Consider the following 55710-nt stretch of genomic DNA (forward strand, 5'->3'; position numbering starts at 1 on the left):
CCTCTTCCGCTCATGGGTCTCGCCTGGTCTTTCGCTCTTGCCCGCCCCGGCAGGTCGTGCCCGTCGCAGTCGGGGTGGCGGCGAAAGGGTCCGGCGTCTTCCTGATTCACCTTCGCCCGGATTGCTCGGGTGTGGCAGGGCGGGCTCTTCGGGGGTCATGACAGGGCCCCCCACGGCCCCGCGGAACGGGTGCCCATCGGGTGAGACTGGAGTCATGGCATCCCAGAGCGCGAACAGCGAGGGCGCGGAGCTGGGCCGCTACCTGCGCGCCCGCCGCACCCAGACCAGCCCCGAACACGTCGGCCTCACCATCGGGGCCGGCATCCGCCGCACCCCCGGCCTGCGCCGTGAGGAGCTGGCCACCCTCGCCGGCATCAGCATCGACTACTACGTGCGGCTGGAACGCGGCAAGGAGACCCGCCCCAGCCCCGCCGTCCTCGACTCCCTCGCCCGCGCCCTGCACATGGACGACCAGGAACACCAGCACCTGCGCGAACTCGCCGCCCGCGCCGCCCGCTACGTCTCCGAGCCACCGCCCGCTCCCAGCCGCACCGTGCGCCCCCACCTGAAACTGCTGCTGGAATCACTGCGTCCGAACCCCGCCTACGTCATCAGCCGCAGCATGGACATGCTCGCCTGGAACCCCGGCGGCCTCGCCCTGTACGCGGGCCTGGAGGACTGGCCGGTCAAGCACCGCAACCTCGCCCGCTACCTCTTCCTTCATCCTGCCGCGCGGAACCTTTTCGGCGACTGGGACCGCCAGATCACCGGCTGCGTCGCCCGGCTGCGCGCCGTAGCCGGTACCGCCCCCGATGCTCCTGACCTGACGAACCTTGTCGGTGAACTTCTCCTCAAGAGCCCCGACTTCGCCCGGCTGTGGGAGCGTTACGAGGTCACCGGCCGCAAGCCCGCGCAGAAGACCTTCAACCATCCCCGCGTCGGCACGATCACGCTGACCTCCCAGTCCATGCACCTGGAAGGCACCCCTGGCCGGCGCATCGGCGTCTACACCGCCGAACCGGGCACACCCGACCACGACGCCATGCTGCTGCTCGACATGACCGCGCCCGTAGCCGCGCCCGGCCAGGAAATCCCACGCACATCGCTCTGACCGCAATTGGCCGTCAGCGTCTCGGCAGCCGGCGGGATCGAGGAGCGCACGCCGGTCCCGTTCCGCCTTCGAGCCGCCGCGCCCGCGCGGAGAGGGCACCCGCTCAACCGCGGCCCGCACACGCTGCGGGTCTGGAAACACGTAGGGCCCCTGCGAGTCGAGACCAGCTTCACCAGCAGAAAGTCACTCCCAGCCGACCTCAGGAGCCGATACCGCTCCTCGCAGTGGAGGTCGAGCGTGGACACCACTGGAAGTTTGCGGCGCCACCCACGCGTGCCGCGACGTCGACCATGCCCCGCACCGGTCATCGCGCGGTCCTGTCTCCGGGTGATGGACGAATCGGTCCCCGCGGAGCGCAGGGGGCGGGATGCCGGTCGGTCCGACGCGGTGGTGGGCGCCGGGGGAGTGGATAAGTCGGCGATGTCCAGCGCGGTGTCGGGCCGGCAGTGGCCGCAGGCGCGGACGCCCGAGGCGAGGAGGCGGCGGGCCTCGTCGCGGGGGACGGGGCGCCGCCGTGCACCGGCGGCGTAGCAGCCGCCGAGGTGGACCTCGATGGGCGGGCGGCCGTTGCCGATGCCGAGTTCGACGACCCAGTCCGGCTCCGGGGGCCGGTTCCTGCGGCCCTGTTCCCGTTCGGCCTCCCGCTCCTCCAAGGCGGCGATCTTGGCGTCGATGCGCTGCAGCCACAGGGTGTGCCACACCCGCAGGGTGAGCAGTCGTGCCAGGTCAGGCGGCAGGTCATCGAACATGCTTACGATTCTAGATCCATGGGTATCGGATTCGTCATCCCGCGTGTTCGAATCTTAGTTCGATAATATGGATGGTGGAGGTGAGTGCTGTGGAGACGGCGACGGGAGCACGACGGATGGCCAGCGTGATGCATGTGCGCTGCCCGGACCGGCTGGGGGAGGACCTCTACCGGCAGGTCCTCGAGCAGATGGCGGAGCTGTCGCCGGTCGTCCAGGCGCTGCCCCCGACCGCGGCCCTCATGGAGCTGAAGGGCGCCCTGCGCTACCACGGCACGGACGCCGCCCGGCTGGGCGAGGTGCTGCGGGTACGGACCATCTCGCGCCTCGGCGTCGACATCCGGGTCGGTGTCGGCCCGTCCATCACCGTCGCGGCCACCGCCTCCGGCCAGGTCGCGGGGCCCGGTGGCGTTCTCGCCGTCGCGCCCGACGAGGCCGCGCGGTGGCTGGGACCGCTGCCGGTCGAGGCCCTGCACGGCATCGGCCCCCGCCAGGCCGAGATTCTGCGCGACTACGGAGTCCACGACATCGGTCTGCTCGCCGCCCTCCCGCCCGAGACCGTCCAGCGTCTGCTGGGCGGCCGGGCCGGCCGGCAGGCCGCCGACCGGGCCCGCGGCATCGACCCCCGCCCCGTCACCCCGCGCACCCTGCCCGCCACCGCGAGCGTCCACCGCGCCTTTCCCCGGCATGCCCTGGACGGGGCCGCCGTCCGCGCCGCCCTCCTCGACGCGGTCGTCACCCTCGCCCACCATCTGCGCCGCCGCGGCCAGGCCGCCCGCGGCCTGACCCTGACCCTGCGCTTCGCCGGCGGCACCACCTGGGACAAGACCCGCCGCCTCACCGAGGCCTCCGCGCACGACGACGACCTGCGCACCACCGCCTACCGGCTCATCGACGCGGCCGGCCTGCAACGCGGCAGGATCACCGGCATCACCCTGAAAGCCGAGGACCTCATTGCCTCCGGACGGGTCGCCGAACAGATCAGCCTCGACCGGGCCCGCGAAGCCCGCCTGGTCGCCGAGGAGGTCAGCGACCGCATCCGCGCCAAATTCGGCCCCGCCGCGATCCGCCCCGCCACCACCCTCCTGCGCGTCTCCTGATCGACCGACTCGCGCCTCCGACAGCCTGCAAGCCGGGTCGGCGTCCTGGCCGGATCCTGCTTCCCGGAGAACGGACGCCACTGGTCACGCGCTCCGGGCGGCAGACCACCAGTACGGCCTGCCTGGTCTCTGTTCTTGCCGGTGCCGGCCGGCATGATCACCAGGGCCTGTTCGGGAAGCGTCGAATACCGGTGCCCGATCACCGCGTGCGGGGCCCCGGCCTGAGGTGGCCTCAGGCCTCCCTCGCGGACCGCGGGGTCCAGTTCCCGACACCCGAAGGAATTCCGACCACAGCGGCTCTCGCCGCCCTCCCCGGTCCGCAAGTCCCCTTCTGGGAACAGAAGCTGACGGACTGTATTGCCCTGCAATCGCTGCGGGATTCCGTCGGCTCAACTGGCCTGTTCCATGCACAGGTTGGAACCGCGTCCGGCGAAAGACGCCGAGGTACTCGGTGGTGGCCGGCATGGCCCCTGTGTCCGCGGAGGCGCCGCGGACTGCCTGATCGCGTGCCGCCACCATTGCGTGCGGCACTACGCGTACCCACGGGGCCGCCGCCCTGCGTGGCCCGCCTCCCGCTCACGGCCCACCCCAGAACCGGCGGCACCGCCGGTGGCTCGTCCTCGCTCCAAATCCGACAGCTCGGTGACGCTTGCTTTCGAGGGGCACGGCCACAGGTGCAGCGCCTCTCCGGGCTCTTACTGGTGGTCCAGGTGAAGTGCTCAACCGCCGTTGGGCTGCGGGCCGTTCAATGCGGCGCTCAGGTCAAGTGCCGTGGAGGTCGGGTTGGGTGGCGGGTTGAGGACGACTTGAGCCTGACCGGGGACCGGCGGAGGCGGGGTCATGTCGGACTGGGGGAGTTTGGGGGGTGTCGTCTGGTTGAAGACCGTCGTGTCGAAGTCGACGAGGCCGGTCTTCTCCATCACTGTGATGTGGTCCAGAACGGTGTTGTTCGCCTGGTCGGCGAGGGCCCGGACCAGGGTGTTCTTCGTGGTCGAGCGGACCTTGGCGATTGCGTTGAAGATCGATCCGTGCGTCATCCGAAGGATGTTGGCGAAGTCGGTGTCGAACTGTTTTCCCGACTCCGCCTTCAGCTGGGCGACGAAACCTTCCTGCTGGGGGCTCGCCACGTTGGGGAGGGTGATGTTCAGCATCGGTGCGATCTTGCGGCAGCTGGTGTCCAACGCCGCATGCCCGTCCACGAGATGCCGGCTCGCAACCTTGACGGCTTGGCTCTGTCCCTTTTGCAGGCCGATCAGACCCAGCGGGTGTTCCCACAGGCCGGCCGCCCGTACTTTGACCACGAAGTCCCGTTCGCCTTCTGTCAGCGGACCCCATTGCGTGTTGGCAATGATCCGGTCGGTCGACGTCGACGTCGTGCTGATACCGAGCATCGCCGGGTAGACCAGGGCGGCCAGGGTCAGGGTCAGAGCACCCCCCACTATGAGTGTCCCTGCCACATTTGCCGAACGCTGCACCGTGCCTCCTCCTATCGGCATGTCGCCGATCCATCGTCACGCTCTCGGGGCGGGCGAAGAGGAATACGCAGGGCGAAGCGCATGGACTCACCGAGCTCGAGAATCTTCACAGCCAACACACAGTGTGGTCCCGGGGGCGTGTGGGCCGGCGGCCACGGCGCGCTGAGAACGACCCACGCAGGGAGTTGAACGCCCAGTGCATGCTCGGTAAGGGGGCTGGTGCCGAGCTGGGCCGCGGATCAGTGGCCTTCGCTGACGCGGTCGCTGCCGGGGCGCCCGAGTTGGATCATGGCGCGGGCGATGAGTTCGAGGGCGTCGCTGTATGCCTCGGCGCGGCGCTCTTCCAGGGCCTTGCCGGCACAGCCGTCCTGGACGGGCCCGTTCACCGGGCTGAGCCCAGGCCGCTTCGGAGGGACCGCCGCCGTCACCTCGGCCCGAGCGATCAGTCGGCGACGCCGAACCCCCCGAGCTCGTGACGGACGAAGGGATTGTTCCATGGGCCGTCGGCGTCCCCACAGGACGTCATCCCGGTCGGTCGGTTGGAGGACAGGCAGCACAGGCCAACCGTCGTGGACGACGACCCCGTGTCGCCCACCGCGCCGGCCCCCAAGCGGTGAAAGAGTGGAGCCATGTGTGGTCGGTACGCATCCACGCGTGGCCCGCAGGAGCTGGCCCCGCTCTTCAACGTGCCCGATGTGCCCGTACGGGAGACGCTCGCGCCGAGCTGGAACGTCGCCCCGACCGACGAGGTGTGGGCCGTCCTCGAACGCGCGCCCCGCGGCGAGGACGGCGACGGTCCGGTGGAACGGGCGCTGCGGCCGCTGCGCTGGGGACTGGTCCCCTCCTGGGCGAAGGACCCGAAGGCCGGCGCCCGGATGATCAACGCGCGGGTCGAGACGGTGCACGAAAGGCCCGCGTTCCGCCGCGCGTTCACCCGCCACCGCTGTCTGCTGCCCGCCGACGGCTTCTACGAGTGGGAGCAGGTGAAGGACCCCGGCACCGGCAAGGTGCGCAAGCAGCCGTACTTCATCCACCCCGAGGACGACCGGGTGATGGCGCTCGCCGGGCTGTACGCGTACTGGCGCGACCGGACGGTCCAGCAGGACGACGACCCCGCGGCCTGGCTGATGACCTGCACCATCATCACCACCGAAGCCACGGACGCCGCCGGCCGCGTCCACCCCCGCATGCCGCTCGCCCTCACCCCCGAGCACTACGACGCCTGGCTCGACCCCGCCCATCAGGACGCCGACGAACTGCGGGCCCTGCTTGACCAGCCGGCGGGCGGCCACCTGGACGCCCGCCCCGTCTCCACCGCCGTCAACAGCGTCCGCAACAACGGCCCCCAACTCCTGGACGAACTCATCTCCTAGGAGTGAGTTGTCCGGTCGGTCTTGAGACTGGTCTCCGGTCGGGTCGTCGACCGGACATGGGGCGGGGAGATCTGGTGATCGCCAGGCGGCCCCAGTCCGGCGGCCCTAGTCCTGCGGAGAAGCCATCGGGGCGCGCAGCTCACCGCCCCGCCACCTCCAGGACCGCCTTTCCGGGGATCCGACGCCCGCGGAGCGCCTCGGCCGCCTCGTCGAAGCGGTCCCAGGATCCTTGCCAGCCGATCTCGACGGTGACGGCCCCCTCGGCGGCCAGCTCGGTGAGAACGGCCAGGTCCGCGCCGGTGTCGCCCTCGATGACGAAAGAGGTCAGCGATTTGGCCGGGCCGACGGTCGCGTACGGCGGAAAGACCGCCGGCTCCCCGGAGGTCCAGCCGACGCTCTGCACGCTGCCTCCGGGAGCGAGCAGGTTCCACGCCGCCACGAGCTGGGAGCCGCCGACGCTGTCGATGACCACGTCGACCGGTTGCTGGAGTCCTTCGAGTCCGATCAGCACCTCGTCGGCACCGGCCTCGGCCAGCCCCTCCCCTCGGGCGGCCGAGCCCACGGACGCGATCACATGGGCACCGGCCCGCGCCGCCAGCTGAACGGCGAACCGGCCGACTCCGCCGGAGGCGCCGGTGATCAGCACCCTCTTGTCCGGTCCGAGCCCGGCGGCCCGCAGCGAGCGCAGTGCGGCCACTCCGGCGACCGGCAGGGCGACCGCCCGCACCGGTTCCAGGTTCTTCGGAATCTCCGCAAGCGCACCCACGTCGATCGCGACGCGCTCGGCGAACGCCCCCGAGGTCAGGGCCACCACCTGGGTCCCCACCGCCGGGCCGGTTCCGTCGGCTGCGGCCCGAACCACTGTTCCGGCAGCGTCCGAACCGAGCACCGCACCTACAGGAACGCGACCGGAGCGGGCGTCGTTGAGGTCGCCGTAGTTCAACGAGGCGTGAGAGACGTCCACCAGGACCTGCCCCGGGCCGGGCACGGGCTCGGGAACCTCGGCGAGGCGGACAGCGGCGGGCGCGGACGGATCGACGACGAGAGCACGCACGGACATCTCTTCTCCCTTTGGTTCACGACGAGTTACAGCAGCCATCGTCGGTAACCCTGCCCGCCGGCGGAAGGAGGCACATGCATGTAACGCAGCCTCACCCCCCATGTCCTGAAAGCTCCACACGTCACCGACCGGGCTGGTGGGCTGGGCCCAGCGGCATCGGTCCGCGGTCGCCGAGGCCCGCGCCGCCTACGACGCCGCGGCCGAGCAGGGGCCCGACGCCGACTGAACAGACATGGCTACGGCTCCGCCCTCGGAACGGAAGAGGGGACGGAGCCGTGGTGGCCAAGAACGCTGCGACGGGTCAGGCGCGACTGCGGTTTCCGGTGAAGACCCGGTACAGGACCAGCAGGATCAGCGAGCCGACGACGGCGGCGATCCAGGTGGAGAGGTCGAAGAAGCCGTCGATGGAGTCGACACCGAAGACGACCTTGCCGAGCCAGCCGCCGAGGAGGCCTCCCGCGATACCGATGAGCGTCGTGATGATGATGCCGCCCGGGTCCCTGCCCGGCATGAGCGCCTTCGCGATGATGCCGGCGAGCAGTCCGATGAGTATCCAGGCGATGATGCCCATGATTGTGTCTCCTACCTGGTCGTATAAAGACGGTGTCAGGACACCGTGTGATCGCTCCCCGCGATTTCAAACCACCGAGTGTGCGGCCCGAGGGCCAGGAACCCGCAACTGACCACCAAAGGGTTTGAACTCGGAAATGGGTCTAAGTGGTTGATATGGCACGTTCGACGCGAGAGACGGAACGCACGTACACGGCGCCCGACCACGACCTCTCCTGGCTGCCCGACCTCGCCGGGAAGCAGCCGCGGCCCACGCCCGGGAGCGCGAACTTCCCCAGGCCTGGGCCAAGGCCCGTAAGGCGGCTCGGAAGAAGCCGCCCTGGTCCTGAGACGACGTCCGGGCGGTCGTGAGATTTCCACCGGTCCCCGGACAGCCGCATGCCGTGCGTCGGAACGCGCGCCGGGGGAACTGCTGAAGCCATGACAACAACACTTGGTGCCTTCGTGCTCGGCACCCCCGACCCTCCCGCCCTGGCCGACTTCTACCGGGCCCTGCTGGGCTGGCAGGAAGTCGACCGCCAACCAGAGTGGGTACGCCTGCGGCACCCGGAGCGAGAACGCCCCGGCCTCAGCTTCCAGCTGGAGCCCGATCACATCCCGCCGGTGTGGCCGCAGCGCCCGGGAGTGCAGCAGATGCAGGCCCACTTGGACGTGCAGGTGGACGACCTGGAGGCGGAGACCGCCCGCGCCTGCGCCCTGGGAGCGACGCTGGAGGAGCACCAGCCGCAAGAGGGCGTACGAGTCCTCCGCGACCCCCACGGCCACCCGTTCTGCCTGTTCCTTCCCGGCGCCTGAACCCGGCGCCTGAACCCGGCGCCTGAACCCGGTGCCTGAACCCGGTGCCTGGGCGCCTGAACCCTGCGCCTGAACCCGGCGCGTGGTCCGACTGTGATTCTCGCCCCGGCCGCGAGATCGACGGCGTAGACCTCTCGACCCGGGGCACTTGAAGATCTGCCGGATGCGACTGCTGCCGAGAGTGGCGTCAGGGACCACACGCGGCCCATGCCGTGGGTGATGGCCGGCCCCTGTGCGAGCGGTGTTGTGAAGGAGAGAAGCCCCCATGATCCATCCGGCGGAGAAGGAACTGCGCGCCGTCCTGGCCCGGTTCGCGGACGCGCGCATCGAACACGACGTGCGCCCCTCCGGCCGCACCAGCCGAGCACTCGAGGACGCCACGTACACCCTGTGCGTGATGACGGGGGAGCAGACCGTCGAGCAGGCCCTTCGCACGGCGGACGCACTGCTCGCGCGGTGCGGCGCCGACCGTAAGGGCGGCCCGCGCGAGAACGCGACGCTCGCCGCGTAGGAACTCGCCGCGTAGGAACAGCCCCCGAGGGGCACGACGCGGTGCATGAGCGGGCGAAGTTCTGCCCTGCGGACCGCTCCGGGCCGCCGCTCCTCCCCGGCCGCTACGCCCCGTCGAGGGCGACCGTGGCGACGACGCGCTTGCCGGCCGGTGTCGTCTCGGTCGTGACGTTCCGGGCGAGGGCGGTGACGATCTCCAGGCCGTGCTGTCCGACCCGCAGGGGGTCCGGGGCCCTGGCGGCGGGGTGCACGGGACTGCTGTCCCACATCTCGATCCGCAGCGCGTCGCCGGTGATCCGCAGGTGCAGGAACGCTGGTCCGGGGGCGTACTTGCGGGCGTTGGTGACCAGTTCGCTCACGATCAGCTGGGTGATCTCCACCGTCGCGTCCACCACGGCGAATCCGTGCGCCTCGCGCACCGTGGTGAGAAAGGACGCCGCGAGCTGCCGGACCTGCGCCAGGGGAGAGCCGCCGACGTCCACGGCGAGCGAGGGCTCCACCGGCGACGGCTCCCCGACGTGCCCACCGGTCTCTTCAGGTGAATGACTCATCCGCGCTCGCTTCCACGTCCTCGCCAGGTACCCCCTCCGGTACCGTCCACCCACTTCCCGGGACGTTACTTGTGGCACAGCTGAACGGACGCACGCTCGACGGGATCTGGTTCTGACGAGCCTTCACCCCGGAGGCCGTGCGGCACCGCAGGGGCGCCGAGCGCCGGATGCCGGGAGCGGTCACGGGCGGATCGACGGGGTCCGCAGGGCGAGCAGGGCGACGTCGTCGTCGTTGCCGGCCGGCCGTACCCTGCGCAGCAGCTGGTCGGTGAAGGAGGCCAGCGGGCGGTGGGCCAGGGCGGCGGCGTGCCGGCGCAGCCGCATCAGGCCCTCGTCCAGGGTGTGGCCGAGTTCTTCGACGAGGCCGTCGGTATAGAGGACGAGGGTCGATCCGGGCGGCAGCAGAGCGGTCGCGTCGGGGCGCGGGCCTGCCGTGACGCCGAGGAGGATGCCGTGGCCGTCGGTGAGGTAGTCGGCCAGGCCGTCGTGACTGATCAGCAGGGGCGGCGGATGGCCGGCGTTGCTCCAGGAGAGTCTCCACCGGCCGTCGTCCGCCTCCTCCAGACGGGCCAGGATCATGGTGGCCATCGTGACGTCGGTGATGTGCCGTATCGCCTCGTCGAGCCGTTCGACGATCCGGCTGGTCGGCTTGGTCTGGGACCAGGCGTAGGCGCGCAGCATGTTGCGGACCTGCGCCATGCCGGCCGCGGCCTCCAGGTCGTGCCCGACCACGTCACCGATGGCCAGGGCCGTGGCGCCGTCGGACAGCGGGAAGGCGTCGTACCAGTCGCCGCCGACCTGTGAGGCGTCGGGCGCGGGCAGGTAGCGGACGGTCATCTCCAGTCCCGGTACGCGCGGCATCTGGGGCAGCAGATGGTTCTGCATGGTCTCGGCGACCTTGCGCTGCCGCTGGTAGAGACGGGCGTTGTCCAGGGCGAGGCCGGCGCGGCGGGTGATGTCCTCCAGCAGGTGCAGATCGGTGGAGGTGAAGTCTCCCGGATGGCCGGCGCGGCCCAGGGTGAGGGCTCCCAGGACCTCGCGGGCGCTGCGGATGGGGGCGATGGCCGCCGAGTGGATGCCGGTGGCCTCGAACAGACGCCGCTGTTCCACCGCGATGCCGGAGTCCGGCTCGCGCTGGTAGGTCTTGGGCCCGGCCAGCGTGGAGGCCGCTCCGCGCAGCGCGCGTGACAGCGGCATCGGGGACTCCTGCGGGATCGGCGGCATCGGGCCCTGGAGTTCCTCGTGGTACACCAGCGTGTCGCCCGTGGCGTGGACGACGGCCTTGCGCCACACCTCGTCCCGCTCGGTGATCAGGTCGATGACGGCCCAGTCCGCCAGCCGCGGGACCACCAGCGTCACCAGCCGGCGCAGCGCCTCCTCGACGTCCAGCGTGGACGTCAGCCGCGTGGTGGTCTCCGCCAGCAGCGCTAGCCGTTCCAGCTCCGGCAGTGGTCCGGTCACCGGCTGCTGCGACGGCCCCGCCTCCTGCGCACGGGCGGAGGCGTCGAAGACCACCAGGGTGCCGTTCGCGGTGCCGCCGATGTCGTACGGCGTGATCGTCCAGGAGATCGGCAGCGCGGTGCCGTCCCCGCGGACGAAGTGGTCGTCGTCCGCCTGGGCCGCGCGCCCGGCGTGGAAGGCCTGCCGCATCCGGCACCGGGTCCTCGGCAGCGGCTGACCGTGGGCGTCCCCGTGCAGCAGGTCGTGCGCGTCCTGGCCGAGCAGATCGACGGCCGGGCGGGCCAGCAGATGTTCGGCGCGGGCGTTGACCGCGAGGATGCGCCCGAGCTCGTCGACGACGTACGCCCCGGTCCCGATGGCCTCCAGCGCCCTGATGAGCGCGGCGGTACGCGCATCCGGGGCGCCGCTCTCGTCGGCCTCCGTGCGCTCCGGCACCGGCATCGCTGTGTCTCCTCGCTGATCGGCCGTGCTGTGCTGATCGGCCGCCCTGTGACCCGGCAGCGGGTCCGCTGCACGGCGTTCGCTTTCCTGAGTGCCCCGGCTTCACCGGATCCAGCCCTTGTTCCCACAGATGTACGGGAAACCACAGCACCGTATGCGACGGGTGCCCCTTCGTCAGGTGGTGACGCGGTTGACGGGGGAGGGGAACTCGCCGGGAAGCCGCCCTCCCGGTGCCGCGTGAATGGGGGGCGACAGCAGGTGCCCCACCCGGTCGCCGCCCCTTCGGGGACGGCAGCAGGCGCCCTACCCCGCCGCCGGCCCTTCGGAACCGCCCCTCGCCGTCATCCGTCGGTGCGCTGTCCCACGCGCAGGACGCTCAGATACCGCCGGGCCACCCGATCGCCCATCCCCGTGCGGATGCGCTCGGCGACGGCGTCGAGCAGCGGTTCACGAACCTCCGGGCCGAGCGCCCGGTACAGCGACAGCGACCGGAGGTGGTCGGCGAAGCCGTCCCCGTCGAACCACTGGACGGTCGGATACCAGCGCACGCTCGCCGGGCCGAACAGTCCTCCGGGATCGCCGACCGTGCCCCAGCCCTCGCCGGTGGTGCGCACGTCGTCCTCCAGCGGCGGATGCCCCCAGCCGGGGTTTCCGGGACAGAACCGCTCGTGCAGATCGGCGGTCTCGGCGAACACCTCCGGTTCTCCCGGCCGGCGGACCACGACGTGACCGAGCAAGGCCATCCACCCTTCGGGCGCGAGCACGTCGTGCGCCCGCCGCCAACCGGTGGACGGCTCCACCCAGTGCCACGACGACGCGGCCACGAGGACGTCGAAGCGCCGGCCGCGGTCGTCCCACTCCTCGAATGTCGACGTCTCGACGTCGACGTTCGGAAAGGGGGCGAGCCGTCGGCGGGCGAGCGCGGCCAGGTCCGCGCCCGGCTCGACGGCGGTGACCTGGCATCCGAGCGCCGCCAGCGAGCGCGTCGCCTGACCGGTGCCGCAGCCCACTTCCAGCACGGACGACCCCTCGTCCATGCCGGTGACGGCGCGAAGGTCCGCGAACAGTTCGTCGGGGTACCCGGGCCGGACCCGGTCGTACAGCTCCGGCACCTCGTTGAACACACGGCCGAGGCGGCGTCGGTTCGGGGGCATCTCCGGCTCACCGGTCACGAGGGGCCACGCTACGAGGCCCGACCCGGCGGACGCCACCGCTCGGCAGGCAACCGCTGACGCGCCCACGCCGCTGGTGCCGCCCCTCGGCCCGCCCGGGCGAACATTGACCCAGCGTCCCTGGGCCAGCACTTCAGGGGCGAGCCGGGCTACCGGCTCAACGCGTCACGGCCACCAGCCCGAGGACCAGCACTACGATGCCTGCGCAGCCGAACTGCAACCTCATGCGTGCAAGGCTCTTCCAGGGCGATCCCCAGGGCGTCCGGTAGCGCGCCGAGAAGGTCAGATCCGCCCAGTCCCAAACCCGGACGTCCACACCGCGCCAGCCGCAGGCCACCGCGACGAAAGCGCCGCCCACGACCAGCGCGAACACCCCACTGAGCAGCACGCTGTCCCTCCCCTGTCTGATGCCTGACGCCACTGTCGCGGCATTGTCGCGGGACGCGCCGGAGGCGACGACGGCGGGGGCCCGCCAGGGCCGAGGAGGCGGTGCGGGATGGCGCAGTCGCCGGCAGCTCCCGCGGCGACGGGACGGGACGAAACGAAACGAGACTGGACTGGACGGCACGGAGCGGAGCCCGGCCCGGCCCGGTGCGGGGAAGCTCGCTGGCGCCCTCGCCGGACACCGTCACGCTGTCACGGTGTCGCCATGGCGATGGGCCACCTTCCACTCGCCGTCCTCGTGCCGGTACACCTGGGTGGCACGCAGCGTGTACGTGCGCGGTTCTCCGTCGACCAGAACGCTGGTGTGCTCGAGGCCGGCCGTGTAGGCCATGTCCCCCGACACGTCGTACGCCTGCAGTTCGAACACGTATGACGAACAGGCGGAAAAACTCTGCTCGAGCAGGGTGAAGAGGCCGTCGACCTCCTGCCGGCCGTGAGCGGTGCGCCACGCGCCCAGGACGCTCACCGGCTCGATGCGTGACCACAACGCCCGGCGGGGGCCCGCGTCGCCGTTGTGGAGCGCCACCTCCGCCTCGAACAGGGCCGTGTTCACCCACGTCAGGAAGTCGTCGCGCGTGCTCATCCCCTCATCATGCGACCGTCGGTCCGCCCTCCGGACTGAGGCACGCCGGAAAGGTGCCCGAGGCACCGACGATCGTGGCGGACCGGCCGTCCGGCCCCGCGCAGGCCGGGCGAGAGGCTCCTCATCCAGCCGGGGGCGCGGTGTCGAGTGGTAGGGCGGCCCACACGGTCTTGCCGTCCGGGTCCGGGGTGACGCCCCAGTCGGCGGCCAGGCGGTCGATGATGTGCAGGCCGTGGCCGTGCGGGGTGTCGGGGCGCCAGGGCCGGGGCATCGGCCGGGTGGCGGCCCGGTCGGTCACGGCGATGGTGATCCGGTCCCCGTCGACGTCGAGCTCGATGTCCAGGCGGGTGGCGCCGGGTGTGTGCAGGCAGGCGTTGGTCAGCAGCTCGCACGCCACCAGGAGCACGTCGTCCCGCCAGCTCTCGCGTCCGTCGCCGTGAGCGCTTCCGTCACCGTGAGGCGGTATCGCGTCGAGTACCTGGCGTATGCAGGACATGCCGGGTTCCGGCGCCTTGCCGCCGTCGGCGGCCAGGCCGAAGTCCCAGTGATCCATGACCCGCACGCCCCTTGGGTACCCGCGCACAGCGAGTGGATGTCCGACGCCGGGCGCGCGTTTCGCTCCCGGGGTGGCCGAGATCGGGACTTTCGTTTCCAGGGCTGCGGGCGGATGCTGCCCCAGGGGCACCGTTGAAGCAGGACCGCGACGGGCGGCCCCTCGCCGACGGGACGGGAGCCATGATGGTGACGCACGCGGCCCTGACCGCTGCCAGGCGATACCCGGCGCCGCCGGGAACGATCGTCATCGCCCTGGAGGGAGAGGCGCACATCGGCACCGGCGCCGTGCTGGCGCGTGCCCTCGACGAAGCCCTGGCCGCTCCGGCGCTCGAGGTGCTCGTGGTCGACTGCTCAGGTCTGACGTTCTGTGCCGCGGCCGGGCTCAATGAACTGTTGCGCGCCCGCCGCGCCGCCATGGAGGCCGGCATCGCGTTTCGGCTGGCCGCTCCCGGCCGCCAGATGAGCCGGCTGCTGGACATCGCCGGCGCCGAGCCCGTCTTCGACGTCCTCCCCTCCGCACCCGCGCCCACCGCGCCGAGCGAAAGGCCGCGGATCACCGTGCCCCCGGGGCGAGAACAGCCGTCCGGCGCCATGGACGCGCAGGTCGCGGCCCTCGCCGCCCTCGTCGCCCAGCAGACGCGGGACGGGCTGTGGGAGCTGTCGGACGAGGAGTCGGCCCTGGCCCGCGCGACGGCGGACCGGCTCGCCGAGGCGATCGGCCCCGGTGCAGTGCAGGAGGGGCTGACGGGCATCGAGCGTCTCGAGCGGCTGCGCGCCGCCATCGCGGAGATCGCGATCTCGCTGGCGCACACCCATGGCCGGCCGGCCTGGTTCCTGGCCCGGACGGCGACCGCGCTGACCCCCGTGCTGGACTGGCGGGCCCTGACCGCCGAGGACGGCCAGTCCTTCGGCACGCGTGTCCCCGAACCCCGCGAGCTCACCGACGCCGAGAACGCCGTACGCCGTCTGCGCACGGCCCTCACCGGCGATCCGGACACCGAAGCCGCACCGGCGCACCTCGGCCTCTGAGCCGCCGACGTCCACGTTCCCCGACCAGCCCGGTCGGTGCCGCCTGCCTGCCATATGCCTTTGAAAACCTTGGTGTGGCAGGCGCCGGTCACCTACAGGTGCCATTCACCACGCGGCGAGGATCCGCGGCCCGGCCCGGCCCGGCCCGGCCCCGGCCCCGTTCCCGGCATCAGGACGGGGCCCGGGCGAAGCCGGCCAGGAGGGTGGGCTGCACGGCACCGGCCGCGGCCGAGCCGCGCAGCAGTTCGGCCAGATCGTGGCTCCGGGCCCGCTCGGTGGTGGCGGTGGCCGCCGTGATGCGGTCCAGCCGGAAGCCCCGGCCCGCCCGCCGCGTGCGGCACCAGGCGATGAGATACCACCGGCCGCCGGCGGTGAGCAGCCCGGCCGGTTCCACCGCGCGATCCCCTGCGCGTCCTTCCGCATCGACGTACGACAGTCGCAGCACCGTACCGGTGGCCAGGGCCCGTTCCACCGCGGCGTGGACGGCCGGGTCGGACGGCGGCGGCAGCGCGACGATCCGTGCGGCGAGCTCCCCGGCCGCCGCCGACGCTGGGCCGGACATCGACGCCGCGATCTTCTGCGCGGCCGTACGGGCCGCGCCGGTGTACGGGAGACGGACGTCGGCCGCGGCGAGGGCGACGGCCAGTGCCCGGGCTTCCTCGACGGTGAACCGGACCGGCGGCAGGGTCATGTCCGGGTCGACCGACCAGCCCCCGCCCCGCCCGGGTGTGCCGCGCACCGGGACGCCGGTCTCCATCAGCACCTGAAGGTCCCGCTGGACCGTACGTGTGCTCACCTCGAACCGCGCGGCCAGCGCCGCGACCGTCATCGGCCGAGGTGCCGCCGCGCGCAACTCCTCCACCAGTGCGTAGAGCCGGGCCGTACGGTTCATGCCGGCGACGCTACCGTCCCACGCGGGACAAGTAGTCCTGCTGGCGCCGCAGTTCGCGGTTTGTGACGGTGAGCGGGAACAGGGTGAAGCCGTGCATGGCACCGGCGACGACACCGAGCCGCACGGGCGCGCCCGCCGCCTGCCACCGCTGGGCCAGGAACAGCGAGTCGTCCATCAGGGGGTCCTCGGTGCCGACGACGATCCGTGCGGGCGGCATGCCGGTGAGATCGGCGAACAGGGGGGAGACCTCGGGATCGCGCCGCTGTTCCGCGCTCATGCCGGGCGTGAACGACTCGTAGGTGTGCCGGAGCGTATCGGTGTTGCTCAGCAGCCGCCTGGTCCCGAACGACCGCTGACTCGGCGTCATGGACAGGTCGTAGGGGCCGAACAGCAGATGAGCCGCCCGGAACGCGCCACGGATGCCGTGCCGGTCACGCAGGCGCAGCAGCGTCACCACGCTCAGGTGGGCACCGGCCGACTCGCCGCCGATCAGCAGCCGTTCGGTACCGAACTCGGCGGCCGCGTGCCGGACCAGCCACCGTGCCGCCGCTTCGCAGTCGTCGGCCGCGGCGGGGAAGGGGTGTTCCGGTGCGAGCCGGTACTCCACGCTCACCACGGCCAGCCGTGCCCGCCGGGCGAGCAGCCACAGCCTGTCGTCCTGACCGTCCGCGGAACCGAAGGCCCAGCCGCCCCCATGGATGTGCAGGAACACGCCGTCGACGCGGTCGGGCACGAACACCCGTACCTTCACCCCGCCTTCGACCACACGGTCCTGCCCGTGCTCCAGTCGGACCGGCGGAGTGTCGCCGCCCAGCCGGTTGCGCCGCAGGGCGGCCAGCAGGGCCGGGTCCGGTGCCTTGTCACGTACAGGCCGGTGCGCGGCGGCGGCCTCGAATTGTTCGTTGAACGCCAGGGTTTCGGCGAGGCAGTCCTCATCGGTGATCGTCATGCCCTCACGGTCACAGCCGTCCGCGACAACACCCTGTCACCCTTTTCCGGTGAGCCGCGTCACATCAGAAGGATGGCAACACATCGCCCGGCCGGGGCGGGAGGCTTACCGTCGAGGTATGGACAACCGCCATGGGGTCCGCGAGTCCCTGACCTCGCTCGGCCTTGCCCCGACCGTCTACGCCCCCACGCCCGCCCACCGGCACGCCACGACGAACTGAAAGCGGTGCGATCCAGTGAGCCGAATCCTGGTGACGGGCTCGACCGACGGACTGGGGCGCGCCGCGGCGGACGCCCTGCTGTCCGCCGGCCACGACGTCGTCGTCCACGCCCGGACCGAGCAGCGCGCGGCCGCCGTCCAGGACATGACCGACCGCGGGGCGGGCCTGGTCCTGGGCGACTTCACGGACCGTGACGCGGTACGACGTATCGCCGCCGAACTCGACGACACCGCTCCGTTCGACGCCGTGATCCACAACGTCGGCGTATGGAGCGGGCCCGCCGTCATGCCGGTCAACGTCATCGCCCCTTACCTGCTCACGGCCCTACTGCGCGGGCCGCGCCGGCATGTGTACCTGAGCAGCGGCTCGCACTACCAGGGGCACGCCTCCACCGACGGGACCAACTGGACGGGCCGTGGGCCCGGCTCGTACGCCGACAGCAAGCTGTTCGTCACCGCGCTCGCGGCCGCGATGGCCCGCCTGCGCCCCGAAAGCCTCAGCAACGCCGTGGACCCGGGCTGGGTGCCGACCAGGATGGGCGGCCCGCACGCGCCCGACGATCTCGAGCTGGGGCATCAGACGCAGGTGTGGCTGGCCACCGGTGACGATCCCGAGGCGCTGACCAGCGGCGGCTACTGGTACCACCGGGAGCGGCAACAGCCCCACGCCGCCGTGCACGACCGGGGCTTCCAGGACCGCCTGCTGCACGCGCTGCGCGAGGAGACCGGTACGGCCCTGGACTGACCGGGATTCCTGGCGTCGCCGTCCTGCCCGGCATGAGATCCGGGGCTCAGGACACCACCCCGTAGATAGCCATCCCGAGGATGAGAAGGGCCGCGGCCAGGACGACCCCGCAGGTGAGACGGAAGCGGAACCTGCCCCAGTATTCAGCCCGCCGGCCGTCGGGAGTGTCGGTGCGCCAGACCGACGGGATGTCGACCCGCCCTTCCGCGATGGCGGTCGCGGCCCGCCGTACATCCCCGGGGTGATACGAGTAGTACGTCGGCGCCGCCCCGTACGTCCCCCGGCTCTCCCCGCCGTACCGGCGGATACGGACGTCCGCACGACCGGCGGCGCCCGGCAGCCACTCCTCCCGCACCGGCCACAGCTCGGCGACCTCGCGGCCGTCCAGCCAGCGCTCCTCCTCTTCCTCGTGAGCGGACTCGGGTGCTCCGGGACCGGGCGTTCGCGGCATGCTTCCCCCTTGATGCGGCAGGCGTCCAGTACACCTCTGACGCCCTGGATAGCGACAGAGCGCCTGCGTACGTCGATGAACTGTCAGTGCCCACCAGTAGCGTTGATCCGCCTGTGCGCGTGCGCGTGCGAGGGCTTCGCCGAGGGGGACCAGGCATGCCGGAGGGGTTGGCCCAGTGGGGGCCGGAGCTGTTCATGACGCGCGAACGGGAGCGAGGCTGCGGCCCGGCCCCGGAGAACGACGGGGGAAGGAACATCCTGCAAGGGGGGTTCGAGCCCTGCTTGCTGGCCCTGCTGCGGCTGTCGGTGGACCGGGAGCTGGGACCTGATCTCACTCGTGGCTGGTTCCCGAGGACCCTCGCTCGCACCGGCCACCTCGCCCGCGCGGCCGAGCTGGTCCGCACGACCGGGGACGAGCTCCAGCAGAGTACGGAGCTTCTGGAATTGGTGAAGGCTGCTGCGGGTGCGGGTGCGGGTGCGGGTGTGGGCGTGGGTGACCTTGCCGCCGCTCAGGCGCTGGCCGAGTCGATTCTCCTGCCGCAGCTGCGGGACCAGGCCTTGGTCGCCCTCGTACCGGAGTGGGCTCGTGCCGGTGCGCGCGCGAGGGCAGTCGCCCTCGCGGAGAGGATCCGCTACCCGCACAACTGGGGATGGGCCTGGGCCCTGCTGGCGAAGGCGGTGGCGGACAGCGGCGACCTCGACACGGCGCTCAGGTTCGCCGCCCGCGCCGACGACGAGGTCACTTCCATCGCCGCCGACGGGGCGGACCATGTGCTCGCCCTCCTCGTGGAGGTGGCCCTCGCCGCCGGTGACCATGACCGGGCCGCCGCACTTGCCGACCGCGTGGAGGAGATCACCTGGTCCCGTAACCCGACAGGGTGGTCCAAGCCCCTTCCGCTGGCGGTGGTGTTGGCCTTCGAGGCGCGCGAGGGGAACTTCGACCGGCTGGATGCTCTTCTGCGCCCTCCACCCGAACCTGCTGTCGAGGCCGATGGCACACTGTGCGGGTGGGCGCTCGGTGAAGCCGCTGACCAGGACGGGGACTTGGACGCGGACGACGCCTTCACCCGTCCGTCCTCCACCCGACCCCCCCTCGGCGCCAGGGACTTGGCCTGCGTGCTGGACGCGATCGCCGAGAGCGCCGGCAAGGGTGTGGCTCTGGCCCTGGCCGACCGGGCCGAGGCACTGCTCGAGACGGGCGCCGACCGTGATCACGACGTCCTGCTGAGGTCCGTAACCCTCCTCCTGGCCCGGCACGGGCAGACCGAACGGGCCCTGGCCCTCGCCCAGCGACTCGATGCCGACCTGTCCGTCGCGTGGCAGGCTGACATCGCCGGGGAACTGGCCCGCTCCGGCGACACGGACGGCGCCGAGACTCTCGCCCACGCGATCACCGACCGCCGGGCCCAGGACAGGGCGCTGATCGAAGTGGTACGGGAGGTCGCCCGACGCGGCGACACGGGCCGGGCCGAGGCCCTCGTCCACTCGATCGACGACTCCTGGGCACAGGACGAGGCACTGCTCGCGGTTGTCGGTGAGACCGCACGGCATGGAGACCCTCACCGGGCCGAGACGCTCACCCGCTCGATAACCCACCGGGCGACACGAGCCCGCGCACTGGCCGAACTCGTGGAACTGGCCGAACCGTTCCACGCCCGCAGACTTGCCGCACAGGTCGTGATGCTCGGCGGGTGGGCGCTTGTTCTGCCGGTCCTGGAGCGACTCGTGCCCCGTTCCGCGGCCGTGGTCGCCGATCGGATCGGGCAGTTGACGAGCTGATGCCGTTGCTGGGGACGACTTCGCATAGAGCCGTACGCCGGCGCTCCCGCGTCCGCCACCTACCCCGCGTCCGTCACGCCCCCCGACTGTCACTGCCGACTGCGAGACTCGTCCCATGATTCCGAAGCTGCCCCTGCACAGCCCCCGTTGGCGCGACCTCGACGGCGTGAAGGCCGAGGAGGTGCAAGCGCTCCTGGAGCAGTTGGCGTCTACGGCTGCCACCAGGAGAGACGATGCATGGAAGCAGATCTGGACGGACCTGACCGGCGGCCTGATGAGCGACGGCATCGTCTACGACGGCGCCTACGCGGCCCTGCCGCACATCGTCGAGGCGGTGGCGCCCCTGCCTCCCGACCAGACCGTCGATTTCTGGGTGGACCTCGGATTCATCGTCACCGCCGACCACCGGCCCCCTGTCCCGGCCGACCTGGAGGCGGGGTTCGACGCCGCTCTGCGTTTGGCCGAACGGGCGGCCATCCAAAGCCTCCTCGCCGCAGACATCCCCGCGCAGGTGTGCGCTCAACTCGCCCTCTCCTGCGTGGCCTTCGCCGGCCACTCCATGGGCGAGGCGCTGGAGCGGCTTCTCGACATCCAGGACGGCCTTCTGCTGGTGTGCCCCGGGTGTGAGAGCGACACGGAGATCGAGTCCTTCACAGACCCGGCGCCTCTGCCCACCGAGGTTCCGGGCCTGCCCGACCCGCTCCCTGTTCGGCCCGAAGGGCATCCCTGGGCCGCGGTCGCGGCGACCGTGCGGGCGGAGGCGCTGGGGGAGGGGTGGGAGCCGTTCCTGCGGGTGGCGCGCGACGTCGCGGCGACGGGGATACCGCCCGAGACACCGGGAGAGGCCGTCTTGTGCCTGGTCGCCGGCATCGTCGCGGTCAAGGGCACCCCGCAACCGGCCGCAGCGGAATGGGCCCGCCACCTGATGTCGCTCACCGGTCACTTCCGCTGCTGGGACTGCGAGCGGACGTGGACGATCGCCGACGGCCTGGCGGAGAACCCGGACGGCGCCCGCCCCCATCCCCAGCACCGCCCGGCGCAGGCGCGGAACAGCTCCGACAGGCCGGCTGTCACGCTCGGTTCCGCTGCCGCCGGACCGACAGGTGGAGCACCAGCACCGACCAGGTTCCGCCAGGACGGCAACGCCGTGGTCGCGGCAGACGGCACACCCTGGGGCCGTATACGCGTGTTCTCCGACTCCGCGCCTGGGGGCTTCGACGCGCTGGCCGTGGCCTCCGCTCCCGGCGGCCCGACGCTCGTGGCGGGAGCGGGAGCGGGAGCGGGAGTTGGAGCAGGAGTCGGTGTCGGTGTCGGAGAGACGGGTGCGGTCAGTCTGTGGGACGCGGCCGACGGCCGACACATCCATGACATGCGACCAGAGCACCCCGGTCGGATCCGATCCCTGACGGCCCTGCCCCTGCCCGACGGCCGCGTCCAGCTGGCGGGGGCGGGCGACACCGGGACGATCGCGCTGTGGAACCCTGCCACCGGGCAGCCGGAGCGCGAACTGACCGGTGCCCGGCTCGACGGGGTGGCGGGGCTGTGTGCCGTGAACCTCCCCGACGGCCGTACCCTGCTGGTCACCGCCACTCCTCAAGGCGCCGTCCGCCTGTGGGATCCGGACACCGGTGAGTACGTCGGGAGCCTCAACCCCTACGGCAGTCCGATCCAGTCGATGGCCGCCGTCCCTCTCTCCGCCGATCAGACGCTGATCGCGGCCTCGGACACCGCGGGCCGCGTCCACATGTGGGACCCGGCCGTCGACGACCCGTGGGCGTCGGGCGCCGCGGTGCAACTGAACGCCCGTGCGCTCGCCGACGCCGACCACCGGGCGGCCGTCGTAGCGGCGGTTCCCACGCCCGACCGAACCGTGCTGGCCACGGGAGACCACCAGGGTGTCGTCATGCTGTGGGACCCCGCCACCGGCGCTCCGATCGGCGACGCTCTGCCCGTCTCGACGGGCACCGCGGGCCCCCCGCTCATCACCGCCACCACCCTGCCCGGCGACCGCACGGTCCTGGTCATCGGCACGCGCCAGGGCAGCCGGCTGCGGGTATGGGAACCGGCGACCGGCTCGGTGGCGTACATCGCCCTGGACGTGACACTCACCTGCCTGACCGCCACGGGCCCGGACCTGATCGTCGGCCACGACCGAGGAGCCCTCAACCTCCCGCTCACCAGCTCCACCGGACAGTGAACGAAGCCCGCCGCAACGCCTCTCACTTCCTTGCGAGGAGCTGGAGCACCTGGGGCCAACTGTCCGCCTTCGCCCAGCCTGATCCAGTTCCCTCGTGTGATCGATGCCGCTGACCGGAAGCCCGGCGCACGGCAGCCCTCGCCCGCCTCTGTGCGAGGCCGGCGAGGGCGGGATGGCGCTTGGCCGGAGGCGTGCGACAGTGTCCGGGTCAGTCGGCGGCGACAGTGTCCGAGCCAGCCGGCGGCGATGCTGTCCGGGTCAGTCGGCGGCGATGCCCTCGCCACCGATGGCGCCCGGCACGGTCACCGACCCGATGCGGGTGAGTGAGCCGTCGCGATTCACCCGGAACTCGTTCACGTGGCCCTGGGCGCCGGTCTGGACGTACAGGTTGCGGCCGTCGGAGGAGACGGCGGCGTCGACCGTGCCGGGATCGGTGGAGGTGTCGCCGAGAGCCGTCAGGGTGCCGTCGCGACGCACGCGGTATCCGGACAGCGTGCCGCTGCCGGCGTTGGAGGCATAGAGCTTGTGGTCGGTGGCGACGATCCAGCAGGTGGCGGCCTGGCCGGTGAGGACCTGGCCGACCGAGGTGAGCGTCCCGTCGCGGTGGACGACGAACGTCTCGACGGCGTTGGGTCCGGCCTCGGTGACCTGGAGGCGGCCGGCGGGGTCGAAGGTGAAGCCGAACGGCACGGCGTTCGGGGTGGAGGTGACGACGGGCCGCCCGACGGGTGTGCCGCGGCGGTTCAGCCGGAAGACGTCGATGCTGTTGGCGCCGGCCTTGGTGGTGACGATCAGCTTCGAACCGTCCGGTGTGAAGGAGATCTGCCCCGGCGTGTGGGTGAACTGCGGTGTGGCATCGGGGTCCAGGCCGAGTCCGCGGTGCCACGAGTCGACCCCCATCAGACGCCGGCCGGTGCGGACGAAGCCCTGGATCGAGCCGCCGTCGAGGGCGTTGAGCACCCACACCCGGTTGTCGTGGAAGGTGACACTGACCGGGAAGTCGCCGCCGCTGGGAAGGATCTGGAGGCGCTCGAGGCGGTCGCCGTGAACCGCGAAGACGGTGATCGTGTCGCTTCCTGCGTTGACGGCGTAGAGAAGCCCCGCCCCGCGGTCGTAGGCGAGGGAGCCCTGGGACGCCAGGTGGTCCACCACGGAGCCGTCCAGCACACCGCCACGGCCTCCCGTCCGGAACACGCCACGCCGGCTCAGCCCCCCGTCGGGCGCGCGGTGGTAGGCGACGACGGTGTTCGCGGTGGTGTTGTCGCTCTGGACGAACACCGCCCCACCCCGGGAGTGTGCCGGGCCGTGCGGAAGAGGGGGAGCGGACGCGGTCGCGGTCGCTGCCGGAGCTGCGAACAGCGCGGCCGCCGCGGCCGCGGTGACGCCGACACCTGCGAGGCGGGCCTTGCGAACGGTCATGGAGTTACTCCTGGTGCAGAGAGTTGGATGGGCCGCCGGCCGGTCGGGGCATCGCTGGACATGGCGGTGACCGACGGGATTCGTGTTCTCGTGTCCGCTGCCAGGCGGCCGTCAGATGTGCTCGCAGCTCCGAAGAATGACGCACCGGAGCGACAGGCGGCCGTGACGTGCTCGGCTCCTGCGTAAATGCCATCCATATGGCTGTGCAGGGGGCAGTCTCCGGCGGCGGGTACGTACTTCACGCCGTCTCGCAGTTCACCCTGTCCTACCGCCACGGACGCAGCAGCTCCGAGCGGCCCACCGACGCGCTGCCGGAATCCGGCGCCGCCACCGAGCGCGACGCCAGTGAGGTGCGCTCCTGAGCCCGGCCAACGGGTAAGCCCCCCTGTCGGCACGGGGGTTCACCGGATGGGAACCCGTCACCCGATCCGAGAGGCTCGTCCGCATGAAACAGCGCAGAAGTTTACGGACCGCCTGTCTCACCCTCTCCGCGGCGCTCCTCGGCCTCGCCGTCCCGCTGAGCGTCTCCCCGCCCGCGACCGCGGCACCTGCGTCGCCCGCCCTCCGTTGGACCGCCTGCGCGGGCGACGGACTCGACGCACGCCAGCAGTGCGCCTCGCTGACCGTGCCGATGGACCACGCCGACCCCGGCGGCCCCACGATCGACATCGCCGTTTCCCGGATACCCGCAGAGAAGCCGACCGCCCGGCGCGGGGCACTGCTCCTGATCCCGGGCGGCCCCGGCAACACCAGCCTCACCGACCCCTCCGGAAAGGGGCGGAAGCTGCCGCAGTCCGTGCGGGACCAGTACGACCTGATCGGCTTCGCGCCCCGTGGCCTCGCACCCTCCACAACCGTCAGCTGCGGCCTCCAGCACGCCGACCTCGCCACCTCGAGCCTGCGCCCCTGGCCGGCTCCGGACGGTTCGATCTCCGGGAACCTGGCCACCGCCCGCCGGGTGTCGCAGGCCTGTACACGCAACGGGGGCGAGCTGATCCGGCACATCAGCACCCTGGACGAGGTCCACGACATCGACCGCATCCGCGCCGCGCTCGGGGAGCATCGGCTCGCCGTCTGGGGAGTCTCCTACGGCACGTACGTGGGCGCGGTCTACAGTCAGCTGTTTCCGCAGCACACCGACCGCATCGTGCTGGACAGCAACGACGATCCGGATCCCACCCTGGTCGAGCGCGGCTGGCTGCACGCCTACGAGCGCGGAGTGGAGGACACGTTCCCGGAGTTCGCCCGCTGGGCCGCGGACGCCGGCAATCCGGACCGGGTGGCGACGACCGCCGACGAGGTACGGCCGCTGTTCCTGCGCCTCGCCGCCCGACTCGACCGGGCACCGCTCTCCTGGCCGGGCGCCAACCCCCCGGAGCTGAACGGCAACGTGCTGCGCCAGACCATGCTGGACAGCTTCTACGCACCCAGCCGCTTCCCGGCCCTGGCCAAGCTGATGCTGGCCGCCCAACGGGGCACGGTGCCGCCCGCGCCGACGCAGCCGACGGACCAGGCGCTGCAGAACCTCGTCGCGGTCAGCATCGGCACGATCTGCAACGACGTGGCCTGGCCGACGTCGACGGCCGGCTACCGCAAGGCCGTCGCCGACAGCCGTCGCCTGTACCCGCTCACCGCCGGCATGCCGCGCAACGCGATGGTCTGCACCACCTGGCCGTACCCGCCACGACGAGCACCGGTTCGGGTCACCGACCACGGCCCGTCCAACATCCTGCTCGTGCAGAACGCCCGTGACGTGGCCACTCCGCTGAGCGGCGCCCTCAGACTCCGCAAGGTCCTCGGCACACGCGCCGTCATGGTCACCGTCGATTCCACCGGCCACAACGCCTACCTGGCCAACGGCAACGCCTGCGGCGACCGTACGGCCTCCCGGTTCCTGGCCACCGGCCAACGTCCCGACGGGGACGTGTACTGCCGGTGACGAGCCCGTCGTCAGGGCTCACCGGCACGACACCGGGAGACAGGCGGTCATCGAGTGGTGAGCATGCCTTCACGGAGCTTGGCGAGGGTGCGGTTGAGGAGGCGGGAGACGTGCATCTGGGAGACGCCGAGGTGTTCGCCGATCTGTGCCTGGGTGAGTTCGTCGACGAACCGCATGTGGATGATGCGGCGTTCGCGGTCGTCGAGCCCGGCGATCAGCGGGGCCAGGGCGTTGAAGTCCTCGACGAGCTCCAAGGCGTTGTCGTCGACGCCGATGAAGTCGGCGAGGGCCGCCTCGCCGTCCTCACTGGAGGTGATCGCGGCGTCGAGGGATGCCGAGGTGTATCCGTTGGAGGCCTTGCGGGCCTCGATGACCTCTTCCTCCGACAGGGACATCAAGGCGGCCAGTTCCCGCGTGGTGGGCACTCGGCCGAGTCGGCTGCGCAGCTCCTCGGTGGCCTTGGCGAGCGCCACGCGCGCTTCCTGAAGCCGCCGCGGGACGTGGACGGCCCACGTGGTGTCGCGGAAGAAGCGCTTGATCTCGCCGACGATGTACGGCACGGCGAAGGAGGTGAACTCGACTTCGCGGGACAGCTCGAAGCGGTCGATGGCCTTGATGAGCCCGATGGTGCCGACTTGGACGATGTCCTCCATCTCGTCCCGGTCCCGGCTGCGGAAGCGCGAGGCCGCGAACTGGACGAGGGTGACGTTCATCTCGATCAAGGTGTTGCGCGCGTACTGATACTCGGGCGTGCCCTCCTCCAGGACGGCGAGCCGGGCGAAGAACAGCTTCGACAGCTCGCGGGCGTCCTGGGGAGCGACTCGCGACGGGTCACTGATCTCCGGCAGCACGACGGTCCGCGTCCCGGTCGCCTCGGTCACTGTCATGACCCGTCCCCTCCTGTGTGATCCAGCGTGGATGCCGCCTGTTCCCGGGCGGTCAGGGACGGCGTACCCCCGCTTCAGACATACATGCCAGGCAACCAGAGCCGAGTACTGTTCACCGACGAGGTGCCGGCGGGGAGGCCCGGCCGGGGGGAGTCGGGAATCGGTGATGGGAAAACTTCGAACTCTGGGTGTGGCCGCGGGATTCGTCCCCCTGTTGGTCGCATCAGGGTGCTCCTACTCCGAGGCATGCGCCGGAGTCGGAGTCGAGTCCGGCGTGAGCGTGCTGTTCCAGCGCCAGGGCTTCGGCGATCTCACCGGAGCCCTGGTGGAACTGTGCACTCGAGGCGAGTGCACCAAGGATCGGCTGCTTGACCAGGACATCACCAGCATCCACCTCCCACTGTCCGACGACGTGGATCCCGCCCCCGGCCCGGTCCGCCTCCGGGTCACCCGCGAGAACGAGGACCGGCCCGTCATCGACGTGTCCGCCGACGTACGGCTCACCTCTCAGTCCGACGGCTGCGACGGCGGCGCCCACAACCGGGGGCTCGCCTTCACCAAGGACGGGGGTCTGACGACGAAGATCCCGAAGGCCCTGCAGAAAGCCTGGGCCGAGCAGATCAGGTCCTGAGCCACAGCGATGCCGCCCCTACCACGTCCGGTTGATCGGACGGAGACCGTGCCCGCCGACTTCCGTACGAGGCAGCGGGCGTGCGTGCCGTGCCGTGAGTACGGTACGATTGATCTTGAGCTGGTCGGCGGAAGTCGTACCGGTGGGTGATGCGTTGGTGGTCCAAGGAAAGACGCCCCGCTTCCTGCGGGGAAATGCAGGTGCAAGGCCTGCCCGGCGCTCTGTGAAGACCCTGTCCCGTTCCGCGGGACAGGGTCTTTTTCGTTGCATCGAGCGCGCCATGGGCCGGATACATCACCGCTCCGGGCCCACGGCTTTCCCCCAGAAGGACAGGTCCCCCTCGGCAGCAGCGGACTCCTCGGGGTCGTCTGGACGAGAGCGGTCGCGCACGGTCAGGACGGGGCCTGGTCCGACCTTCGGTCGTGCGGGGCCGGCAAGCGGAACAGGGTTCCCAGTCGGCGCAGTGCCTCGTCGTCGCCCGACGTCGACGCCGTACCGTTCTCGATCGCCTCGGCCCAGGTGAGGCCCTGGCCGGTCAGGCTCAAGAACGCCTCCGTGCTGGTCGTCACCGTCGCGTCCGGGTGCTGGGCCGGTCCGTGCAGTGCCTCGATCGTGCCGTCGTCGATCCGGGCGTGGAAGATCTCGTCGTCGATGCGGAACTCGTACACCGCGCGGAGCCCTGTGGAAGCCTCGGGGGCGAAGCAGGCCCGCAGGCCGAGCACGGCCCAGCCCGGGTGGAACGTCTCCGTCTCGCGCGGTTCGCCCATCGCCCACTTCAGTCCCCACCGGGCCAACTCCAGGATCGCGGGCCCGAGTTCCTCCCCGGCTTCGGTGAGGGCGTACGCGGCGGTCCGGGCGGGCGGGGGAAGCGTGACCTTCTGGGCCAGGCCCTCGCGCTCCAGATGCTTCAGACGTGCGGCCAGCAGTCCGGTGCCGAGGCCGCGCAGGCTGGCCTGCAGGTCACCGAACCGCTTGGGCCCGGTCAGCAGCTCGCGGATCAGCAGCAGCGTCCAGCGCTCGCCGACGAGGTCGAGGGTGCGCGCGGTCGCGCAGTACTGGTTGTACGTTCGCTGTTCCACTTCATCACTCTAGACTCGGTGCTTCTCGTTCTTGAACGAAGAGGTCTCCAGGAGCACCCGGGCGAGCGGCCCGGGCCGGGTGAGCATCACGTCGTGCGGGCCGTCCAGCGCCCGTGTCCGGTACCCGACGGCCTCACCGAGCCGGTCGAACGGATAGGTCCCCGGCCTGCAGTGGACGGCCGTTCCGGGGATCTTGTCGACGGCCCCGGTCAGGCGTGTGGTCTCGGTGAACGTGCGCAGGGGCTGGGGGAGCAGGCGCGCAGCGAGCCAGGCCGTGTCGTCGGCGTCCACGATGCCGAACGCTTGCGGAGGCGGGGGCGGGATCCGCCGTCCGTTCCCGGACGTCTCGGCCCTCGCGCGGATCGCGTCGGCGAAGGTGGCGGGGGCCAGGGTGAACATGCCGGAGCCGTCGGGCCCGGCCCATCCGTCCACGAGGACGATGTGGCCGACGGCGTCGGGCCGCGTGTCGGCCGCCTCCCGGACGACCAGGCCCGCGTAACTGTGCCCGACGAGTACGAGCTCGTCCTCCCGTAGGACGGTGTCGATGGCGGCCACGACCGTCCTGGCGTCGTCGTGGAGTCCGTGATCTTCGGTGGTGCTCAAGTCCGGGGCGAGCGTGCGCGCCCCGGCGGCGTGCAGCAGCGGGACGATCCGGTCCCAGGCCCACGGGCCGTGCCAGGCGCCGTGGACGAGAACGAACGTGGTCATCGGTGAGGCTCCTCGCGCAGCAGGGGCAGGACCTGGTCGGCGAACTCCTCAAGGCCCGTGTCGTGATCATCCGTCGCCAGGCGGATCACCAGGTGGCGGGCGCCGGCCGCGGCGTAGGAGGTCAGCCAGTCGGCGGCCTGGCGGGCGGTGCCGGCGAACAGGGCCTGGATCCGCGCGATGGTGTCGAGCGGCGCGTTGTAGTAGCGCTCGACGCTCGTCCGCAGGCGTCGGCGTGCCTTCTCCGGGTCGTGGTCCAGGCAGAGCGTCGCGTACAGGGCGGGGGTGACCGGGCGGGGCGCGGCGCCCTGCTCGATGAGCTGCCGCTCCTCCGCGTACGTCGTCCACTCGGGCGGATAGGGGAGCCAGCCGTCGGCGAGAGCGGCCACGCGCCGCAGGGCCGGTGTGCCGCTTCCGGCCAGCCAGATCGGCGGGCCTCCCGGGCGGGACGGAGGGGGCGCGATCCGCACGTCCTCGAAGGCGAAGTGCTCGCCCTGCCAGGACACCGCCTCCCCTGACCAGAGCTTTCGCATGACGTCGATCGACTCCGTCAGGCGGCCGGTGCGGCGTGCGAAGTCGAGGCCGATCGACGTGAACTGGGCGCGGGTCGCCGGGTTGGGGAACCCGCCGCCCATACCCGCGATCAGCCGTCCGTCCGACAGCCGGTCGAGGGTGGCGAGTTGGTGGGCCAGCAGGATCGGATGACGCAGCGCCGGCAGCAGCACCGCCGTGCCGAGCGTGACGCGTTCGGTCGCCTGGGCCACGGCGGCCAACAGCAGCAGCGGATCCGCGCGTGGCCTGGTCACGGGGCTGTCGCCCGCCCAGACCGAGTCCAGCCCCAACTCCTCGGCCCGTCGCGCCTGGACGACGAGCCGCCTCAAGTCGTGCTCATCCAGAACAGATTGGTCGCGCGTCGGCAGCAGGTAGCCGACCTCCAGCTTCGCCATCTTCGCTCCCGGTCGTCGCGGGGCTTTCGAGATTAGCCGTTGACTTCTTATTTTTGAAGTGACAAGTTCAAACTACGGTAGCGACTAAAGGAGTTCAGGATGTCCAAGGCGCTCTACACGGCGCAGGCGCACGTCACCGGGGGCAGGGACGGCCGCGGGAGCACGTCCGACGGCAGGCTGGATCTGGACCTGCGGATGCCCAAGGAACTGGGTGGGGACGGAGAGGGCGCCAATCCCGAGCAGCTCTTCGCCATCGGGTACGCCGCCTGTTTCAGCACGACGCTCACCCTGGTCGGGCAGCGGGACGGGCTCAAGGCGGACGACGCGGAGATCGACTCGCTCGTCTCGCTGATCCCGATCGACGGCGGCCGCTTCAAGCTCGGCGTCGAACTGCGGATCTCACTCCCCTCGATCGCCGGGGACCAGGCACTCGACCTGGCGAGGACGGCCCACCAGGTCTGCCCGTACTCCAACGCCACACGCGACAACATCGAGGTGACGCTGGTGGTCAACGGCACCCAGCTGTGAGGCGGGCCCCGCTTCTCCCAGTCCCGGACATTCCGGGGGAAGGGGAGCGGGGCCTACGCACCGGCCGACGCGGCAACGCGATGACGGCACGCCTTGATTCGCGAAGTGCCGCCCCCGCTCAGGTGGTTCAGTGTGCGATGCGTGTCACCGTGACCGAGCCCGCTGCTCGGGCGTGGTGGCGGAACGGGATGCAGTGGCCCGCTTCGAGTGCGACAGGGTGGTCGAGGCGTACGGTCACCTCGGCCCGGTGCAGCGGGCGGACCATGTCGGCGTCCTCGGGCAGGGTGACGGTACCGAGGACGGTGGCGCTCCGTACATGAAACTGGAGGCGCTCACCGGAGACGATCTCCGTGCCGCCGTGTTCCTCGGACAGTACGTCGATGGTGGCGGTGAAGGCGGTGTGGGCGCTGATGGAGTCCGGCGTCGCGAGCACCTGACCTCGCTCGAGGGCGGCCGAGGCCCTGCCGGGCAAGAGCAAGCCCACATTCATGTCCGTGCACGCCTCCGTGACGGGCACGCGGCCGTGCTCGATGTCCACGACGACGACCGTGGTCGGGTCGGCGTCCAGGCCGACGATCTCCACCAGGTCGCCCCTGCGGACGAGGCCGCGCTCGATCCGGCCCGTCGCCACGATCAGCCCGCCCCGCCGGGGGATCTGCCCGCCGGGCCGGAGGATCTGCCGGCCCTGGCGTGGGCCCGACCCGGTGCGGCGGGGGCGAAAGACGTCCTCGACCGACATCAGGAACGGCGGTTCCGACGGCTCCGGCACCGACAGGCCCTCGGGAGGCTGCGTCATACCTTCATCAGGGGTGCGGTGACCCCCGGGCCGGCGAGCGCGGCGCTCTGCAGCGCCGTGATGCGCTCGATCACGAGCCCGAGCAGTACGGCCGCCGCGATCATGAGGGTCTCCGCCACGACGAGCAGGGCCAGTGACGTCGACGCCATCGCGGTGGACGCGCCGAGTATCAGCCCGTGGGTGATCCAGGCGGCCCACCACAGGTTGACCACCAAGGTGTCCCGCCGCTCCTCCCACGACGGGGAGCTCGCGCGTCCGATGTCTAGAACCGTGCGGCGAGGGGCGAAGAGGTTGACCACGGGGACGAACCAGGTGCCGACCGTCCAGCCCCGAGTCGGGACCGGGCTTCGAGGGGACAGCAGTTGGGCATTGGTCCGGGACTTGGCGAGCCACACGAGGAACAGCACGACCGCGAGCGTCATGAGATTGACGAAGACCCGGGAGACCTCTCCCGATTCCAGGGAGGGGTTCGAGGGGTGCAGTCGGTGGTCCCGTAGAGCCGCCGCCCGGAACACGTCCGCCACGGCGGCCACCCCTATCGCCGTCTGCGCGCACCGGGCGAGCGTTCTCGGGGCTGTGCGGGCGGTGCTCTTCATGTGCTTCTCGGCCTGTCTCGAAGGCGCCCGTAGTCGCGGCGTCGGCGGCGGTCACGGCAGTCGTAGCGGTCGCAGCGGTCGCTGGGACGCAGTGATCATAGAGTCTGATCACCGCACGTGCGTACGGTAATTCGAGCTGCCTGAGGAGAGGGGGCCGTGCCGGCTCGCCGTTCGCGGCCGGAAGGGGGCCGGAAGGGGGCCGGGGCTCGCTGATGGATCGATCGGCCCGGGGGGAAGGCGGCCGCAGGTCTTCGCGCCGACGCGCTCAGGCGCTAGGCCGCAGTGCGGCCGGCCGCGCCACGAAGGCACGCTCCAGCAGCGCGTAGAGCGTGTCCCGCTCCTCCGTGCTGAGGCGGTCCAGGCCGGCACGGGTGGTGTCCATCTTCGCGCGGATCACGTCGATGACGCGTTCGCCCTCGGCCGTGAGGACGACGTTCTTGACACGCCGGTCGGTGGGGCTGGGCTCGCGCCGGACCAGGCCCCGCTTCTCCAGCCGGTCGATGATCCCCGTCATGTTGGAGGCGTCGCAGGTCAGGATGGTCGCGAGGGCGCGCATGGCGGCCGGTCCCCGGCGCAGCACGTTGAGCGTCTTGCCCTGGCTGGCGGTGAGGTTCTCGCTCGCCGCGGCCGCCGTGAAGTCGCCGTAGTAGGCCCCGAGCGAGACCGACAGGAGCTCCATGAGCCGGTCCGTGTCCACGCCGCTGGTTCCTGTCATGTGACTCACCCTACGCCAGGAAGTTTGACCATCTCAAATATCGGCGGCTACGGTCAGCTATTGCTTGAAGTTCTCAAGCATCGAGGTTGTTAAGTAGTTAGGGCAGACTTCCCGTGTCTCACACACAGCAAGCGGCGTCGGCGAGGCCCTCCGGGCACACCAGGATCGTCCTGGTTCTCGGACTCGCCGCCATGGTCGTCTCGATGATGCAGACCCTGGTCGTCCCGATCCTCGGGATGATCCAGAGCGATCTGAAGGCCAGCACGGCGAGCGTCAGCTGGGTGACCACCGCCACACTGCTGTCCGCCGCCGTCTTCACCCCGCTGCTCGGCCGGTTCGGAGACCAGCACGGCAAGAAGCCCACGCTCGTCGGCGTGCTCGTCGTGATGATCGCGGGATCGGTGCTCGCCGCCACCACCACCTCCCTGACCTGGCTGATCGTCGGGCGCGTGATGCAGGGAGCGGCAACCGCGATCTTCCCGCTCGCCCTCTCCGTCCTGCGTGAGGAGATCGCGCCGGAGAAGCTGCACGGAGCGATGGCCCTGGTCAGCGGCACGCTCGCGTTCGGCAGCGGACTCGCCCTCGTCGGCGCCGGCCTGCTCACCCAGGGCTCGCACCCCGACTACCACCGCCCGTTCTGGCTGGCGGTCGTGCTCGCCGTCGTCGCCCTCGTGGGCGTGCTCTTCGCGGTGCCCGCCTCCCGGACGAAGACCGGCGGCCGCACCGACTGGCTCGGCGCGCTGACCCTCGGGCTGCTGCTGGTGCTCCTCCTCCTGCCCATCTCGCAGGGACACGAGTGGGGCTGGACGTCCGCCCGTACGCTCGGCACCTTCGCCGGCGCGGTCGTCATGGCGGGCGTGTGGGTGCTCACCGAGAACCGGGTCAAGGAACCCATGGTGGACATGAAGATGTTCGTCCACCGGCCCGTGCTCTTCACCAACCTGGCCGGACTCCTGCTGGGCTTCGCGATGTTCTCCCAGTTCATCGGCGTCTCCTACCTCGTGCAGATGCCCGAGAAGCTCGTCGGGTACGGCTTCGGCGCCTCGGTGCTCGCCGCCTCCGTCGTCTACCTGCTGCCCACCACGCTCGTCTCCCTCGTGGGCGCCCAGTTCGGCGGAGTGCTAGTGCGCAGGCTCGGCGCACGCTTCACGCTGGCCGCCGGCGCCTGCTTCGGCGTCCTCGGCTTCGCCTGGCTGACCGCCGCCCACGACACCAGCGCCTCCGTCATCAGCGCCGGCATGCTCATCGGTCTGGCGATCAGCTTCGGCTACGCCGCCATGCCCGCGCTCATCGTCGCCGGCGTCCCCGCCCACCAGACCGGCATCGCCAACGGCATCAACTCCATCTCCCGCTCCGTCGGCAGCGCCGTCGCGAGCGCGGTGATCACCTCGCTCCTGGCGTCGAAGACCGTGGCGCTGCCCGCCGGTATGCCCGCGCTGCCGCAGGAGAGCCAGTTCACGCTGAGCTTCGCCATCGCCGGAGTCGCGTTCGTCCTGGTCGCGGTCGTCGCCCTTCTCGGACTCCGGGCGGCCCACGCGCCCCGTACGCCCGTGGTGCGCAAGGCCGCCGCGTCCGAGACCGCGGAGTCCACGGTCAAGGCCGCCACGTCCGAGACCGCTGAGCCCACGGAGAAGGCCGCCACGCCCGGAACCGTGGAGCCCGCGGCGGTCGGATCCGAGGCCGCCTCCGTCTGACCGGACCCTTCCCTCCCCTCGTAGAAAGGCACTCCAACGATGATTTCCTCGGACGGTCCCGCGCGCGGGACGACCTCCGTCGACCACCGTGCGGCGATCGCGGTGGAGACCGCCCGGTTCGTCGCGGCCGTCGAGAACGCCGACGCGACGACCCCGGTGCCCAGCTGCCCCGACTGGACGCTCCAGGACCTGGTCAGGCACACCGGCAGCGTCCAGCGCTGGTTCTCGGTCCTCCTGCACGCCCGGGTCCAGGAACCCCCGCGCACCCGGGACGTGGACCTGCGCCTTCCCGAACGGTGGGAGGGGTACGCCGACTGGCTGGCCGAGAGCCCGACGGTGGCCGCCGAGGCCTTCGCGGCCACCGATCCCGAGCTCTCGATGTGGGCGTGGGGCGTCGACCAGCACGCCCGCTTCTGGGCTCGCCGCATGCTCTACGAGACCCTGCTGCACCGGGTCGACGCCGAACTCGCCCTCGGGATCCGGCCCGCGATCGACCCCGCCCTCGCGGCCGACGGCATCGACGAGTTCCTCGTCAACCTGCCGTTCGCCACCCCCTTCGCACCCGGCGTCGCCCGACTGCGCGCTCCCGACAGGACCATCCGGTTCCAGGCGACCGACACCGAGGCGGGCGGCGACTGGCTGGTCCGGCTGCGGCCCGACGGCTTCGGGCTCGACCCGGCCGGGACGGCGAACGGGCCCGCCGACGCGACCGTCCGCGGAACCGCGGCCGACCTGCTGCTCCTCGTCTACGGCCGGCTGCGCCGGGACGCGGAGAGCATCGCGCACGAGGGCGACGAGGGCCTGCTGGACCTCTGGTTCGGCAACTCGGCGTTCTGAGCGGCCCGTCGAGGCGAGCGGCACGGTCGTCGGGTCCGTTTCGGGGCGGTCCGTACAACCAATTCCTTGACCGTCATGTCGTACATGGCAGGCAACCGAGAGCCGCGAGCCCTAGGGGGAACGATGCGTACGAGACGATCCATGGCGGTGCTGGCCGCCCTGACGATGGCCGGTGTGGGAGTGGTCGTGGCCGCGCCCACACCGGCGGGCGCCGCCACCACGGCGGTCACCTGTCCCACCGGCTGGGGCAGCCTTTCCAAGACCGCGGCGGACGCGGACGACGGGTCGCTGACCGACATCAGGACCGGCCGGCACGACTGCTACGACCGCATGGTCCTCGACGTGCCCACCGCGGGCACCACGGGGATCGGGTACACCGTCCACTACGTCGACACGTTCGTGCAGGACCCGTCCGGCATCCCCATCCCGGTCTCCGGCGGAGCCATCCTCGAGATCCTGGTGTCGGCCCCGTCGTACGACCCGGAGACCAACGCCGTGACCTACCCCGGGCACGGCGGCCAGCCCCTTCCGGGGGTCGACCTGACCGGCTACCGGACCTTCCGGGACGCGAAGTTCGGTGCCAGCTTCGAGGGTGTCACCCAGGTGGGACTCGGGGTACGGGCACGGCTGCCGTTCAAGGTGACCCAGCTCTCCGGCCGTCTGGTGATCGACGTCGCGCACACCTGGTGACGCGTCGGCGGGGGCGGGCGCCCTGATCAGGGTTCGGGTCGCGCGGTCGGCGCGGCACGCCCGGAGCGCCTGCCCTCGTAGACCGTCGGCCACAGGGTGACGGCCACGAGCAGCCAGACCACGGCCACCGTCCCGAGGCCCGCTCCGAACCCCGCGATCAGCAGGGGCAGCGAGCAGCACGGCAGCACGACGGACAGCAACCAGCGCTGCGTGCCGCCCGGTTGTCGCAGGGCGGCGACCCCTGTGAGCAGGAAGTACCCGGCGAGCGAAGCGCACAACAGCCATCGCGTGCCGGCGGGCAGCGTCTCGAGGTGTTCCGTCGCCGCGCCCAGCCCCGCCGCGAGAGCCGCCAGACAGCCGCACAGGAAGCAGTGCAGCGGGAGCGCCGCCCGGGCCGGCAGGGAGCGCGCGGTGAGGTACGGGACCCCCGCGTATCCGTGCCGGAAGGACAACGACCACAGCGCGACCAGAAGGAGGAACGCGGCGCTCGCGAGGCCGTAGAGCCGTCTGTTCCAGGGGACTTCGGACGCGGCCTCGATCACCTGGGCGACGCCCTCGCCGAGCACGATGATCACGAACAGGCCGAGCCGTTCGCTCAGGTGGTCGGCGTCCGGCGCGGCCACCGACACGGGCAGCAGGGCCTCACGGCGTGACGAGCGCTTCCGCTCGTGCCGGTCGTGCGCCCTGTGGCTCTCGACGATGTCGCGCGCGGACACGGTGAACGTGACATAGAGGTCGAGGGCGATGCCGAGCGCCCAGAGCCAGTAGCGGGCCGGTTCGTGCGCCCACAGCGAGACGATCCAGGGGATCACCCCCAGGGACATCTGGGCGGCGGGCCAGTCGACGAGGATCTCCCGGCGATGCCGCCAGACTCGATCGGCGAGCAGCCGGACGACGACGTAGGCGAGCGCCAGAGCCCTCGCCTGGCCGTTCTCGCCCGCGTGGACGCCCGGAACGGCGGCCGCCATCACCGCCATGCAGAACATCGCGGCGAGCACCGTGCGGGTGTGTGTCCGTTCGCCCGCTACGTTGCCGTACAGCGTGAAGCAGATCCACGCGGTCCAGAAGGCCAGGAAGAGCAGCACGTACTGCCCCAGTTCGGCGGCGCCGCCGTCGTGCAGCAGATGCGCGATCTGGGCCACGCCGGCCACGGCGACCAGGTCGAAGAACAACTCCAGCCAGGAGGCATGCCGGTCCTCTCCCGAAGCGGCATGTGCGGACGACAGCTCGTTCACACCAGTCCCCGTGCTCTCACCATGGCCATGGGCGTTCCCGAGCCGTAGGACATGTCGGCACCGTCCGCCGGAAAGGGCCGCGGAACACCTCGGGAACCGCCCACCTTAGCCAAGCACGGACCGCCGCCCGCGCTGTCGCCGCCGGTGGGACCGGCCGTGTCCGGTGCGTGGGGCGGTGCATCGGGACGGCACTTCTCCCGCGCCGGGCGGGGCCGCCGGTTCCTCAGTGCGGGGCCAGGACGCAGAACTCGTGACCCTCCGGGTCGAGCAGGCACGTCCAGGGCACATCGCCCTGGCCCACGTCGAGACCGGTGGCGCCGAGCGTCCGTAGCCGGGCCACCTCCGCCTCCTTGTCGTCGCCGGGACGCGGCAGCAGGTCGAGGTGGAGGCGGTCCGGCACGGTCTTCGCGTCGGGCGTGCGGAGGAACTCCAGATACGGGCCGACGCCGGCCGGCGAACGGAACGACGCGTGGTCGTCGGCCACTTCGTGCAGCGTCCAGTCCGTGGCCTCACCCCAGAACCGGGCCATGGCCCGCGGATCCGCGCAGTCGACCACCACCGCGGCGATCGGCCCCGTGTCCCGGTAGATCTCCCGCGGCTCCAGCACACAGAACTCGTTGCCCTCGGGGTCGGCGAGGACCGTCCAGGGAACGTCGCCCTGGCCCACGTCGACGGGCGTCGCACCGAGGGACCTCACCCGGTCGACCAGCTCCGCCTGGTGCGCCGCCGAGGTGGTGGCGAGGTCGAGGTGCACACGGTTCTTCGTCGCGGACTTGGGCTCGGGGACCGGGACGACGTCGACACCGAGGACGTTCGGGTGCGGCCAGACCAGGCCGCCGCCAGGGCCCACATAGGTGGCGACGCCGGGACTGTAGGCGGTCCAGCCGAGCGCCTCCGCCCAGAACCGGCCGACATCCGGGGCGTCGAGTGCCTTGACGATCACGTGAACGGGTCGCAGTGCCATGACGGGACCCTATGCGGCGCGCGGGCGCCGGGCGGTGATCGGCATCCGGACCACTCGCGGGCAGGGACACCTCCGGGGTGGCCAAGACCGTGCCCCGGTACGGGACCTGGGAGAGTGTCAGGTCCATCATGCCTGCTCGAAGGGTGTTTCCGGTAGGACGGAGCACACGTCCTTTCGGCCTTGGCACGGGGAGCGCTCTGCCCGCAGACTCGTCGTCATCCACTCACCGGCACGGCTGTCGGGTCGGCGGCGGGGCGCCCTTCCAGGGCCTCGGCCAACCGCGCGAGCAGGTGGTCCAGTTCCTCACCCGCGAGCGCCCGCTCCACCTCGCGCCAGTCGGCCCGCACATGACGCGCCAGCAACTGCCATCGCTGCTTGCCGCGTGGGGTGAGGTGGGCCAGGACACGACGTCGGTCGGCCGGGTCGATGCGACGGTAGACGAGGTTCTGGTCGACGAGTTGGTCCACGAGTCTGGTGAGGCTCGGAGCCGGCAGGAAGGCATGGTCGGCGAGGGCCGTCATGTTGTGGCCCCGCCCGTCGGAGAGGAGGTCGAGCACCCGCCACGCCTCCACGGAGCACTCGAACCCGTCCAGGACGGACTGCATCCTGCGTACGGCGAGCCGTTCGGCCCGCGTGAGCAGGTGGAGCAGTTCCTGGGGCTGTCCCGCCATCGTGCTCCTCCACTCGTGCGCGCCGACTGCCGCCCGGGCCCACCGTCGGTCACCGATCCCTGGAAAGAGGAATCAGAATAACTGATCCTTTCCCTGGGAAGCATTGATCGCCGTTGTCGTTCATGCCCTCAACCGGCTTATGCCACAACGGCTTCACCGGTATTCGACGATCGAGTTGTTTTCACAGGAAACTGTTCTTCAATTCCTCCGAAACGCAGTGGAAACAGTATCCCCGCAGGCTGTGGTCGCACTTCAGCGACCAGCCCGGACAACACCCCGGAACGGCTGGGGAACTCGTGCGTCGACAGCGCCACTTCTGAAGCGCCTTCCCCATCATTCCCTCCCCAGAGTCATTCCGCTCGCTTCGTACAGCCCTTCGGGGCAAGGAGGTTGTGCATGTCCGGGTACAGCATCAGCAGGCGCGGTCTCCTGACCGGAATCTCGGCCGTCGGCGCGTCCGCGGCCCTCAGTGCGTGCGGCGCCAAGACGGGCGACACCACGTCCACCGGTGCCGGCGCCCAGGCCGACACGTCCGGCGACACCGTCAAGGTCGGTCTGCTGAATTCGCTCTCGGGCACCATGGCGATCAGTGAAGTAACCGTCCACAACGCGCTGTTGCTCGCGGTGAAGGAGATCAACGCCGCCGGTGGCGTGCTGGGCAAGAAGCTGGAGCCGGTCAGCCAGGACGGTGCCTCCGACTGGCCCACCTTCGCCGAGAAGGCGGAGACCCTCATCAAGGACGACAAGGTCGTGGCCACCTTCGGCTGCTGGACCTCGGCCAGCCGAAAGGCCGTCAAGCCGGTCTTCGAACGGTACAAGTCGCTGTTGTTCTACCCCGTGCAGTACGAAGGCCTGGAACAGTCGCCGTACATCTTCTACATCGGCGCCACCACCAACCAGCAGATCGTGCCCGCCCTCGACTACCTCAAGAAGCGGGGCCTGACCAAGCTCTACCTGGTCGGAAGCGACTACGTCTTCCCGCGCACCGCCAACAAGATCATCAAGGCGTACGCGAAGGCCAACGGAATGGAGGTCGTCGGCGAGGACTACGCCCCGCTCGGATCCACGGAGTTCGGCACCATCGTCAACAAGGTCAAGGACGCCGGCGCGGACGCCGTGTTCAACACCCTCAACGGTGACTCCAACGTGGCCTTCTTCAAGGAGTACAAGTCCGCGGGCCTGACCGCGAAGAGCCTGCCCGTGCTCTCGGTCTCCATCGCCGAGGAGGAGGTCAAGAGCATCGGCACCCAGTACCTGGACGGCCAGCTCACGGCCTGGAACTACTACGAGACCACTCCGGGGGCGGCCAACACCAAGTTCGTGGCCGCGTACCAGGCGAAGTACGGGAAGGACAAGCCGACCTCCGACCCGATGGAGGCCGCCTACATCTCCGTCTACCTGTGGAAGGCGATGGTCGAGAAGGCCGGCTCCTTCGACGTGGCGAAGGTCAAGGCCGCCTCCGACGGCATCGAACTGGACGCGCCCGAGGGCAAGGTCACCGTGGACGGCGCCACCCAGCACGTCTACAAGACCGCCCGGATCGGCAAGGTCGGGTCCGACGGTCTGATCACCGAGGTGTGGAACTCCGGCAAGCCCGTCAAGCCGGACCCGTACCTCAAGGGCTACTCCTGGGCCTCCGGACTCTCCTGAGCCCGGCCCGCAGCGGGCCCGGCCCCTCTTGCCCGGCCCGCACCGGGCCCCGCCCCCCTGCCCCGCCCGCACCGGACCCGGCCCCTCTCCCGGGGGCCGGGCCACGCCCAGGGCACACGCGTACACCCGCGCCCCCGTCCCCGACCCGGAGCCGACCCATGACGGTCATCCTCAACCAGTCCCTCACCGGCATCAGCATCGGTGCCGTCCTGCTGCTCATCGCCCTCGGTCTGACCCTGACCTTCGGCCAGATGGGCGTGATCAACATGGCGCACGGCGAGTTCATCATGGCCGGCGCCTACACCACGTACGTGCTGCAGAAGTCCATCAGCAGCGCGGGCGTCTCGCTGCTCGTCGCCCTGCCCATCGCCTTCCTGGCCGCCGGGGCCATGGGCGCCCTGCTGGAATGGCTGCTCATCCGCCGCCTCTACACACGCCCGCTGGACACCCTGCTCGTCACCTGGGGCGTCTCGCTGATGCTCCAGCAGCTCGCCCGCGACATCTTCGGTGCTCCCAACGTGCAGACCACCGCGCCCGACGCCCTCACCGGCAACATCTCGCTGGGCGGCGGCATCACCTTCGCCGACAACCGCCTGTTCATCCTCGGCCTGGCCCTGCTGAGCGTCCTCGCCCTCACCCTCATCCTGAGGCTCACCCCGCTCGGCCGCCGCATCCGGGCCGTCGTCCAGAACCGCGACCTGGCCGAGGTCTCCGGGATCGCGACCGGGCGGGTCGACCGCATCACCTTCTTCATCGGCTCGGGCCTCGCGGGCGTGGCGGGCGTCGCCCTCACCCTGGTCGGCCCCATCGGCCCGACGATGGGCACCAACTACATCGTCGACGCCTTCCTGGTCGTCGTCGTGGGCGGCATCGGACAGCTCAAGGGCAGCGTCATCACCGCCTTCGCGCTGGGCATCCTCCAAGCCGTCCTCGAATACTCGACGACGGTCAGTGTCGCCAAGGTCATCGTGCTCGTGGCGATCGTCGCCTTCCTGCAGTGGCGACCCCAGGGCCTGTACACACTGCGCACCCGGAGCCTGGCATGACGACGACCACCTCCAGCCCCGCCGTGGTGGCGCCGACGTCCCGGTCCCTGCCGGAGCGGCTCCGCGTCCCCGCCGGGTTCGCCCTCGGCGCCGTCCTCCTCCTCGGCGCCGCACCCGCCCTCCTGTCCGACTTCCGCCTCAACCTCCTGGCCAAATACCTGTGTTACGCGATCGTCGCGGTCGGCGTCAGCCTCGCATGGGGCCGCGGCGGACTCATGGTCCTCGGCCAGGGCGTCTTCTTCGGCCTCGGCGGCTACGCCATGGCCATGCACCTCAAGCTCACCGACGCGGCCGCCACCGGCGAGACCCTGCCCGACTTCATGCAGCTCTACGGCACCGGCGACACCCTGCCCTGGTGGTGGAAGCCGTTCGCCGATCCGGCCTTCGCGCTCGCCATGACGGTGCTGCTGCCGATGACGGTCGCCGCCCTGCTCGGCTTCCTCGTCTTCCGCCGCCGGGTGAAGGGCGCGTACTTCGCGATCCTGAGCCAGGCGCTGGCCGCGGCCCTGTCCATCTGGCTGATCGGCCAGCAGGCCACCACCGGCGGCACCAACGGCCTCACCGACATCCAGGGCTTCTTCGGCTACTCGCTGGACGACCCCGTCAACCAGCGGATGGTGTACTTCATCATCGCCGCCGTCCTGCTCCTCCTGATGGCCGGCGTCCGCCAGTTGTTCGTCAGCCGGTTCGGTGAACTCCTGGTCGCCACACGGGACTCCGAGGAGCGGGTGCGCTTCCTCGGCTACGACCCCGCCAACGTCAAGCTCGTCGCCTACGTCCTCGCGGCCGGTGCCGCCGGCCTGGCCGGCGCCCTGTTCGTCCCCGCGGTCGGCATCATCTCCCCGGCCCTGATCGGGATCGTGCCGTCGATCGGCTTCGTCATCGGCGCCGCCGTCGGCGGCCGGGCCTCCCTGGTGGGCGCGGTACTCGGCGCGATCGCCGTGGCCTGGGCGCAGAGCACGCTGTCCGATGCCCTCCCGGCCGCGTGGACGTACGTCCAGGGCCTCCTGTTCGTGGTCGCCGTCGGTTTCCTGCCCGGCGGTCTGGCCTCCCTGGGCGCCGTCCTGCGCAGGCGCCGCACCGCCGCCCCTACGACTGCTCCTACGCCTGCGACTGCGCCTGCGCCTACGACGGGAGAGACGGCATGAGCGGCGAGGGACTGACCGTCCGCGACCTGCGGGTCACCTTCGACGGCTTCACGGCCGTGGACGGCGTCGACCTGGACATCCACCCCGGTGACCTGCGCTTCCTCATCGGCCCCAACGGCGCCGGCAAGACCACCCTGGTCGACGCCGTCACCGGCCTGGTGAAGGCGACGGGCTCGGTGCGCTTCGGTGACCAGGACCTGCTGGGCAGGCCGGTCCACCGGATCGCCCGCATGGGGATCGGGCGCACGTTCCAGACGGCCACCGTCTTCGAGGAACTGACCGTCCTGCAGAACCTCGACATCGCGGCGGGCGCGGGGCGGGGGCCGTGGACGATGCTCCGGCGCCGCAGGACCGTCCCGGAACCGGTCGCGCGGGCCCTGGAGACCACCGGACTGACCTCGCTGCGCGACCGTCCCGCCGGAGTCCTCGCGCATGGACAGAAGCAGTGGCTGGAGATCGGCATGCTGCTCGTCCAGGACGTGCGGCTACTGCTGCTCGACGAGCCGGTCGCCGGCATGAGCCACGACGAGCGCGAGGCCACCGGCGCGTTGCTCCAGCGGATCAGCGCGGACCGTACGGTCGTCGTCATCGAGCACGACATGGACTTCATGCGCTCCTTCGCCCGCAGCGTCAGTGTCCTGCACGCCGGCAAGGTCCTCAGCGAGGGCACCGTCGCCGAGGTACAGGCCGACGCCAAGGTCCAGGAGGTCTACCTCGGCCGTACCGCGGAACCCGAGCCCGCTCCCGCCACCGCTGTGGCCGTCGCCGAGGAGGCATGAGCCGAATGCTGGAGATCAGTTCCGTACGGGCCGGCTACGACCGCACCACGGTCCTGCACGGCGTCACCGTCGAGGTCCCGGAGGACGGGGTCGCCACCGTGCTCGGGCACAACGGCGCCGGCAAGAGCACCCTGCTGAGGGCCGCCATGGGCCTGATCAAACCCAAAGGCGGCACCGTCCGGCTGGACGGCGAGGACATCACCCACCTCGCCCCGCACCAGCGGGTCGCCCGCAAGATGGCGTACGTCCCCCAGGGACAGCAGTCCTTCCCTCACCTCACCACCGCCGAGAACCTCCAACTCGTCGCCGACGGGCGCCCCGACGGCAGAGCGGCGACCGCCGAGGCACTGGATCTCTTCCCCGTCCTGCGCGAACTGTCCGGCCGCCGCGCCGGTCTGCTCTCCGGCGGCCAGCGCCAGCAACTCGCCATCGCCCGCGCCCTGATCACCCGCCCCAGACTGTTGCTGCTCGACGAGCCGACGGAGGGCATCCAGCCGTCGGTCGTCGCCGAGATCGAGGAGACGATCCTCGCCCTCACCCGGCGCGGCGGCCTCTCCGTCCTCCTCGTCGAGCAGCACGTCGGCTTCGCCCTGCGCGCCGCCCAGCAGTACTACGTCCTGGAGGCCGGACGGGCGACGTCCTCGGGCGAGGGCGGAACGGCATCCGAACGGACCGTGCGGGCGGCGCTCAGCGTGTGAGCCCGGTGAGCGGGTGGGGGCTGGGCCGGGCTGGGCGCCGCTGTTGCCAGGGGGCGGAGGCCGTCGTGGCCGCCGCGGATCCCAGAGCCGGAGGCCGTCGTGGCCGTCGTGGCCGCCGCGGATTCCCGGTCGCGGCGGCCGTGCCGAGCAGAGGGCGGTTCAGGACACCACGGGCGTGGCGTCCGTGACCTCGCTCAGCCGGACCGTGCACAGCCCGCGGGACTCGCTCTTCACCTCCGTCACCTTGAGCTGGGTACCGGGCGTGAGGATGTATTCCTCCTCGCCGGTGAAGGCGGAGAAGCGCTTGATCCCGACCGCCCGGGCCGGCGTCACCTCGAAGAGGGTCCGCTTGCCGCGACTGCCCAGGAACGCCCTGGCCACGTTCAGTTCGGAGGTGCACGAGGAGACGCCCCACCAGGTCACCGTACGGCCCACCGGGTACTGCGCCCGAAGGTCCAGCGACACGCCCCGCCACAACGGCTGCGTGTACGAAGGCAGTTCCGAGACCGCCGAGAACAGCAGCCGCAGGTACGGCAGGTAGGGCGTGACCCTGGTGCGGTCGGGGGAGCGCAGAACGCTGTTGATCTCGCGGTAGAAGGCGGACTCACAGGTGTAGAGGTGGAGCGCGGCGATCGCGTCGGCGGACAGGCCGCCGCCGGCCGACTGGTCCGCACGCTGTTTGCCGAAGTCACGCGAGCGCCGGATGTACCCGGTCAGGCCGGACAGCGCCGCGGAGACCGGGGCGACGGCGTTCTCGAAGTCCATCAGCGGGCTGTCGAAGACACCGGTGATCGACGGCAGGACCAGGCCCTCGTCCTTGACGCTGGTCAGGCGCTCCAGATACATCTGGTGCAGGTTCATGGTCGACTCGATGAAGGCGCCCATGCGCGCCGCGACCTCCCCGTCCGCACCGCCCGCGCCGGCCGCCGTCGCGTTCCACCCCTTGCTCGGCAGCCAGTCGACACCGTCGGTGCCCAGTGAGGCCAGGGCGTCGTTGACCTGGGCGAAGTGGTCGCCCTCGCAGAAGATGTCGCCCTGTGCCGCCGGGTTCGCGTGGTCGAGGTGCCGCACCTCGACGTCCGGGTACTTCTGCTGGAGCCGCTGGACGACCCGCTTCAGGCTCCGGGCGTGCGCCCCCCACCACGCGAAGACGACCCCGCGGTCCTCCTCGGCCGCGTCCTGCTTGGCCTTGAGGATCTCCTCGACGATCCGCTCGGCCACCGGCCGCCAGAACGCCGTGTGCTGGTCGGGGCCCATCGCCCCGTCGCCGCTCGCGGTCAGCGACGCGTTCAGCAGGAGCACGCCCTGCGTCAGCATCGCCTGGAACCACTCCGGCGGCTGGACCGTGTCCCGCTCCTTCAGCAGCGCCCGCACGTCGGCGATCGGGGTCTTCTTGGCGATGCCGTACTTCCACATCGCCGCCGCCTTGATCAGGCACCGGATGCTGACGACCCGGCCGAACTGGCTGTCCTTCCAGTCGCTGAAGGTGTTGTCGAACATGGCGATGCCGGTGGCGCTCTCCGCCCGCGGGTACGGGTTCTGGCCGAAGACCACGACCTTCCACTTGTGCGGCGGGTTCGGCTTGAGCGCCTGGAAGGTCAGCTCGCGGACCGGGACCACCTCGTGGCTGCGGCCCTTGCCGATGAACCGCGCGGCGTCCGGCTGCGCCTCGATGACCGGCTTCAGGAGCGGGAGCCAGGCCTCCCCGCCGCCGTCGAAGAGCTCGGACAGGGCGAGGGGGTCGTTCGCATCGGGCTGGGGCTGCTGCGGCTGGCCCGCGGTCGGGACGTCGTTGGCCGAACCGGTCATGGGGGAGGCGCTTTCGCTCGTGGTGGCAGAGGTAGAGGCAGAGGTGGCGGAGGGAGAGTTGGGGGTGGCGTTCTCGTGCGGCGCCGGGGCCGGGGCCGGCGTCGGCGCGGGGGCGGCCGGAGCGGCCACCGGCGGCACGATGCGCACCCGGTGGTCGACGGGCGCGTTCTCGATCCCGTGGAGCTGGGCGACGATCGTGGAGCGCAGCTCGTCGTCGTCCTCGAACCAGTGGTCGTGGAAGAGCGTGTAGCCGGTCCACATCAGATTGGCGCACACCCGGGCCGGCACCTGGCCGGTCTGCGCCCCCATCCCGACGAGTGCCACGGACCGGATGCTGCCCGGCTTCTTGCGGTTCTGCCGGTGGACGGCCTGGAATGCGGCCGCGCAGGCCAGCGCCACGTTCATCGTGGCGCTCACGTTCTCCGAGGAGCGCACCATCGTCGGCGTCGATATCAGGTACCGGGGGACGGTCGCGCCGGACGGGACGCAGACCGCGCTGCCCACCGGCATCGGTCCGGCGAACCGGTCACGGATCGCGCGCTGGACGCGTACCTGGATGCCGGACCCCAGGTACCGCTTGATGACGGCGTCGACCCCGCCGTCCATCCGGCCCCGGGAGTTGGTGGGGGTGACCCAGGCGTCGACGTCCTCGTCCAGGATCGAGCCCTTGCGGATCTCGATCCCGGGAGTGTCGGCGAACGCGGCGCGCCACGCCTCCACCACCCGCTCGTTGACGTCCGTCAGCACCACCCTGAGCGCGGGCAGCACACTGCTCTCGGTCATCGTCCACTCCTGTCGTGCACCAGCGGTTCCAAGACCTCGAACGTATCTGCCACCACTGACAACGCGACTTCGGCCGTGGGATGGTGACCGGCCGTCATGCTCCGGTGGGCGGAGGGAGCGGGGCCGACTAGTGCCTCGCCGCCGTCGTCGCCCCGTCGGCTTCGGTGTCGTAGTCCTGGCGCGCCTGCTCGACCTTGTCAAGGTTGGCCGCCGCCCATTCGGAGAGGTGGGCGAAGAGGGGCGCCAGGCTGCGGCCCAGCTCGCTGATCTCGTACTCGACCCGGGGCGGGACCTCGGGGTGGTACGTGCGGACGACCATGCCGTCGCGTTCCAGCTGCCTCAGCCGCTGCGTCAGCACCTTCGGAGTGATCGTGCCGATCAGCCGTTCCAGCTCGACGAAACGGAGCCGGCCGTGTGCGTTGAGGGTCCACATGATCGGGGTGGTCCACCGGCTGAACACGATGTCCACGACCCCGCTGGTCGGACAGGCGAGTCGAGGGTCGGTCGCGGCGGCTGCCGCCGGGTCCGTGCTGCCGTTCATGCGCACCCCACACCCCATCGGGATAGTCACTTTCCTCTAGGTACCTACTATATCGGCGGTGTTAGCGTCCCCGTGTCGCCCCGAGAGCACCTCTCGGAGCGGACGTCACCCGCCGTCTGGGCGGTCAACCATGCTGAATCGACAGGGGAGTTGTTCATGTTCGTAGTGACGGGGGCCACCGGGAACGTCGGCCGATCGCTCGTCAGGACGCTCGCGGAGACAGGCGCGCGGGTGACCGCGACCTCCCGCGGGATCACGGGTACGGATGTGCCGGAGGGCGTCGCGCATGTACGGGCCGACCTGGCCGACGCGGAGAGCCTGCGGCCGGTCCTCGACGGCGCCGACGCGCTCTTCCTGCAGAACGGGGGCCCGAGCGCACACCGGTTGAACCCACGGGACATCCTCGACGTCGCCAAGGCTGGCGGCGTCGGACACGTGGTCCTGCTTTCCTCGCAGGGCGTCGCGACCCGGCCCGGTTCGGCCTCGCACGGGGACACCGCGCGTGCCATCGAGGACGCGGTACGGCAGTCCGGGACGACGTGGACGATCCTGCGGCCCGGAGGCTTCGACTCCAACGCCTACGCCTGGGCGGAGTCGGTCCGCGCCCACCGGGTGGTCGCCGCGCCGTTCGCCGACATCGGTCTGCCGACGGTCGACCCGGACGACATCGCCGAGGTCGCCGCCGCGGCCCTGCGGGAGGACGGCCACGCCGGACAGGTCTACGAGCTGACCGGACCCGAGCTCGTCACGCCCCGCCGGCAGGCGGAGGCGATCGCGGACGCGCTCGGTGAACCCGTCCGGTTCGTGGAGCAGACCAGGGACGAGGCCCGCGCGATGATGCTGCGGTTCATGCCCGAGCCCGTCGTCGACACCACGCTCACCATCCTCGGCGAGCCCACCCCGGCCGAGCAGCGCGTCAGCCCCGACGTGGAGCGGGTCCTCGGCCGAGCCCCGGGCACGTTCGCCGACTGGGCGCGGAGGTATGTCGCCGCGTTCCGCTAGACCGCTTGGCAGTGGGTTTTGGTGATCGCCGGTGGTCCGCCGGGTGCTCCGAGGGCCGGGTCCGGGCTGTCAGTGGTGGCTCCTAGAGTGGCAACACGTGAGGCGAACGGGGGCGTGCCGTGCTGGTGTGGAGTTTCGTCGTCCAGGGGTACACGGGCGGGCTGGACGAGGAACTGCGGTGGGTGTGGCTCAACCCGCGCGGGCGCGCGCTCAAGCAGGTGCCCGGTGTGCTCCAAGGGCATCGCGAGGTGCTGCGGATGGCTCAACTGCGCCGGTGGGCAAGGCGGCACCGGCAGGAATGCGGGGAACTGGCCGGCCGGTGGGCGCTCGCCGGCGTCGCCGTCCCGGCGCGGCTGGGCGAGGACGATCCGGTGTGGCGGGACGCGCTCGCCGAGCAGGGCGTCGCCCTCGCCGAGGAACCGGCGGGGGACGACGGGCTGGTCGCCCGGGTGTACGCGCACGCCGTGACCGGGCGGCGGATCACGCGGGTCATGCACGAGGACGTGGCACCTTACCGTGACCGGGTGATGGCCTACGACGAGTGGGAGCGGGTCGAGGGATTCCGCACCGGCATCCCCGCCGACACCGTCGCCGACGCGGACCGGCCGTTCGAGCTTCCCTTCCCCGAGCGCGCGCTCGCCGCGTGGCCGGGGCGGGAGGAGACGGTGCTGGCGGAGGCCGACCGGCTGAGCTGGCTCGCCCTGAACAAGACGGAGACCGACCGGTACTTCAAGGACCTGGAGAAGTCCGGGCCGGAGCTGCTGCCGCTGTTCCTCGACGCGATGGCCGAACGGTATCTGTGCACCTGTGCCAGAGGCATCCCGGAAGCGGCCGCCGCCTACTTCGGCCGCGCGCGCAAGGCCGAGCGGGAACAGGCCCTGGTGATGGACCAGGACTGGCTGGACGCGCGCTACCTCAGATTCGCCCGGGCCGGGGCGGTCGCACCGACCGCGCTGCGCGCGCGGGCGAAGGAGCTGAGCGTCAAGGGCGTGGCCACACCCGAACGGGCCGCCGCCTTCCGCGACATCGTGATCGCACTGGCGGCCGCCTCCGGAACTCTGGGCGGTCCGTACGCCCAGCTGGCGACGGACGTGCGCAAGGTGGCCAGGGCCGCCGGGCTGGACCCCGAGGAGGAGCTGGCCACGGTGCTGGGGGAGGCCGGGATCGTGCGGCGGGGTCCGGCGCACGACGACGGCTTCTGGTCGGACGCGCTCAAGGGCCGTGCCTTCGACCTGCTGTGCGAGCGGGAGCCGGAGACGGTCGCTGCGGACGTGCTGTCATGGCGCCGGCCGGACCGGCGTACGGACGCCGCGCACTGGGTCGACATGCTGGAACGCAGCGGCGCCCTGGCCCGGCTGTGCGGCGAACTCCCCGGAGTGCCGGCCGCCGAGGCCGCGCGCTGGCTGACCGACTGTGTCTTCTCCCAGCACGACTTCGTACCGCTCGACGGGACGCTCTACGGTATCGCGACCCGCCTCGTCCCCAGGCTGGCCGCCGAGCAGATCCCGGTGGAGATCCTCTACGAACCCCATCCGACCGGCCCCGGCCTGCGCCGACCCCTGCCGCTCGATCTGATCGACCTCTGCCTTGAACACGGAGTCCCGCTGGCCGACCCGCCCGAGCGACTGATGTCCGCCCGAATGAACGACCTGGACGTCAGGCACCGCCCAGGGATGCGCCAGGTGTGGGACGACCCGCGCTTCGGACGTGAACTGCGCGCGGCGCTGCACGATGTGCTCCACGAGACCCTGGGCCACAGCGGTTACTACGGCCCGTACCGTCCGTACGACAAGAAGGGCTGGAAGGAGCTGCACCCGCTCTTCGCCGCCGACGAGGGCCGGGAACTGCTTCGGGAGTGGTGCGCGCAGGAGCGCGCCGCGCTGAGCCGCGGTGTCGACCTGGCCGGACTGACCCAGCTCCTGGGCCGGTTCGTGCATGCCGGCGTCGCGGTGGAGATCGTGCTCAAGGACGACGACACCGCGGCCGAGTTCGCCGCCGTGGACGTGATCGGGCTGCTGACGTCCGAACTGCCGGACGGCGCGGACCCCGCGGACCGCGCGGAGCTGGAGAAACTGATCGACGGCCTGCCCCCGGAGCCGGTCGGCGACCTCCTGCCGCCCAGACCCGCCGTCATGGACGTGGTGGCCCGGTTGTGGCCCGGGCTGGAGGACCCGCAGTCACGGCAGGCCGCCGACACCCTCCAGACGGCGATCAACTGCCGGGTCGGGCTGGCGCGACTGGTCCGGTGGTTCAGCGCCGCGGCTCCGGAAGCCGCCGCGGCCCCGGAGGCCCCTTCGGCCCCAGAAGTCCCCTTGGCCCCAGAGGTCCCCGCGGCTCCGGAGGTCCCCGAGGCCGCGGCGGGCCCGGCCGGTGATGCCGTAGCGCCGCCGTTCTCCGAGGGACTCGTCTCGGCCTGCGAAGGACTGATCGCGCTCGCCGGTTCGGACCGGCCCGTGTGGACGGGCGAGGGGAACTCCCACACCGTGGAGATCGGCGTCGGTCGGTCCCGTGACCCGCTGCTGTCCTTGCACGCCTTCACCGCCCTGGTGACGCTGGAGCAAGCCGCGCTCGGTGACGTCCGCCCGGGCTCCGCCGCCACTGCCGACGCCTATGCCGCTTACGCCCGGCTGCCCTTCGTCGCGGACCCGGAGCAGCGGGGCCGCTGGCGGATCGTATGGGTGACCGCACGGAACGACGGGGAGTGGCTGCCGGACCGGGGCCGGGCCTTTCGCACACCCACCTCGGTCGCCGTCGTCATCGAGTTCAACCGGCGGGAGCGGACACTGCTGGAGTTCGCGCCCGAGGGCGACTTCCCCGTGGACGGGCCGATGGCCGCGGCAGGGGCGGAAGTCGTGCACACCGAGCTGCTGCGGCCCGTGCGCCCGGCCTCCTGGTACGCACGCTTCGCCGAGCATCGCCAGGAGCGAGGACCCGTGCCCGCCCGGCCGACGCTGGTCGCACCGTTCGCCGACCGGCTCGGTGTCGACGTGGTGGAGGCGGTCGTCCTGCTCGTCGCACGGCCGAACTGCGCCGGGCACCAGGAGGGCCCGGAGAAGACCGGCCTCACCCATCGGAGCACCCCCTGGCACGAGGACATATGGCAGGTGAAGGACGCGGACCCGCACGCGGCCACGCGGAGCCTGCAAGGCCTGCTTACCGCCGACGAGTTCACCGAGTTCTACGACCGGCTGCTGCCCGACGATCCCGAACGGCTGTGGACCGACGGCCCGGACGTCGAGCGGGCCGCCGACTGGTGGCAGGACCGCTTCGGCGCGCCCCTGCCCGTGCCCAGGGCGCTGCTGCCGCTCGCCGGGAAGGAGTTCGTCCGGCCCAAGGCCGAGGCCCCGGCCTTCTCCGGCCCCACCAGGCCGGCGAAACCGTGGTGGCCGGCCCCGCGTCTCGCCGCCCTCCTGGGTCATGTGGCCTCGGGCGGCAGGGCACTTGTCTCGGGCGAGGGCACATCGGAGTCCCCCCACCCCGGCACGGCCGACCTGCTCGGACTCGTGAGGGCCGCCGCCTGGACGGCGTACCGCACCCCGGCCGGTGATCCGCTGCGACCGGCCGTCGGGGCCACCGTCGCACGGCTGCGGGAGGCGCTGGACGCCGGTCCCGGCCCGCTGACGCTGTTCTCGACCCGGCCCAACCATCTGTTGAACGCACCGGCCCGGCTCGAGTCCCTGGGGCTGGAGGTGAGTACGCACCGGGCCCTGTCCTGGCAGGACGACCCGGAGTACACGAGGGTCCGGCACGTACGGGTCGACCCGGCCGCCCTCACCGGCCCCGACGACCCGCTCCTCGACCGGCTGGACGCCTACCTGGACGCCGCACAGCCCTCCCAGTGGCTGCCGGGCCCGTCCGGTCTGCCGGGCCTGGCCGACCTGCGGATGCTGCTGTCGCCCGGTTTCGCGCAGCTGGGCGCGCATCTCACCGCGGACGACGGCAGGGTCACCGGCTGGGAACAGCACCCCAGCCGCTCGGTACCCCGGCTGGTGGAAGAGTGTTCGACGGCCTACGGGCTCGGCGCCGACGCGGCCGCCCTGTACCTGATGCTGCTCGCCCTGCCCGACCCGACCGACCGGAACGTGAAGCAGTGGACCGGGTGGAAGCCCGCCCGCTTCAGGGCCGCGCACACCGAACTCGCCGTGTCCGGGCGGGTGATTCGGGCCGACCGGGCCCGGGCCGGACGCACTCTGTTCCTGCCCGGCCCCTGGCAGGAGGCCAAGGCGCCGCGCCTGCCGCTGGAGCGGTCGAAGCAACGGCTGTTGCCGAACGCGCGAGAGCACAGGTCCACGGCGCACACTGCGGTCGTGCCGCACCTGCCGGTACCGGTGCTTTTCGAACGGGCGTGGGCCCAGAGTTGGGGGAGCTGAGGGTTCCGAACTGTCCACGGTCCGAACCGAACTGTCCACGGTCCGGACTGTCCTCGGTCCGGTCTGACCTCGACCGCTAGGCCCGTTTCGTCCGCGCGGTACGCGGATTCAGATGCCGCGCGAGTCGGCCAGGACGGAGGCCTGCTCCAGCATGCGGGTCGGTTCGCGGCCGGTGCCCCAGGAGTCGTTGAAGGACGGTACGGACTCGACGTGGGGGCCGAACCGTCTGCGGATGGCTTCCAGCAGGACGGTCATGGCCTGCGCCTCGAGGTCGCGGTCGCCGGCCGACTCCTTGCGGATCGCGCCCTGTGAACACAGCGAGCCGTATTCGTCCGTCAGCGTTCCCGCGCACCAGCCGTCCGTCCGCAGCCGCAGCGACGCGCGGTGCAACAGGGCCGCGACCGGCGTGGCGTTCGGATCGGGGCCCGGGGGAGTGGTGAGAGGCAGGGCGGCCGGAGCCGGTGGAGCGCCGATGCGGGTCCAGTCGACCGGGGGCGTCTCGATGTGCGCCGTGTTGACCTCGTAGGCGACGGCGGCGAGCGCGAGACGGGCGTCCATCTCGTCCTTGACCGCGGCCAGTCGGGCATCCAGACCGTCGCCGTGTGCGCCGCGCTCGCCGGGGGACTTGGGGCGCCTGGTCGACCCGGAAGCCGCGGTGGATCCATCAGATGGGGCAGGGCCGGGAGGCCCCGGCTTCGCGGCAACGGGCGGGGTGGCGCCCACCGGCTCGGATCCCGCCGGTTCGGATCCCGCCGGTTCGTCTCCAGCCGGTACGAATCCGGCCGGTTCGTATCGCCCGGGTGCGTCGGTGGGCACGGCGTGCTGCGTGAGGGACTGCATGAAGGATGGGTTCCTGGCGCGTCCCGCTTTCAGCGCCGCCGAACGGGCGGTACGGGGTGAACCGTGCCAGGGTGCTCCGGCGGACGGCGCCGACCACCCACGATCGGCCGGACGGCGTCCAAGCCCTCACTCGGTCGGACGCCGTCCGACCGAGTGAGGGACCTGCCGCCGGTGGGTGCTCAGCTTGCGCGCCAGTACCCCAGCGCGTTGACCCGCTGCCGCGGTACGGACAACTCCTTGCGGACGTGCGCCGACAGGGCACGCGTGGTCGCGGTGTCGCAGGCGATCCACACGTACGGCCGGGCGGTGTCCTTGAGCAGGTCGGGCAGGGCGGCCTTGACCTCCTCGACCAGATGGCGTCCGGCGTCCCGGCGCTCCACCTGGCGTACGTCGTGGTGCGCGGCGGCGCGGTAGGGCAGGCCCTCCAGGCTGCCCTCGAACCAGATCGTCGCGGGGACCGGACCCAGGGCGCCGAGCAGGGAGTTGAGCGCGGGCAGCGAGGCCGGATCGGCGACGGCGACGACATGGGAGGGCGCGGGTTCGGGAGACTCGAAACCCGTGCCCTGCACCGTCGCCTCGACCGTGTCGCCGGGCTTTGCCGCCCGGGCCCAGTCGCTCGCGCACCCCTCGTGCAGCGCGAACTCCAGACTGAGGGTGCCGGCCGCCGGGTCGGGGTCGACGAGGGTGTACGCCCGCTGATGGGGCTTACCCGCGTTGTCGAACCACAGTCGTACCCACATGGTCGGGTGGACACCGGTCGCCGCCAGCATGCCGCCGTCGGTGAAGTGCAGCCGTCGGTACTCCGGCGTGACGTCCTCGGCACCCGTCACGGTGAACACGTAGTCCTTCGCGCGCATCAGTCGGAGAACCGCGCCCTCCCAGCCCCGCCCCTGTCCCTGCCCCATGTCCTCTTCACCCTTCGGTACGACACCCCGGTCAATAGTTAGGTGAGCCTAACCTAATATGACCATGTGGCGCACAGACGGGTCACAGGAACCGCCGGGGCGCGTCCGCGACCGGCCGGAGGCAAGGAGAAACAGACCGATGTCCGACCCCTATGGGACCCGCGCGGCCCTGCATGAGCAGTTCGTCGAGGGCTACGGAGCCGTACGCGTCCTGTCCGTGGACGCGGAGCTCGACGGCCCGTTGATCCACGGCTGGGTGACCACGGACCGGGCCGCCTTCTGGGGCATGCGCGAACTGACACCGGATCAAGTCGGTGAGATATACGCCCACATGGCCACGCTCGACACGCATCACGCCTACCTTCTCGTGAGGGACGGCGAGCCGGCCGCGCTCCTGCAGACGTACGAGCCGACGGCCGACCGCGTCGGTGAGTGCTACCCGGTCGAACCCGGCGACATCGGCGTCCACCTGCTGCTCGCGCCGGCCGGACCGGACGGCGGACGTCCGGGCTGGACCACGGCTCTGCTGGGCGCGGCCGCGACCTATGTCCTGCTGGGCCTGGACCGCGAGCGCGTGGTGGTCGACCCCGACGTGCGCAACGAGAAGGCCATCGCCCGCTTCCACCGCCAGGGCTTCACCCCCGGCCCGGTGGTCCTGCTCCCGGAGGTCGACCTCCCCGACGTCCACCTCCCGGAGAAGCGGGCCCAACTCGCCTTCCTCAGCCGGGAAACGGTGTTTCCGACCGTGGTCAGGGGTGTGCAAGCGTGAGCGGCCTGCGGTCGCCGGGCCGGGAAGGGGGTGCCCCGGGGGCTTGAGTCATGCCAAGGCGGACTCGGCTGATCGCGTCAGCATTTCCCTGTGGGGGCCGCGTGCCCGCCCCCGGCTTCGATCGGCATGTCGGCCCAACAATCGCGTGCAGCTGCGGTGTTGGGGGAGCTCGGCACGAGTCCCGGTTCACAGGTGTGCCTCGGATTCCTATGCCGTACACAGGCTGCTGCCATCGCACCGCAAAGTGTTGACGAAATTGTTGTCGGCATGGTCAACGAAAATCGCGCGCACAAGCCGCGTACCCAGGCAGCCCACCGCTCCCGCCGGTGGTTCTTGAACAAGGCGCTCCTCGCGGGCGGTGTCTCGGCCGTCGCTGTCATGGGCGGTTACGTCGCCACCACCGCCGATGCCGAGGAGGCCGGCTCCGCGGACGCCACCGCGAGCGCCACCCCGTCCGGCCCGCCGCCCGGTGGCGGGTTCGGCCAGACGATCGCCTACGACGACTTCGTCGGGGTCACCACGGACGGCACGGTCCTCGATGACCTGTACGCCGTCCACTCCACCGGCGTCTCCACCGTCCCGGTGGTCCGCGCCGCCCGCGCCTTCCTCGACGCGCTCACGGACGCCCAGAAGGCGGCCACGCTGTTCGACGTCGACTCCGACCAATGGCTCGACTGGACCAACGTCGACTCCAACGACCGGGACGGGGTGGCCCTGCGCGATCTGACCGGCAAGCAGTACGCGCTCGGCATGAAGCTGCTCAGGGCGTCACTGTCGGCGCGCGGGCTCCAGCAGGCCGACAGCATCCGCAAGCTCAACCAGTTCCTCGG

General features: G+C 71.3%; 54 protein-coding genes (1 of these 54 only partly in view). 25 read left to right on the forward strand and 29 right to left on the reverse strand.

Annotation, left to right across the window (positions count from 1 at the left end; translation table 11 throughout):
- The first annotated feature begins 214 nt into the window (after positions 1–214).
- Complete coding sequence (locus IO36_RS21590; RefSeq protein WP_037622151.1) at positions 215–1111, forward strand: helix-turn-helix transcriptional regulator; 897 nt, start codon at positions 215–217, stop codon at positions 1109–1111.
- Here the strand turns inward: IO36_RS21590 and IO36_RS48260 are convergent.
- Positions 1006–1860 carry a DUF6233 domain-containing protein gene (locus tag IO36_RS48260; RefSeq protein WP_245173394.1) on the reverse strand — a complete coding sequence of 285 codons (855 nt, stop codon included), beginning with the start codon at positions 1858–1860 and terminating at the stop codon, positions 1006–1008. The genes IO36_RS21590 and IO36_RS48260 overlap by 106 nt on opposite strands.
- Before the next feature lie 116 nt (positions 1861–1976).
- Between IO36_RS48260 and IO36_RS21600 the strand changes: the two genes are divergently transcribed.
- Positions 1977–2957 (forward strand): DNA polymerase Y family protein, encoded by a 981-nt coding sequence (locus IO36_RS21600; protein ID WP_167347408.1) that lies wholly within the window; start codon positions 1977–1979, stop codon positions 2955–2957.
- A 719-nt stretch (positions 2958–3676) separates the two neighbouring features.
- Here the strand turns inward: IO36_RS21600 and IO36_RS21605 are convergent.
- On the reverse strand, positions 3677–4396 hold the full coding sequence (locus IO36_RS21605; RefSeq protein ID WP_051900789.1) for a DUF4142 domain-containing protein: 720 nt from the start codon (positions 4394–4396) through the stop codon (positions 3677–3679).
- A gap of 275 nt (positions 4397–4671) precedes the next feature.
- The gene (locus IO36_RS46895) at positions 4672–4818 is read right to left on the reverse strand and encodes a hypothetical protein (protein ID WP_158997424.1); all 147 of its coding nucleotides are present in this window, start codon (positions 4816–4818) and stop codon (positions 4672–4674) included.
- Between the two features lie 243 nt (positions 4819–5061).
- On the opposite strand from IO36_RS46895, the gene IO36_RS21610 reads away from it, so the two are divergent.
- Positions 5062–5805 (forward strand): SOS response-associated peptidase, encoded by a 744-nt coding sequence (locus IO36_RS21610; protein ID WP_037622154.1) that lies wholly within the window; start codon positions 5062–5064, stop codon positions 5803–5805.
- 139 nt (positions 5806–5944) lie between these two features.
- Here the strand turns inward: IO36_RS21610 and IO36_RS21615 are convergent, their stop codons facing one another.
- Positions 5945–6865, reverse strand: a complete 921-nt coding sequence (locus IO36_RS21615) for a zinc-binding dehydrogenase (protein WP_078943358.1) — start codon at positions 6863–6865, stop codon at positions 5945–5947.
- Positions 6866–7166: 301 nt separating this feature from the next.
- Complete coding sequence (locus IO36_RS21620; RefSeq protein ID WP_037622155.1) at positions 7167–7436, reverse strand: GlsB/YeaQ/YmgE family stress response membrane protein; 270 nt, start codon at positions 7434–7436, stop codon at positions 7167–7169.
- Positions 7437–7855: 419 nt separating this feature from the next.
- On the opposite strand from IO36_RS21620, the gene IO36_RS21625 reads away from it, so the two are divergent.
- Both IO36_RS21625 and IO36_RS21630 read left to right on the forward strand, forming a co-directional pair.
- The gene (locus IO36_RS21625) at positions 7856–8230 is read left to right on the forward strand and encodes a VOC family protein (RefSeq protein ID WP_037622156.1); all 375 of its coding nucleotides are present in this window, start codon (positions 7856–7858) and stop codon (positions 8228–8230) included.
- A gap of 265 nt (positions 8231–8495) precedes the next feature.
- A complete protein-coding gene (locus IO36_RS21630) occupies positions 8496–8741 on the forward strand; it encodes a DUF5133 domain-containing protein (RefSeq protein WP_037622157.1) in 246 nt (81 codons plus the stop codon).
- A 103-nt stretch (positions 8742–8844) separates the two neighbouring features.
- Here the strand turns inward: IO36_RS21630 and IO36_RS21635 are convergent, their stop codons facing one another.
- The 6 genes from IO36_RS21635 to IO36_RS21660 form a co-directional block, all read right to left on the reverse strand.
- The gene (locus IO36_RS21635; RefSeq protein ID WP_051900790.1) at positions 8845–9291 is read right to left on the reverse strand and encodes an ATP-binding protein; all 447 of its coding nucleotides are present in this window, start codon (positions 9289–9291) and stop codon (positions 8845–8847) included.
- Positions 9292–9471: 180 nt separating this feature from the next.
- Positions 9472–11193 carry a SpoIIE family protein phosphatase gene (locus IO36_RS21640; protein ID WP_037622159.1) on the reverse strand — a complete coding sequence of 574 codons (1722 nt, stop codon included), beginning with the start codon at positions 11191–11193 and terminating at the stop codon, positions 9472–9474.
- 341 nt (positions 11194–11534) lie between these two features.
- Positions 11535–12365 (reverse strand): class I SAM-dependent methyltransferase, encoded by an 831-nt coding sequence (locus IO36_RS21645; protein ID WP_245173396.1) that lies wholly within the window; start codon positions 12363–12365, stop codon positions 11535–11537.
- A 157-nt stretch (positions 12366–12522) separates the two neighbouring features.
- The gene (locus IO36_RS21650) at positions 12523–12753 is read right to left on the reverse strand and encodes a hypothetical protein (protein ID WP_245173397.1); all 231 of its coding nucleotides are present in this window, start codon (positions 12751–12753) and stop codon (positions 12523–12525) included.
- Between the two features lie 240 nt (positions 12754–12993).
- Entirely contained in the window at positions 12994–13392 is a 399-nt protein-coding gene (locus IO36_RS21655) for a YybH family protein (RefSeq protein WP_037622161.1), read from the reverse strand.
- A gap of 121 nt (positions 13393–13513) precedes the next feature.
- Positions 13514–13945 carry an ATP-binding protein gene (locus tag IO36_RS21660; protein WP_158997426.1) on the reverse strand — a complete coding sequence of 144 codons (432 nt, stop codon included), beginning with the start codon at positions 13943–13945 and terminating at the stop codon, positions 13514–13516.
- A gap of 134 nt (positions 13946–14079) precedes the next feature.
- Between IO36_RS21660 and IO36_RS44720 the strand changes: the two genes are divergently transcribed.
- Entirely contained in the window at positions 14080–14976 is an 897-nt protein-coding gene (locus tag IO36_RS44720; protein WP_051900792.1) for an STAS domain-containing protein, read from the forward strand.
- A 169-nt stretch (positions 14977–15145) separates the two neighbouring features.
- Here the strand turns inward: IO36_RS44720 and IO36_RS21675 are convergent, their stop codons facing one another.
- Both IO36_RS21675 and IO36_RS21680 read right to left on the reverse strand, forming a co-directional pair.
- Complete coding sequence (locus IO36_RS21675) at positions 15146–15868, reverse strand: helix-turn-helix transcriptional regulator (protein WP_037622162.1); 723 nt, start codon at positions 15866–15868, stop codon at positions 15146–15148.
- 10 nt (positions 15869–15878) lie between these two features.
- Positions 15879–16817, reverse strand: a complete 939-nt coding sequence (locus IO36_RS21680; protein WP_037622163.1) for an alpha/beta hydrolase — start codon at positions 16815–16817, stop codon at positions 15879–15881.
- Positions 16818–17052: 235 nt separating this feature from the next.
- On the opposite strand from IO36_RS21680, the gene IO36_RS21685 reads away from it, so the two are divergent.
- The gene (locus tag IO36_RS21685; protein ID WP_037622164.1) at positions 17053–17781 is read left to right on the forward strand and encodes an SDR family NAD(P)-dependent oxidoreductase; all 729 of its coding nucleotides are present in this window, start codon (positions 17053–17055) and stop codon (positions 17779–17781) included.
- Positions 17782–17827: 46 nt separating this feature from the next.
- Here IO36_RS21685 and IO36_RS21690 read toward each other — a convergent pair whose 3' ends face one another.
- Positions 17828–18232 (reverse strand): hypothetical protein, encoded by a 405-nt coding sequence (locus IO36_RS21690; RefSeq protein WP_037622165.1) that lies wholly within the window; start codon positions 18230–18232, stop codon positions 17828–17830.
- Between the two features lie 155 nt (positions 18233–18387).
- Between IO36_RS21690 and IO36_RS21695 the strand changes: the two genes are divergently transcribed.
- Positions 18388–20010 (forward strand): hypothetical protein, encoded by a 1623-nt coding sequence (locus IO36_RS21695; RefSeq protein WP_037622166.1) that lies wholly within the window; start codon positions 18388–18390, stop codon positions 20008–20010.
- A gap of 115 nt (positions 20011–20125) precedes the next feature.
- A complete protein-coding gene (locus tag IO36_RS21700; RefSeq protein WP_245173398.1) occupies positions 20126–22207 on the forward strand; it encodes a WD40 repeat domain-containing protein in 2082 nt (693 codons plus the stop codon).
- A 258-nt stretch (positions 22208–22465) separates the two neighbouring features.
- Here IO36_RS21700 and IO36_RS21705 read toward each other — a convergent pair whose 3' ends face one another.
- Positions 22466–23626 (reverse strand): lactonase family protein, encoded by a 1161-nt coding sequence (locus IO36_RS21705; protein ID WP_037622167.1) that lies wholly within the window; start codon positions 23624–23626, stop codon positions 22466–22468.
- Between the two features lie 197 nt (positions 23627–23823).
- On the opposite strand from IO36_RS21705, the gene IO36_RS48265 reads away from it, so the two are divergent.
- A complete protein-coding gene (locus tag IO36_RS48265) occupies positions 23824–23988 on the forward strand; it encodes a hypothetical protein (RefSeq protein WP_245173400.1) in 165 nt (54 codons plus the stop codon).
- 83 nt (positions 23989–24071) lie between these two features.
- Positions 24072–25565 (forward strand): alpha/beta hydrolase, encoded by a 1494-nt coding sequence (locus IO36_RS21710; RefSeq protein WP_037622168.1) that lies wholly within the window; start codon positions 24072–24074, stop codon positions 25563–25565.
- A 47-nt stretch (positions 25566–25612) separates the two neighbouring features.
- On the opposite strand, the gene IO36_RS21715 is transcribed toward IO36_RS21710, so the two are convergent.
- A complete protein-coding gene (locus tag IO36_RS21715) occupies positions 25613–26452 on the reverse strand; it encodes an RNA polymerase sigma factor SigF (RefSeq protein WP_037622169.1) in 840 nt (279 codons plus the stop codon).
- Between the two features lie 274 nt (positions 26453–26726).
- Between IO36_RS21715 and IO36_RS21720 the strand changes: the two genes are divergently transcribed.
- Positions 26727–27083: a hypothetical protein gene (locus IO36_RS21720; RefSeq protein ID WP_245173402.1), complete on the forward strand. Its 357-nt coding sequence runs from the start codon at positions 26727–26729 to the stop codon at positions 27081–27083.
- Between the two features lie 392 nt (positions 27084–27475).
- On the opposite strand, the gene IO36_RS21725 is transcribed toward IO36_RS21720, so the two are convergent.
- From IO36_RS21725 to IO36_RS21735, 3 genes are read right to left on the reverse strand one after another with little or no spacing between them, the layout of a single operon-like run.
- Positions 27476–28162: a winged helix-turn-helix transcriptional regulator gene (locus tag IO36_RS21725; RefSeq protein ID WP_037622170.1), complete on the reverse strand. Its 687-nt coding sequence runs from the start codon at positions 28160–28162 to the stop codon at positions 27476–27478.
- Positions 28163–28171: 9 nt separating this feature from the next.
- Positions 28172–28870, reverse strand: coding sequence for an alpha/beta fold hydrolase (locus IO36_RS21730; RefSeq protein ID WP_037622171.1), 699 nt, complete (start codon positions 28868–28870; stop codon positions 28172–28174).
- On the reverse strand, positions 28867–29814 hold the full coding sequence (locus IO36_RS21735; protein WP_037622172.1) for an LLM class flavin-dependent oxidoreductase: 948 nt from the start codon (positions 29812–29814) through the stop codon (positions 28867–28869). Before IO36_RS21735 ends, IO36_RS21730 begins: the two co-directional genes overlap by 4 nt.
- A gap of 99 nt (positions 29815–29913) precedes the next feature.
- Here IO36_RS21735 and IO36_RS21740 point away from each other — a divergent pair, with 99 nt between their 5' ends.
- The gene (locus IO36_RS21740) at positions 29914–30342 is read left to right on the forward strand and encodes an organic hydroperoxide resistance protein (RefSeq protein ID WP_037622173.1); all 429 of its coding nucleotides are present in this window, start codon (positions 29914–29916) and stop codon (positions 30340–30342) included.
- A gap of 127 nt (positions 30343–30469) precedes the next feature.
- On the opposite strand, the gene IO36_RS21745 is transcribed toward IO36_RS21740, so the two are convergent.
- From IO36_RS21745 to IO36_RS21755, 3 genes are all read right to left on the reverse strand, one after another.
- Complete coding sequence (locus tag IO36_RS21745) at positions 30470–31138, reverse strand: EF-Tu C-terminal domain-related protein (protein WP_051900794.1); 669 nt, start codon at positions 31136–31138, stop codon at positions 30470–30472.
- Positions 31135–31734 (reverse strand): DUF4328 domain-containing protein, encoded by a 600-nt coding sequence (locus IO36_RS21750; RefSeq protein WP_037622174.1) that lies wholly within the window; start codon positions 31732–31734, stop codon positions 31135–31137. The genes IO36_RS21745 and IO36_RS21750 overlap by 4 nt, the downstream gene beginning before the upstream one ends.
- Positions 31735–31999: 265 nt before the next feature.
- A complete protein-coding gene (locus tag IO36_RS21755; protein WP_037622175.1) occupies positions 32000–32449 on the reverse strand; it encodes a MarR family winged helix-turn-helix transcriptional regulator in 450 nt (149 codons plus the stop codon).
- A 113-nt stretch (positions 32450–32562) separates the two neighbouring features.
- Here IO36_RS21755 and IO36_RS21760 point away from each other — a divergent pair, with 113 nt between their 5' ends.
- From IO36_RS21760 to IO36_RS21770, 3 genes are all read left to right on the forward strand, one after another.
- On the forward strand, positions 32563–34143 hold the full coding sequence (locus IO36_RS21760) for an MFS transporter (protein WP_078943359.1): 1581 nt from the start codon (positions 32563–32565) through the stop codon (positions 34141–34143).
- Positions 34144–34182: 39 nt separating this feature from the next.
- Positions 34183–34980 carry a maleylpyruvate isomerase family mycothiol-dependent enzyme gene (locus tag IO36_RS21765; protein WP_037622176.1) on the forward strand — a complete coding sequence of 266 codons (798 nt, stop codon included), beginning with the start codon at positions 34183–34185 and terminating at the stop codon, positions 34978–34980.
- A 123-nt stretch (positions 34981–35103) separates the two neighbouring features.
- Positions 35104–35670, forward strand: a complete 567-nt coding sequence (locus IO36_RS21770) for an AMIN-like domain-containing (lipo)protein (RefSeq protein ID WP_051900795.1) — start codon at positions 35104–35106, stop codon at positions 35668–35670.
- Positions 35671–35696: 26 nt separating this feature from the next.
- Here IO36_RS21770 and IO36_RS21775 read toward each other — a convergent pair whose 3' ends face one another.
- The 3 genes from IO36_RS21775 to IO36_RS21785 form a co-directional block, all read right to left on the reverse strand.
- Positions 35697–36905: a low temperature requirement protein A gene (locus tag IO36_RS21775; protein ID WP_051900796.1), complete on the reverse strand. Its 1209-nt coding sequence runs from the start codon at positions 36903–36905 to the stop codon at positions 35697–35699.
- 223 nt (positions 36906–37128) lie between these two features.
- A complete protein-coding gene (locus IO36_RS21780; protein WP_037622178.1) occupies positions 37129–37869 on the reverse strand; it encodes a VOC family protein in 741 nt (246 codons plus the stop codon).
- Positions 37870–38084: 215 nt separating this feature from the next.
- Complete coding sequence (locus IO36_RS21785) at positions 38085–38540, reverse strand: MarR family winged helix-turn-helix transcriptional regulator (RefSeq protein WP_037622179.1); 456 nt, start codon at positions 38538–38540, stop codon at positions 38085–38087.
- Positions 38541–38936: 396 nt separating this feature from the next.
- On the opposite strand from IO36_RS21785, the gene urtA reads away from it, so the two are divergent.
- From urtA to urtE, 5 genes are all read left to right on the forward strand, one after another.
- Positions 38937–40190 carry an urea ABC transporter substrate-binding protein gene (urtA, locus tag IO36_RS21790; protein ID WP_037622180.1) on the forward strand — a complete coding sequence of 418 codons (1254 nt, stop codon included), beginning with the start codon at positions 38937–38939 and terminating at the stop codon, positions 40188–40190.
- Positions 40191–40348: 158 nt separating this feature from the next.
- A complete protein-coding gene (gene urtB, locus IO36_RS21795; protein ID WP_037622181.1) occupies positions 40349–41236 on the forward strand; it encodes an urea ABC transporter permease subunit UrtB in 888 nt (295 codons plus the stop codon).
- Complete coding sequence (urtC, locus tag IO36_RS21800; protein WP_037622182.1) at positions 41233–42384, forward strand: urea ABC transporter permease subunit UrtC; 1152 nt, start codon at positions 41233–41235, stop codon at positions 42382–42384. The genes urtB and urtC overlap by 4 nt, the downstream gene beginning before the upstream one ends.
- Positions 42381–43163, forward strand: coding sequence for an urea ABC transporter ATP-binding protein UrtD (urtD, locus tag IO36_RS21805; protein ID WP_037622183.1), 783 nt, complete (start codon positions 42381–42383; stop codon positions 43161–43163). Before urtC ends, urtD begins: the two co-directional genes overlap by 4 nt.
- Positions 43164–43168: 5 nt before the next feature.
- Positions 43169–43861 (forward strand): urea ABC transporter ATP-binding subunit UrtE, encoded by a 693-nt coding sequence (gene urtE, locus IO36_RS21810; RefSeq protein ID WP_037622185.1) that lies wholly within the window; start codon positions 43169–43171, stop codon positions 43859–43861.
- Positions 43862–44020: 159 nt separating this feature from the next.
- On the opposite strand, the gene IO36_RS21815 is transcribed toward urtE, so the two are convergent.
- Together IO36_RS21815 and IO36_RS21825 are read right to left on the reverse strand one after the other, a co-directional pair.
- Positions 44021–46453, reverse strand: a complete 2433-nt coding sequence (locus IO36_RS21815; RefSeq protein WP_245173403.1) for an ADP-ribosyltransferase domain-containing protein — start codon at positions 46451–46453, stop codon at positions 44021–44023.
- Between the two features lie 127 nt (positions 46454–46580).
- Positions 46581–46994 carry a winged helix-turn-helix transcriptional regulator gene (locus IO36_RS21825; RefSeq protein ID WP_037622186.1) on the reverse strand — a complete coding sequence of 138 codons (414 nt, stop codon included), beginning with the start codon at positions 46992–46994 and terminating at the stop codon, positions 46581–46583.
- Positions 46995–47150: 156 nt separating this feature from the next.
- Between IO36_RS21825 and IO36_RS21830 the strand changes: the two genes are divergently transcribed.
- Both IO36_RS21830 and IO36_RS21835 read left to right on the forward strand, forming a co-directional pair.
- A complete protein-coding gene (locus IO36_RS21830; RefSeq protein WP_037622187.1) occupies positions 47151–47996 on the forward strand; it encodes an NAD(P)H-binding protein in 846 nt (281 codons plus the stop codon).
- Positions 47997–48115: 119 nt separating this feature from the next.
- Positions 48116–52366 (forward strand): hypothetical protein, encoded by a 4251-nt coding sequence (locus IO36_RS21835; RefSeq protein WP_037622188.1) that lies wholly within the window; start codon positions 48116–48118, stop codon positions 52364–52366.
- A 108-nt stretch (positions 52367–52474) separates the two neighbouring features.
- Here the strand turns inward: IO36_RS21835 and IO36_RS21840 are convergent, their stop codons facing one another.
- Both IO36_RS21840 and IO36_RS21845 read right to left on the reverse strand, forming a co-directional pair.
- Positions 52475–52924, reverse strand: a complete 450-nt coding sequence (locus tag IO36_RS21840) for a DUF6197 family protein (RefSeq protein ID WP_051900797.1) — start codon at positions 52922–52924, stop codon at positions 52475–52477.
- A 461-nt stretch (positions 52925–53385) separates the two neighbouring features.
- Positions 53386–54111, reverse strand: a complete 726-nt coding sequence (locus IO36_RS21845; protein WP_037622189.1) for a siderophore-interacting protein — start codon at positions 54109–54111, stop codon at positions 53386–53388.
- A gap of 139 nt (positions 54112–54250) precedes the next feature.
- On the opposite strand from IO36_RS21845, the gene IO36_RS21850 reads away from it, so the two are divergent.
- Together IO36_RS21850 and IO36_RS21855 are read left to right on the forward strand one after the other, a co-directional pair.
- Positions 54251–54880 carry a GNAT family N-acetyltransferase gene (locus tag IO36_RS21850; RefSeq protein ID WP_037622190.1) on the forward strand — a complete coding sequence of 210 codons (630 nt, stop codon included), beginning with the start codon at positions 54251–54253 and terminating at the stop codon, positions 54878–54880.
- Positions 54881–55147: 267 nt separating this feature from the next.
- A protein-coding gene (locus tag IO36_RS21855; protein ID WP_037622191.1) for a DUF3500 domain-containing protein crosses the window boundary here: on the forward strand, positions 55148–55710 show its 5' portion. The gene runs 808 nt beyond the window's last position; the window shows 563 of its 1371 coding nt (coding positions 1–563); the start codon lies at positions 55148–55150; its stop codon lies off the right edge, out of view.

The sequence above is a fragment of the Streptomyces aureus genome (genome assembly GCF_000725495.1).
GTDB classification, from domain to species: Bacteria; Actinomycetota; Actinomycetes; order Streptomycetales; family Streptomycetaceae; genus Streptomyces; species Streptomyces aureus_B.

Bases quoted from the DNA above. Each gene is read 5' to 3' on its own strand.
- urtD (WP_037622183.1), top strand. From the start codon at position 42,381: ATGAGCGGCGAGGGACTGACCGTCCGCGACCTGCGGGTCACCTTCGAC.
- IO36_RS21745 (WP_051900794.1), bottom strand. From the start codon at position 31,138: ATGACGCAGCCTCCCGAGGGCCTGTCGGTGCCGGAGCCGTCGGAACCG.
- IO36_RS21690 (WP_037622165.1), bottom strand. From the start codon at position 18,232: ATGCCGCGAACGCCCGGTCCCGGAGCACCCGAGTCCGCTCACGAGGAA.
- IO36_RS21750 (WP_037622174.1), bottom strand. From the start codon at position 31,734: ATGAAGAGCACCGCCCGCACAGCCCCGAGAACGCTCGCCCGGTGCGCG.
- urtC (WP_037622182.1), top strand. From the start codon at position 41,233: ATGACGACGACCACCTCCAGCCCCGCCGTGGTGGCGCCGACGTCCCGG.
- IO36_RS21825 (WP_037622186.1), bottom strand. From the start codon at position 46,994: ATGAACGGCAGCACGGACCCGGCGGCAGCCGCCGCGACCGACCCTCGA.
- IO36_RS21740 (WP_037622173.1), top strand. From the start codon at position 29,914: ATGTCCAAGGCGCTCTACACGGCGCAGGCGCACGTCACCGGGGGCAGG.
- IO36_RS21600 (WP_167347408.1), top strand. From the start codon at position 1,977: ATGGCCAGCGTGATGCATGTGCGCTGCCCGGACCGGCTGGGGGAGGAC.
- IO36_RS21840 (WP_051900797.1), bottom strand. From the start codon at position 52,924: ATGGACGCCCGTCTCGCGCTCGCCGCCGTCGCCTACGAGGTCAACACG.
- IO36_RS21770 (WP_051900795.1), top strand. From the start codon at position 35,104: ATGCGTACGAGACGATCCATGGCGGTGCTGGCCGCCCTGACGATGGCC.
- IO36_RS21735 (WP_037622172.1), bottom strand. From the start codon at position 29,814: ATGGCGAAGCTGGAGGTCGGCTACCTGCTGCCGACGCGCGACCAATCT.
- IO36_RS48265 (WP_245173400.1), top strand. From the start codon at position 23,824: ATGGCTGTGCAGGGGGCAGTCTCCGGCGGCGGGTACGTACTTCACGCC.
- IO36_RS21730 (WP_037622171.1), bottom strand. From the start codon at position 28,870: ATGACCACGTTCGTTCTCGTCCACGGCGCCTGGCACGGCCCGTGGGCC.
- IO36_RS21785 (WP_037622179.1), bottom strand. From the start codon at position 38,540: ATGGCGGGACAGCCCCAGGAACTGCTCCACCTGCTCACGCGGGCCGAA.
- IO36_RS21655 (WP_037622161.1), bottom strand. From the start codon at position 13,392: ATGAGCACGCGCGACGACTTCCTGACGTGGGTGAACACGGCCCTGTTC.
- urtB (WP_037622181.1), top strand. From the start codon at position 40,349: ATGACGGTCATCCTCAACCAGTCCCTCACCGGCATCAGCATCGGTGCC.
- IO36_RS21625 (WP_037622156.1), top strand. From the start codon at position 7,856: ATGACAACAACACTTGGTGCCTTCGTGCTCGGCACCCCCGACCCTCCC.
- IO36_RS21830 (WP_037622187.1), top strand. From the start codon at position 47,151: ATGTTCGTAGTGACGGGGGCCACCGGGAACGTCGGCCGATCGCTCGTC.
- IO36_RS21765 (WP_037622176.1), top strand. From the start codon at position 34,183: ATGATTTCCTCGGACGGTCCCGCGCGCGGGACGACCTCCGTCGACCAC.
- IO36_RS21815 (WP_245173403.1), bottom strand. From the start codon at position 46,453: ATGACCGAGAGCAGTGTGCTGCCCGCGCTCAGGGTGGTGCTGACGGAC.
- IO36_RS21845 (WP_037622189.1), bottom strand. From the start codon at position 54,111: ATGGGGCAGGGACAGGGGCGGGGCTGGGAGGGCGCGGTTCTCCGACTG.
- IO36_RS21700 (WP_245173398.1), top strand. From the start codon at position 20,126: ATGATTCCGAAGCTGCCCCTGCACAGCCCCCGTTGGCGCGACCTCGAC.
- IO36_RS21695 (WP_037622166.1), top strand. From the start codon at position 18,388: ATGCCGGAGGGGTTGGCCCAGTGGGGGCCGGAGCTGTTCATGACGCGC.
- IO36_RS21850 (WP_037622190.1), top strand. From the start codon at position 54,251: ATGTCCGACCCCTATGGGACCCGCGCGGCCCTGCATGAGCAGTTCGTC.
- IO36_RS21660 (WP_158997426.1), bottom strand. From the start codon at position 13,945: ATGGATCACTGGGACTTCGGCCTGGCCGCCGACGGCGGCAAGGCGCCG.
- IO36_RS21635 (WP_051900790.1), bottom strand. From the start codon at position 9,291: ATGAGTCATTCACCTGAAGAGACCGGTGGGCACGTCGGGGAGCCGTCG.
- IO36_RS21705 (WP_037622167.1), bottom strand. From the start codon at position 23,626: ATGACCGTTCGCAAGGCCCGCCTCGCAGGTGTCGGCGTCACCGCGGCC.
- IO36_RS21610 (WP_037622154.1), top strand. From the start codon at position 5,062: ATGTGTGGTCGGTACGCATCCACGCGTGGCCCGCAGGAGCTGGCCCCG.
- IO36_RS21615 (WP_078943358.1), bottom strand. From the start codon at position 6,865: ATGTCCGTGCGTGCTCTCGTCGTCGATCCGTCCGCGCCCGCCGCTGTC.
- IO36_RS21715 (WP_037622169.1), bottom strand. From the start codon at position 26,452: ATGACAGTGACCGAGGCGACCGGGACGCGGACCGTCGTGCTGCCGGAG.
- IO36_RS21590 (WP_037622151.1), top strand. From the start codon at position 215: ATGGCATCCCAGAGCGCGAACAGCGAGGGCGCGGAGCTGGGCCGCTAC.
- urtA (WP_037622180.1), top strand. From the start codon at position 38,937: ATGTCCGGGTACAGCATCAGCAGGCGCGGTCTCCTGACCGGAATCTCG.
- IO36_RS21780 (WP_037622178.1), bottom strand. From the start codon at position 37,869: ATGGCACTGCGACCCGTTCACGTGATCGTCAAGGCACTCGACGCCCCG.
- IO36_RS21680 (WP_037622163.1), bottom strand. From the start codon at position 16,817: ATGACGATCACCGATGAGGACTGCCTCGCCGAAACCCTGGCGTTCAAC.
- IO36_RS21710 (WP_037622168.1), top strand. From the start codon at position 24,072: ATGAAACAGCGCAGAAGTTTACGGACCGCCTGTCTCACCCTCTCCGCG.
- IO36_RS48260 (WP_245173394.1), bottom strand. From the start codon at position 1,860: ATGTTCGATGACCTGCCGCCTGACCTGGCACGACTGCTCACCCTGCGG.
- IO36_RS21675 (WP_037622162.1), bottom strand. From the start codon at position 15,868: ATGAACCGTACGGCCCGGCTCTACGCACTGGTGGAGGAGTTGCGCGCG.
- urtE (WP_037622185.1), top strand. From the start codon at position 43,169: ATGCTGGAGATCAGTTCCGTACGGGCCGGCTACGACCGCACCACGGTC.
- IO36_RS21630 (WP_037622157.1), top strand. From the start codon at position 8,496: ATGATCCATCCGGCGGAGAAGGAACTGCGCGCCGTCCTGGCCCGGTTC.
- IO36_RS21755 (WP_037622175.1), bottom strand. From the start codon at position 32,449: ATGACAGGAACCAGCGGCGTGGACACGGACCGGCTCATGGAGCTCCTG.
- IO36_RS21620 (WP_037622155.1), bottom strand. From the start codon at position 7,436: ATGGGCATCATCGCCTGGATACTCATCGGACTGCTCGCCGGCATCATC.
- IO36_RS21640 (WP_037622159.1), bottom strand. From the start codon at position 11,193: ATGCCGGTGCCGGAGCGCACGGAGGCCGACGAGAGCGGCGCCCCGGAT.